Annotated in this window: 49 protein-coding genes and 1 tRNA gene (1 of these 50 only partly in view); 27 read left to right on the top strand and 23 right to left on the bottom strand. The window is 67.4% G+C overall.

The annotated features are described in order from the left end of the window. The 5 genes from I6N89_RS15630 to I6N89_RS15610 all read right to left on the bottom strand — a co-directional run. Positions 1-274: the 5' portion of a DUF3429 domain-containing protein gene (locus tag I6N89_RS15630; protein ID WP_207019353.1), read on the bottom strand. It extends 182 nt beyond the left edge of the window; 274 of the gene's 456 nt are visible here — the first part of the coding sequence; its start codon is at positions 272-274; its stop codon lies off the left edge, out of view. Further along, entirely contained in the window at positions 271-885 is a 615-nt protein-coding gene (locus I6N89_RS15625) for a LysE family translocator (protein WP_207019352.1), read from the bottom strand. Before I6N89_RS15625 ends, I6N89_RS15630 begins: the two co-directional genes overlap by 4 nt. After that, the gene (gene ispH / locus I6N89_RS15620; protein ID WP_207019351.1) at positions 882-1,832 is read right to left on the bottom strand and encodes a 4-hydroxy-3-methylbut-2-enyl diphosphate reductase; all 951 of its coding nucleotides are present in this window, start codon (positions 1,830-1,832) and stop codon (positions 882-884) included. The genes I6N89_RS15625 and ispH overlap by 4 nt, the downstream gene beginning before the upstream one ends. A gap of 78 nt (positions 1,833-1,910) precedes the next feature. Continuing rightward, positions 1,911-3,935, bottom strand: coding sequence for a sigma-54-dependent Fis family transcriptional regulator (locus I6N89_RS15615; RefSeq protein ID WP_207019350.1), 2,025 nt, complete (start codon positions 3,933-3,935; stop codon positions 1,911-1,913). Between the two features lie 73 nt (positions 3,936-4,008). After that, positions 4,009-4,485 carry a hypothetical protein gene (locus I6N89_RS15610; RefSeq protein WP_207019349.1) on the bottom strand — a complete coding sequence of 159 codons (477 nt, stop codon included), beginning with the start codon at positions 4,483-4,485 and terminating at the stop codon, positions 4,009-4,011. Between the two features lie 249 nt (positions 4,486-4,734). On the opposite strand from I6N89_RS15610, the gene I6N89_RS15605 reads away from it, so the two are divergent. Together I6N89_RS15605 and I6N89_RS15600 are read left to right on the top strand one after the other, a co-directional pair. Next, entirely contained in the window at positions 4,735-5,667 is a 933-nt protein-coding gene (locus I6N89_RS15605) for a LysR substrate-binding domain-containing protein (RefSeq protein ID WP_207019348.1), read from the top strand. 62 nt (positions 5,668-5,729) lie between these two features. Beyond that, entirely contained in the window at positions 5,730-6,023 is a 294-nt protein-coding gene (locus I6N89_RS15600) for a ribbon-helix-helix domain-containing protein (RefSeq protein WP_207019347.1), read from the top strand. Positions 6,024-6,029: 6 nt separating this feature from the next. Here I6N89_RS15600 and I6N89_RS15595 read toward each other — a convergent pair whose 3' ends face one another. Next, positions 6,030-7,502, bottom strand: a complete 1,473-nt coding sequence (locus I6N89_RS15595) for an ABC transporter substrate-binding protein (RefSeq protein ID WP_207019346.1) — start codon at positions 7,500-7,502, stop codon at positions 6,030-6,032. A 148-nt stretch (positions 7,503-7,650) separates the two neighbouring features. Between I6N89_RS15595 and panB the strand changes: the two genes are divergently transcribed. The 3 genes from panB (at position 7,651) to I6N89_RS15580 (ending at position 9,865) form a co-directional block, all read left to right on the top strand. Then, complete coding sequence (gene panB, locus I6N89_RS15590) at positions 7,651-8,484, top strand: 3-methyl-2-oxobutanoate hydroxymethyltransferase (RefSeq protein WP_207019345.1); 834 nt, start codon at positions 7,651-7,653, stop codon at positions 8,482-8,484. Further along, positions 8,481-9,323, top strand: coding sequence for a pantoate--beta-alanine ligase (gene panC / locus I6N89_RS15585; RefSeq protein WP_207019344.1), 843 nt, complete (start codon positions 8,481-8,483; stop codon positions 9,321-9,323). The genes panB and panC overlap by 4 nt, the downstream gene beginning before the upstream one ends. Positions 9,324-9,394: 71 nt before the next feature. Beyond that, on the top strand, positions 9,395-9,865 hold the full coding sequence (locus I6N89_RS15580; protein WP_207019343.1) for a c-type cytochrome: 471 nt from the start codon (positions 9,395-9,397) through the stop codon (positions 9,863-9,865). A 13-nt stretch (positions 9,866-9,878) separates the two neighbouring features. Here I6N89_RS15580 and I6N89_RS15575 read toward each other — a convergent pair whose 3' ends face one another. Then, entirely contained in the window at positions 9,879-10,829 is a 951-nt protein-coding gene (locus I6N89_RS15575) for a DUF2125 domain-containing protein (RefSeq protein WP_207019342.1), read from the bottom strand. A 68-nt stretch (positions 10,830-10,897) separates the two neighbouring features. Here I6N89_RS15575 and I6N89_RS15570 point away from each other — a divergent pair, with 68 nt between their 5' ends. The 4 genes from I6N89_RS15570 to serB all read left to right on the top strand — a co-directional run bounded on the left by I6N89_RS15570 (position 10,898) and on the right by serB (position 15,655). Then, entirely contained in the window at positions 10,898-11,440 is a 543-nt protein-coding gene (locus tag I6N89_RS15570; RefSeq protein ID WP_207019341.1) for a gamma-glutamylcyclotransferase, read from the top strand. A 53-nt stretch (positions 11,441-11,493) separates the two neighbouring features. Beyond that, positions 11,494-12,711: a biopolymer transporter ExbB gene (locus I6N89_RS15565; protein WP_207019340.1), complete on the top strand. Its 1,218-nt coding sequence runs from the start codon at positions 11,494-11,496 to the stop codon at positions 12,709-12,711. A 3-nt stretch (positions 12,712-12,714) separates the two neighbouring features. After that, entirely contained in the window at positions 12,715-14,577 is a 1,863-nt protein-coding gene (locus I6N89_RS15560; RefSeq protein WP_207019339.1) for a peptidoglycan -binding protein, read from the top strand. Between the two features lie 214 nt (positions 14,578-14,791). Continuing rightward, a complete protein-coding gene (gene serB, locus I6N89_RS15555; RefSeq protein WP_207019338.1) occupies positions 14,792-15,655 on the top strand; it encodes a phosphoserine phosphatase SerB in 864 nt (287 codons plus the stop codon). Between the two features lie 65 nt (positions 15,656-15,720). Here serB and I6N89_RS15550 read toward each other — a convergent pair whose 3' ends face one another. Next, entirely contained in the window at positions 15,721-16,710 is a 990-nt protein-coding gene (locus I6N89_RS15550) for an asparaginase (protein ID WP_236016668.1), read from the bottom strand. Positions 16,711-16,880: 170 nt separating this feature from the next. Between I6N89_RS15550 and I6N89_RS15545 the strand changes: the two genes are divergently transcribed. Then, positions 16,881-17,411, top strand: coding sequence for an invasion associated locus B family protein (locus I6N89_RS15545; protein WP_207019337.1), 531 nt, complete (start codon positions 16,881-16,883; stop codon positions 17,409-17,411). Positions 17,412-17,468: 57 nt separating this feature from the next. Here I6N89_RS15545 and arfB read toward each other — a convergent pair whose 3' ends face one another. The 6 genes from arfB to I6N89_RS15515 form a co-directional block, all read right to left on the bottom strand. Further along, the gene (gene arfB, locus I6N89_RS15540) at positions 17,469-17,888 is read right to left on the bottom strand and encodes an alternative ribosome rescue aminoacyl-tRNA hydrolase ArfB (RefSeq protein WP_207019336.1); all 420 of its coding nucleotides are present in this window, start codon (positions 17,886-17,888) and stop codon (positions 17,469-17,471) included. 270 nt (positions 17,889-18,158) lie between these two features. Then, on the bottom strand, positions 18,159-18,800 hold the full coding sequence (locus I6N89_RS15535) for a queuosine precursor transporter (RefSeq protein ID WP_207019335.1): 642 nt from the start codon (positions 18,798-18,800) through the stop codon (positions 18,159-18,161). A gap of 64 nt (positions 18,801-18,864) precedes the next feature. Further along, positions 18,865-19,776, bottom strand: coding sequence for an esterase-like activity of phytase family protein (locus tag I6N89_RS15530; protein WP_207019334.1), 912 nt, complete (start codon positions 19,774-19,776; stop codon positions 18,865-18,867). Next, on the bottom strand, positions 19,749-20,672 hold the full coding sequence (gene mepA / locus I6N89_RS15525) for a penicillin-insensitive murein endopeptidase (protein WP_207019333.1): 924 nt from the start codon (positions 20,670-20,672) through the stop codon (positions 19,749-19,751). The genes I6N89_RS15530 and mepA overlap by 28 nt, the downstream gene beginning before the upstream one ends. Further along, the gene (locus I6N89_RS15520) at positions 20,669-22,039 is read right to left on the bottom strand and encodes an MFS transporter (protein WP_207019332.1); all 1,371 of its coding nucleotides are present in this window, start codon (positions 22,037-22,039) and stop codon (positions 20,669-20,671) included. The genes mepA and I6N89_RS15520 overlap by 4 nt, the downstream gene beginning before the upstream one ends. A gap of 104 nt (positions 22,040-22,143) precedes the next feature. Next, positions 22,144-22,680 carry an acyl-CoA thioesterase gene (locus I6N89_RS15515; protein WP_207019331.1) on the bottom strand — a complete coding sequence of 179 codons (537 nt, stop codon included), beginning with the start codon at positions 22,678-22,680 and terminating at the stop codon, positions 22,144-22,146. 130 nt (positions 22,681-22,810) lie between these two features. On the opposite strand from I6N89_RS15515, the gene I6N89_RS15510 reads away from it, so the two are divergent. The 3 genes from I6N89_RS15510 to yaaA all read left to right on the top strand — a co-directional run bounded on the left by I6N89_RS15510 (position 22,811) and on the right by yaaA (position 26,072). Next, positions 22,811-23,095 (top strand): YggT family protein, encoded by a 285-nt coding sequence (locus I6N89_RS15510; RefSeq protein WP_076700701.1) that lies wholly within the window; start codon positions 22,811-22,813, stop codon positions 23,093-23,095. Positions 23,096-23,186: 91 nt separating this feature from the next. Then, positions 23,187-25,241 (top strand): DNA helicase RecQ, encoded by a 2,055-nt coding sequence (gene recQ, locus I6N89_RS15505; protein WP_207019330.1) that lies wholly within the window; start codon positions 23,187-23,189, stop codon positions 25,239-25,241. Positions 25,242-25,301: 60 nt separating this feature from the next. After that, positions 25,302-26,072 (top strand): peroxide stress protein YaaA, encoded by a 771-nt coding sequence (gene yaaA, locus I6N89_RS15500; protein ID WP_207019329.1) that lies wholly within the window; start codon positions 25,302-25,304, stop codon positions 26,070-26,072. On the opposite strand, the gene I6N89_RS15495 is transcribed toward yaaA, so the two are convergent. Further along, positions 26,006-28,621: a hybrid sensor histidine kinase/response regulator gene (locus I6N89_RS15495; protein WP_207019328.1), complete on the bottom strand. Its 2,616-nt coding sequence runs from the start codon at positions 28,619-28,621 to the stop codon at positions 26,006-26,008. The genes yaaA and I6N89_RS15495 overlap by 67 nt on opposite strands. A 136-nt stretch (positions 28,622-28,757) precedes the next feature. Between I6N89_RS15495 and I6N89_RS15490 the strand changes: the two genes are divergently transcribed. Genes I6N89_RS15490 through pbpC form a run of 3 tightly spaced genes read left to right on the top strand, consistent with a single transcriptional unit; the run spans position 28,758 to position 36,743 of the window. After that, complete coding sequence (locus I6N89_RS15490) at positions 28,758-34,181, top strand: alpha-2-macroglobulin family protein (protein ID WP_207019327.1); 5,424 nt, start codon at positions 28,758-28,760, stop codon at positions 34,179-34,181. Then, entirely contained in the window at positions 34,178-34,729 is a 552-nt protein-coding gene (locus tag I6N89_RS15485) for a putative glycolipid-binding domain-containing protein (protein WP_207019326.1), read from the top strand. Before I6N89_RS15490 ends, I6N89_RS15485 begins: the two co-directional genes overlap by 4 nt. Further along, positions 34,722-36,743, top strand: a complete 2,022-nt coding sequence (gene pbpC / locus I6N89_RS15480) for a penicillin-binding protein 1C (RefSeq protein ID WP_207019325.1) — start codon at positions 34,722-34,724, stop codon at positions 36,741-36,743. Before I6N89_RS15485 ends, pbpC begins: the two co-directional genes overlap by 8 nt. Before the next feature lie 115 nt (positions 36,744-36,858). Here pbpC and I6N89_RS15475 read toward each other — a convergent pair whose 3' ends face one another. After that, positions 36,859-38,988: an acetate--CoA ligase family protein gene (locus tag I6N89_RS15475; protein ID WP_207019324.1), complete on the bottom strand. Its 2,130-nt coding sequence runs from the start codon at positions 38,986-38,988 to the stop codon at positions 36,859-36,861. Between the two features lie 271 nt (positions 38,989-39,259). On the opposite strand from I6N89_RS15475, the gene I6N89_RS15470 reads away from it, so the two are divergent. The 3 genes from I6N89_RS15470 to I6N89_RS15460 are packed head-to-tail and all read left to right on the top strand — an operon-like array spanning position 39,260 to position 41,036. Further along, positions 39,260-39,700, top strand: coding sequence for a CoxG family protein (locus I6N89_RS15470; protein ID WP_207019323.1), 441 nt, complete (start codon positions 39,260-39,262; stop codon positions 39,698-39,700). Positions 39,701-39,722: 22 nt separating this feature from the next. Next, a complete protein-coding gene (locus I6N89_RS15465; RefSeq protein ID WP_076706226.1) occupies positions 39,723-40,205 on the top strand; it encodes a (2Fe-2S)-binding protein in 483 nt (160 codons plus the stop codon). A 12-nt stretch (positions 40,206-40,217) separates the two neighbouring features. After that, positions 40,218-41,036 carry a xanthine dehydrogenase family protein subunit M gene (locus I6N89_RS15460; RefSeq protein ID WP_328805891.1) on the top strand — a complete coding sequence of 273 codons (819 nt, stop codon included), beginning with the start codon at positions 40,218-40,220 and terminating at the stop codon, positions 41,034-41,036. 53 nt (positions 41,037-41,089) lie between these two features. Here the strand turns inward: I6N89_RS15460 and I6N89_RS15455 are convergent, their stop codons facing one another. Both I6N89_RS15455 and I6N89_RS15450 read right to left on the bottom strand, forming a co-directional pair. Then, positions 41,090-42,268: an acetyl-CoA C-acyltransferase family protein gene (locus I6N89_RS15455; RefSeq protein ID WP_207019322.1), complete on the bottom strand. Its 1,179-nt coding sequence runs from the start codon at positions 42,266-42,268 to the stop codon at positions 41,090-41,092. A 94-nt stretch (positions 42,269-42,362) separates the two neighbouring features. Then, positions 42,363-43,706, bottom strand: a complete 1,344-nt coding sequence (locus I6N89_RS15450; RefSeq protein ID WP_207019321.1) for a mechanosensitive ion channel family protein — start codon at positions 43,704-43,706, stop codon at positions 42,363-42,365. 277 nt (positions 43,707-43,983) lie between these two features. On the opposite strand from I6N89_RS15450, the gene leuC reads away from it, so the two are divergent. Beyond that, positions 43,984-45,408: a 3-isopropylmalate dehydratase large subunit gene (gene leuC / locus I6N89_RS15445; protein ID WP_207019320.1), complete on the top strand. Its 1,425-nt coding sequence runs from the start codon at positions 43,984-43,986 to the stop codon at positions 45,406-45,408. A gap of 10 nt (positions 45,409-45,418) precedes the next feature. After that, the gene (gene leuD, locus I6N89_RS15440; protein ID WP_207019319.1) at positions 45,419-46,024 is read left to right on the top strand and encodes a 3-isopropylmalate dehydratase small subunit; all 606 of its coding nucleotides are present in this window, start codon (positions 45,419-45,421) and stop codon (positions 46,022-46,024) included. A 251-nt stretch (positions 46,025-46,275) separates the two neighbouring features. On the opposite strand, the gene I6N89_RS15435 is transcribed toward leuD, so the two are convergent. Together I6N89_RS15435 and I6N89_RS15430 are read right to left on the bottom strand one after the other, a co-directional pair. Further along, positions 46,276-46,965 (bottom strand): 3-oxoacid CoA-transferase subunit B, encoded by a 690-nt coding sequence (locus I6N89_RS15435; RefSeq protein ID WP_328805890.1) that lies wholly within the window; start codon positions 46,963-46,965, stop codon positions 46,276-46,278. Further along, complete coding sequence (locus tag I6N89_RS15430; protein ID WP_207019318.1) at positions 46,965-47,618, bottom strand: CoA transferase subunit A; 654 nt, start codon at positions 47,616-47,618, stop codon at positions 46,965-46,967. Before I6N89_RS15430 ends, I6N89_RS15435 begins: the two co-directional genes overlap by 1 nt. Before the next feature lie 380 nt (positions 47,619-47,998). On the opposite strand from I6N89_RS15430, the gene I6N89_RS15425 reads away from it, so the two are divergent. Further along, positions 47,999-48,817 carry a hypothetical protein gene (locus I6N89_RS15425; protein ID WP_207019460.1) on the top strand — a complete coding sequence of 273 codons (819 nt, stop codon included), beginning with the start codon at positions 47,999-48,001 and terminating at the stop codon, positions 48,815-48,817. A gap of 23 nt (positions 48,818-48,840) precedes the next feature. Further along, positions 48,841-49,761, top strand: coding sequence for an endonuclease/exonuclease/phosphatase family protein (locus I6N89_RS15420; protein WP_207019459.1), 921 nt, complete (start codon positions 48,841-48,843; stop codon positions 49,759-49,761). Here the strand turns inward: I6N89_RS15420 and I6N89_RS15415 are convergent. Continuing rightward, positions 49,700-50,614 (bottom strand): epimerase, encoded by a 915-nt coding sequence (locus tag I6N89_RS15415; RefSeq protein ID WP_207019317.1) that lies wholly within the window; start codon positions 50,612-50,614, stop codon positions 49,700-49,702. The two genes, I6N89_RS15420 and I6N89_RS15415, sit on opposite strands and share 62 nt — an antisense overlap. 93 nt (positions 50,615-50,707) lie before the next feature. Here I6N89_RS15415 and I6N89_RS15410 point away from each other — a divergent pair, with 93 nt between their 5' ends. Beyond that, positions 50,708-51,604 (top strand): LysR family transcriptional regulator, encoded by an 897-nt coding sequence (locus I6N89_RS15410; RefSeq protein WP_207019316.1) that lies wholly within the window; start codon positions 50,708-50,710, stop codon positions 51,602-51,604. A gap of 56 nt (positions 51,605-51,660) precedes the next feature. Continuing rightward, a complete protein-coding gene (gene leuB / locus I6N89_RS15405) occupies positions 51,661-52,764 on the top strand; it encodes a 3-isopropylmalate dehydrogenase (protein WP_207019315.1) in 1,104 nt (367 codons plus the stop codon). A gap of 89 nt (positions 52,765-52,853) precedes the next feature. Here the strand turns inward: leuB and I6N89_RS15400 are convergent, their stop codons facing one another. After that, entirely contained in the window at positions 52,854-54,464 is a 1,611-nt protein-coding gene (locus I6N89_RS15400) for a Na/Pi cotransporter family protein (protein ID WP_207019314.1), read from the bottom strand. A gap of 137 nt (positions 54,465-54,601) precedes the next feature. Between I6N89_RS15400 and I6N89_RS15395 the strand changes: the two genes are divergently transcribed. Together I6N89_RS15395 and I6N89_RS15390 are read left to right on the top strand one after the other, a co-directional pair. Then, entirely contained in the window at positions 54,602-55,567 is a 966-nt protein-coding gene (locus I6N89_RS15395; RefSeq protein WP_207019458.1) for a DMT family transporter, read from the top strand. 45 nt (positions 55,568-55,612) lie between these two features. Beyond that, a tRNA-Pro gene (locus tag I6N89_RS15390) sits at positions 55,613-55,689 on the top strand. A 26-nt stretch (positions 55,690-55,715) separates the two neighbouring features. Here I6N89_RS15390 and I6N89_RS15385 read toward each other — a convergent pair. Further along, positions 55,716-55,983 (bottom strand): transposase (locus I6N89_RS15385; RefSeq protein WP_207019313.1); only part of this gene is annotated, 268 nt, incomplete at its 5' end.

Genomic DNA, 55,983 nt, shown 5'->3' with positions numbered 1-55,983 from the left:
ATGCCCAGAGCGCCGGGATGACCGAGAGCGCGTAGCAGATCGCCGCCTGTTCGGCGCGCGCCCTGGTGGCAAAGCCCCAGAGCACGCCGGACATGAAGGCGAGGATGACCTGACCGTAATTCAGCTGCACATAGGGCGCGACGAAGCGACCGCCGAGATTGCGGTAGGCGATGTCGTAGAGCGGGTCGACCAGCAGGGTTACGACGCCCCAGAGAAACGGCAGCAGCCCCGCAATGGCGAGGAGCAGCGCGCTGCGCGGGATCGGGGCGGTCATGCGCGCTCCATCGCGAGGCGCCCGGCGAGCAGTGCGAAGATCGCCGCAAAGGACCGGTTGAGCCAGCGCATGGCACGCTCGCTGCCGAGCAGCCAGTCGCGGGCGCGGGCGGCGAAGAGCCCGTAAAGCACGAAGACCGCAAAGGTCATCGCCATGAAGACGCCGCCCAGCAGCAGCATCTCGGCATTGGCGCTGGCCGGGTTGCCCGACAGGAAGGGCGGCAGCAGCGCGAGAAAGAACAGCGACAGCTTGGGGTTGAGGATATTGAGCAGCGCGCCGCGCTTGGCGGTGCGGGGGCCGGTCTCGGCCCGTTGCGAGGCGGTGACCGCCAGCGCCCCGGTGGAGCGCAGCGCCTGAAACGCCAGCCAGAGCAGATAGGCGGCGCCGGCGAGCTTCACGGTGGTGAAGAGCAGCGCGGAGGTGTGCAGCAGCGCCGCCAGCCCCAGCATCGCCGCCAGCAGATGCGGCACGATGCCGAAGGTGCAGCCGAGCGCCGCCCAGATCGCGGCGCGGCGGCCCTGACCCAGCCCGATGGCCAGCGTGTAGACCACGCCCGCGCCGGGGGCGAGCACCACGACCAGCGCGGTCAGCAGGAACTGCGCCGAGATCATGCCGGAACCCTCAGCACGCGCGGCACCTTGAATTCCACGTTTTCCTGTGCGGTTTCCACCAGTCTCACCTCCACGTCGTAGCGCTCCCGGAACGCGTCGATCACCTCGTCGATCAGCACCTCGGGGGCCGAGGCGCCGGCGGTCACGCCGACCGAACGGATACCGTCGAGCGCGCGCCAGTCGATATTGTCGGCGCGCTGCACAAGCTGGGCATAGGCGCAGCCGGCCTTGCGGGCGACCTCGACCAACCGTTTCGAATTCGACGAGTTGGGCGCCCCCACCACAAGCAGCGCGTCGCAGTCCGGTGCGATGGCCTTGACCGCTTCCTGCCGGTTGGTGGTGGCGTAGCAGATGTCTTCCTTGTGCGGGCCGATAATCTGCGGAAAGCGCGCCTTCAGCGCCGCGACGATGTCGACCGTGTCATCGACCGAGAGCGTGGTCTGGGTGACGAAGGCCAGCCGCCCCGGATCGCGCACCTCGACCTGCGCCACATCGGCCACGGTCTCGACCAGCAGCACCTCGCCCTCGGGGAGCTGGCCCATGGTGCCGATGGTCTCGGGATGGCCGGCATGGCCGATCATGATCATCTGCAAGCCGTTCTCGTGATGCCGCGCCGCCTCGATATGGACCTTGGAGACCAGCGGGCAGGTGGCATCCACATAGACCATCTCGCGCCGCGCCGCCTCGTCGGGCACCGCCTTTGGCACGCCATGGGCGGAAAAGATCACCGGTCGGTCGAGCGGGCATTCCTCCAGCTCCTCGACAAAGACCGCGCCCTTGTCGCGCAGCCCGTCGACGACGAATTTGTTATGTACGATCTCGTGTCGCACATAGACCGGGGCGCCCCATTTCTCGAGCGCCATCTCGACGATCTTGATCGCCCGGTCGACGCCGGCGCAGAACCCGCGCGGCGCGGCAAGGTGAAGGGTGAGCGGGGGCTTGGTCATGACGGTCTCCTGTTGTGCCAACAGGTAAGGCCAAGAGGCGCTCAGGTCCAGTGGTGCGGCGCGGCGCGATGACGGGGATCAGTCGCGCGGGATGCCGTATTGCTTGATCTTGCGGTAGAGCGTCGGGCGCGAGATCCCGAGCCGCGCGGCGACGCGGGTGAGATTGCCCTTTTCGGAGGACATAGCGCGGCGGATGGCCATGGCCTCGACATTCTCCAGATTGACCGCGCTGTCGCCGCTGTCGAAACCCGAGACCGAAAAGCCCAGCCCGTCCGGCGTTTCCAGGATCTCGCCCGGCAGGTTCGTCAGCCCGACCTCGCCGGTGGTCTTCAGCAGGTGCAGCCGTTCCACCAGATTGCGCAGCTCGCGCACATTTCCCGGCCAGCGATAGCGTTGCAGCCGGTCGAGCACCCGCGGCGAGAAGCGCAGCGGCGCGTTGTCGAAGCGCTGTCCGAAGGCGAGGTTGAAATGTTCCAGCAGCGCCAGCACATCGGTGCCGCGCTCGCGCAGGGGCGGCACCTCGATGGCGACGATGCCGATGCGATAGAACAGATCGCGGCGGAAGCGACCGGTCTCCACATCGTCGCGCAGGTTGCGGTTGGTCATCGCAACGAGCTGCACATTGACCGGACGTCTGGCGCTGTCGCCGATCCGGTAGACCGCCCTCTGCTCCAGCGCGCGCAGCAGATAGGGCTGCAATTCCAGCGGCATGTCGCCGATCTCGTCGAGGCAGAGCACGCCGCCATCGGCCTGTTCGAACTTGCCCGCCTTGCCGCCGCGCAGCGCGCCGGTAAAAGCGCCCTCCACATGGCCGAAGAGCTCGGCGCCGATCAGCTCCTTGGAGATCGCGGCGCAGTTCACCGTCACATAGGCGGCATCCTTGCGTGTCAGGCGGCTGTGAACCAGCCGCGCGAAAAGCTCCTTGCCGGTGCCGGTCTCGCCCTGGATCAGCACCGTGACCCCGGCGGCGGCGGCGCGCTCGGCAAGCTCGATGGATTCCAGCATCTTGGGCGCGTTGCCGACGATGACGATCTCGTCCTCCTGCACGTTCGGCCTTGGGGTGATGCGCACCGTCTCCTCCTGCCGGACGCGCGGGCTGGGGCTGGGCTTGAGGAACAGCGCCGCGCCGCGCAGCCGGCCCTCGTATTCCAGCCGCTCGATCCCGTCCGCCTCGATTTCCGGCGGCAGCGCGGCGGCGATATCGCCGTCGCTCATGCTGGCGCTCAGCGTCAGAAGCTGCTTGCCCACCGCCAGCTCCGGGCGGGGCAGGTGCAGCCGCGCGTCGAGCCCGCGCCGGTAGAGAATGCGCCCGACCTTGTCGAGCAGCAGCACGCCGTTGCCCGGACGGCTGACATCCGAATTCAGAAACGCCTCGAGCAGCACCGTGCGCTCCTCGCGCTGCTGCTCGGCGAGCGCGATCTCGATCTCGCGCGCGGCGGCGACCACCAGCGCGATATTGTGGCGGCGAAAGATCGCGGGCGGGCCGGAGAGATCCACCACCCCGATCACCGACCGGTCGAACGGATCGAAGATCGGCACGCCGGCGCAGGTCCAGCTCTGCACGCCCTGGCAGAAATGCTCGGCGGCGTGCACATAGGTCGGCTTGCCGGTCTTGAGCGCGGTGCCGATGCCGTTGGTGCCGATGGCGTCCTCGTTCCAGATCCCGCCGATTTCGAGATGGATTTCCTGCCCCTCGTCGAGCACCGAGTGATCGCCGATGGCGTCGATGATCACCCCCTCCTTGTCGGTCAGGATCAGGATTGCATTGGCCTCGGCCAGATGCGGGGCGAGCCGGGCAAAGGCGGCCCGCGCCGCGCGGCGCAGGCAGGCGTTGCGGCGGCGCAGCCTGTGCAGATCGTCCTCGGCCTCGATCTTGCGCGAGTGCTGTTTCTTGGCATCGACGCCGAGATTCAGGCTGCGCTGCCAGGACTGCGCGATCTCGCTGCGCACCGGCGAGACTTCGGGATCGGCCAGCGCCTGACCGCTGACGATGTCTTCCCAGGCCTGCCGGGTCTGATCCTCGCGATACTCCGCAATGGCGGGATCGGGGGACGGTGAGCCCCCGGGTTTATGATGACGTTGGAAATAGCTTGTGCGGCCCATACGTAGCTCGGAATCCAAAACTTGCTCTGTCACGGATGTCATGGCGCCCGGGCCGGGCGGCCCGGAGGCCGTCTCAGCTCAGGCCGAGATGCTGCGCGATGCCAGCGGCAAGCTGTTTTTCGCCGAAATCGCGCGTGATCTGGGTGCCGTCGAGCTCGGCAAGCGCGCCGGAAACCTCTTCGGGCAGCGGCGAGAAGAAGCCGTTTTCGGCGGTGGCGAGCACGAAACGGGGGGCGGGAAAGCTGCCGCGAATCTCCCCCAGAAGGTGTAGCTGCCGGCCGCTGCGCTTGTCCGCCAGAACCACCCGATTGTTGAGGCTGACCTTCACATAGGGTTCCGGGTCGGAGGCATCGCGCGCGCCGCCCAGGTCGTGGATGATCAACCCTTTGGGCTGCGGCGGTTTTTGCGCCTTCTGTTGCTGCATGGCGGTATAGCCGCCGCCGCTGATCTGATCGGCGAGCTTTCGGATGACCTGCGAATTTTCAGCGATCATGCGCTTTGCGCGCACATCCTCTGAGCGCGGTCCGTCACGCTTCGAAAAAATGTCCAATTGTCTTCCTCCCTGCCTAAAAGATTACCAGACGACAAACCTTTTGCCTATGTCATTTTGCGTGTCAGCCGGGTTGCCGGAGGCGCTGCGGGCCTTGCTGCACTGCAAAATCGGATGTTTTGCAGAGCGCCGGAGCGGCGCGGCGACGCCCTGGGCGAGGGGGCGTGCGAGGGTATTGGGCGGGCCCTCTGGCAAAGCCGATCCATGCGGCCTATTTCGTGACTCACACCGCTCTGATAAGTTTCCCAAATGGCAAACCTCACCCTGAAACAGCTTCGTTATTTCGACGCGCTGGCGCTGCACAAGCATTTCGGCCGGGCCGCCTCGGCCTGCTCGATCACCCAGCCGGCGCTCTCGCTCCAGATCAAGGAGCTGGAGGCCGAGCTGGGTGTGACGCTCTTCGAGCGCGGCCCGCGGCAGGTGCGGCTGACCCATGTCGGCGAGGAATTCGCCCCCCGTGCGCGCGAGATCCTGCGCGCGCTCGACGAGCTGGGCGATCTCGCCCGCGCCTCCAAGGACCATTTCGTCGGGCGGCTGCGCATCGGTGTCATTCCCACCATCGCCCCCTATCTGCTGCCCTCGCTGATCCGGCGTCTGAGCGAGCTTTATCCCGGGCTCGACATCCATATGCGCGAGACGCTGACCAGCCGGCTGATCGCGGAGCTGTCCGAGGGCCGGCTGGATGCGGCCATCGTCGCGCTGCCGGTCTCGGAACCCTCGCTGACCGAGGTGGCGCTCTTCAACGAGGATTTCGTGCTGATCCGCCCGAGCGAGGATGCCGGCAGCCCGGTTCCCTCGCGCGAGAAACTGCGCGAGATGCGGCTGTTGTTGCTGGAGGAGGGGCACTGCTTCCGCGATCAGGCGCTTTCGTTCTGCAAGGTGCAGTCGGCGCTCCCGCGTGAGATGCTGGACGGCAGTTCGCTGTCGACGCTGGTGCAGATGGTGGCGGCGGGGATCGGGGTGACGCTGATCCCGGAAATGGCGGTTCCGGTCGAGACCCGCGCCACCGCCGTTTCCGTCTCGCGCTTTGTCGGCGCGCAGCCGGCGCGCACCGTGGGCATGGTCTGGCGCAACAGCTCGCCGCTGGCCGAGCGGCTGACCGAGATCGCCGGGGTGGTGCGCGAATGCGGGCTCATGATGGCCGCCGAGGCCGGGCGCCTGCCGAACCCGGCGCCGGCCTGATGGACAGGCGCCGGCTTTGTTCCTAAGCTGAGCGCCCGGTGGTGCAGAAGAGGGGCAGGCCCATGTGTCAGGTCTTTGCGGGGCAGGATCCGCAGCGCTACGCCTCGGAGACGCGGCGGCTGCGGCTGAACGGTCAGAGCACCAGCATCCGGCTGGAAAACGCCTTCTGGGCCATCCTCGACGAAATCGCCGCGCGCGAGGGCGTCAGCACGCCCGCCTTCCTGTCGACCCTGCATGCGGAGGTGCTGGAGCAGCGCGGCGAGCCGGAAAACTTCACCTCGCTGCTGCGCTGCGCCTGTCTTGCCTTTGTCGAGACGGTGCCCGCCCGGGCGCAGCGCCTTATGGTCGCGGAGTAGCGCGGGCTATTCGCTCCAGCGCACCGCGCTCAGATCGGTGGCCTGGGTCGGCTGGTTCTGCCACAGCCCTTCGAGCCGCGCATCCGCCACTGTGGGGTAGGCGAGCTGGAAGAGATAGCCGTTGACGTAATCCTCGGCGATCACGGTCTGCGCCTGTTTCAGCATCTCCGACCGCGCCGCCGGATCCGAGGTCGCCGCGAGCGTGGCCATCAGCTTCTGAAGCTCCGGGTTGTCATACTGGAAATAGTAGTCGGGCCGGGCATAGATGCCGATGTCGAGCGGTTCGGTATGGCTGACGATGGTCAGGCCGAAATCCTTGCCGCGAAAGACTTCTTCCAGCCACTGCGCCCATTCCAGATTGGTGATCTGCGTTTCGATGCCGATCTCGCGCAGCTGCGCCGCCACGATCTCGCCGCCGCGCCGGGCATAGGAGGGCGGCGGCAGTTTCAGCGTGGTGGTGAAGCCGTCCGGATAGCCGGCATCTGCGAGCAGCGTCCTGGCTTTTTCGGGATTATAGTCCGAGAGCCCGGTCAGATCGACGTAATCGGGATTGTGCGGCGCGAAATGCGTGCCGATCGGCGTGCCCTGGCCGAACATGGCGCCGTCGATGATCGCCTGCCGGTCGATGGCATGGGCGATGGCCTCGCGCACGGGCTTCTCCGCCAGCGGGCCGTTCTTGTTGTTCATGGCGAGGATGGTTTCGCCCTCGGTCGATCCCACCAGCACCTGAAAGCGCGGATCGGCCTCGAACATCGGCAGGTTCTCGGGCGCGGGGAAACCGGCGAAAGCGTCGATATCCTGCGCCATCATCGCCGCGAAGGCCGCCGTCGGGTCGGAGATGAAGCGGAAGGTGACATGTTCGAGCGCCGGCGCCTCGCCCCAGTACCCGGCATTGCGGCTGAGCTCGATCCGGTCGCCGCTCACCCAGCGGTCGAAGGCGAAGGGGCCGGTGCCCACGGGCTGCTGCGCGATGCCCTCGATGCTTTCGGGCGCCACGATCACCGCGTCGCCCCAGGCCATGTTGAAGAGGAAATTGCCATCGGGCTCGGCGAGCGTCACCTGTACGGTCAGCGGATCGGGCGCGGTGACCTCGGAAATACCGGCGAACAGGGCCTTTTGCGCGTTCAGGCTGTCCTCGGCGCGGGCGCGGTCGAGGCTGAACTTCACATCCTCCGCGTCCATCGTACTGCCGTCGTGAAAGGTCACACCCTCGTGCAGATGGAAGGTGTAGACGGTGCCGTCCTCGGAAATCTCCCAGCTTTCCGCCAGCCCGTGCACGATGGCACCGGTCTCGGTGAATTTCGTCAGCCCCTCGAAGACGTTGGAATAAAGCACGCTGTCGATGGCGCCGGCGGCGGCGGAGGTCGGATCGAGATGCGGCGGTTCGAGCTGGAGGGCGATGGTCAGGTCGCTCTGCTGGGCGAGCGCCGCCTGTGCGGAAAGGATCAGCGCGGCGAGAGCGGGGGCGAGACGGGGCATGGGGCACTCCATTCCGGGGGGCGGGCAATTGGCCCGGGGATTGCGGAAGTGTGCCCAATTTCCCGGACGGTTCAAGCCGATACGGGCTGGATTTGCAGGGGCCCGGCTGCTAGACCGCCCCAGCCTTGGTGCCCAGGAGGAGGATCCCATGAGCGCAACCGCGCGCAAGACCGCGCCGCTGCCGGACGACATTCGCGCCCGCAAGGGCGGCGAGCCGCTGGTCAGCCTGACCGCCTACACCACCCCCATGGCGCAGCTGATGGATGCGCATTGCGATTTCGTGCTGGTCGGCGATTCCGTCGGCATGGTGCTGCACGGGCTGGAATCGACCCTCGGCGTCACCATGGAGATGATGATCCTGCACGGCCAGGCGGTGAAACGCGGGCTGAGCCGGGCGATGATGGTGGTCGACATGCCCTTTGCCTCCTACGAGGAGAGCCCGGCGCAGGCCTATCGCAACGCCGCCCGGCTGATGGCCGAGACCGGCGCTGGGGCGGTGAAGCTCGAAGGCGGTGTCACCATGGCCGAGACGATTGCCTTTCTGGTGGCGCGCGGCGTGCCGGTGATGGCGCATATCGGGCTGACGCCGCAGTCGATCAACACGCTGGGCGGCTACAAGGTGCAGGGACGGGGCGCTGCCGCCGACCGTCTGCTCGCCGATGCGGAGGCGGTGGCCGAGGCCGGCGCCTTTGCGGTGGTGCTGGAAAAGGTGCCCGAGACGCTGGCCGACCGGGTGACCGGGGCGATCCCGATCCCCACCATCGGCATCGGCGCTTCGGCGGGTTGTGACGGCCAGATCCTCGTGGTCGACGACATGCTGGGGCTCTTTACCGCGTTCAAGCCGAAATTCGTCAAGCGCTACGCGACGCTGGGAGAGCAGGCCGAGGCGGCGATTGCCGATTACGCGACGGAGGTTCGCGAGCGGCGCTTTCCCGCGCCCGAACATGTCTTTGCCGATACCCTGCCGGAGCAAAAGAAATGACCGATATCCTGCGCCGGAAAGCGGCGCTGCGCGAGCGTGTGTCGGGCTGGAAACGCGCGGGCGAGGTGGTTGGCGTGGTGCCCACGATGGGCGCGCTGCATGCCGGGCATCTGAGCCTTGTCGAAGCCGCCAAAGCCGCCTGCGACCGGGTGATCGTGACGATCTTTGTCAATCCGCGCCAGTTCAACAGCGCCTCGGATCTGGAGAACTATCCCCGCACCGAAGAGCAGGACGCGGAAAAGCTCGCGCCCTTCGGCGTCGACGTGATCTATGTGCCCGATCCCGACCAGATCTATCCCGAGGGCTTTGCCACCACGGTCTCTGTCGCGGGGCTGACCGAGGGGCTTTGCGGCGCGCACCGTCCCGGGCATTTCGACGGCGTGACCACGGTGGTGTCAAAGCTCTTCCTCCAGACCGGGGCCGACCGGGCCTATTTCGGTGAGAAGGATTATCAGCAATTGCAGGTGGTCACCCGCATGGCCACCGATCTCGACATTCCCGTCGAGGTGATCGGCTGCCCCACCGTGCGCGAGGCGGACGGGCTGGCGCTCAGCTCGCGCAACCTGCTGCTGCCGCCCGAGGCGCGCGCGGCGGCGCCGGCGCTGAACCGCGCGATGCGGGGCATGGCCGACAAGCTCATGGCTGGCGCCGAGATCGCCACGCTGCGACCGCTCGCCAAGGCCGAGATCGTCGCGGCGGGGTTCGACGAGGTCGAATATCTGGAACTGCGCGCGGCGGAGGGGCTGGCGCCTCTGCCCAAGGCCGAGCGCCCGGCGCGGCTGCTGGCGGCGGCATGGATCGGCGGCGTGCGCCTCATCGACAATATCCCGGTGGGCTAGGCTCCTGACGCGAGCGTGAATTGATCGCGGGTCGCCGCGCGCGAATACTGCGCGTGGCAAGGAGGATGGCGATGAACAGGATCGGTGTGGCGTTCGGAACGGTTGTGCTGCTGGGCGGCGGCGGTTGGGCGCTTGCGCAGATGACGGCGGCGCCCGACCCGGGGCTTTTGCCCTATGAGGATGCGGCGCGGGTCGAAAACGGCGCGCGGCTCTATGCCGAGAATTGCGCCTCCTGCCACGGCGCGCAGCTCCAAGGCGAGCCGGACTGGAAAGAGCGCGACGCCGACGGCTACCTGCCCGCGCCGCCGCACGATCCGACCGGCCATACCTGGCATCACCCCGACGCGCAGCTTCTGGAAATCGTTACCCACGGCACCGAAGCGCTGGTCGGCGGTAGCTACAAATCCAATATGATCGGCTATGGCGATATCCTGAGCGAGGCCGAGATTCTCGACACGCTCGCCTATATCAAGAGCACATGGCCCGAAGAGGTCGTGACCCTGCATAACGAGATCAACGCCCGCACCGCTGTCTACGACTGACCCGCCGGCGGGCTCAGCGCAGCTTCGGCGCCGGGCCCAGCGGCAGGAAGCCCAGCCAGGTCTTGCCCTCGCGAAACTCGAAGGTCAGGTCGATCCGGTCGTCGCGCCCCGAAAGCCCGGACAGGAGGTCCGCCGCGCCCTCGATCAGCGTCAGGATTTCCGGCGGCACCCGACCGGCGGCGCGCTCTGCCGCGATGGCCTCGTCCATGTTCTCGACCCGCAGCGACAGCTCGCCGTCCAGCCGCCCGCTGCGGTCCACATCCGCGGCGCCGGCGGCGGAGAGGCGCAGCGCGTCCTTGCCGAGCTCGGCGCGGGCGATCTCGATGCGGGTCGGGCGCGCCTCGGTATAGTCTTCCAGCCGCAGCGGCGCCTCCAGCGTCACCGTGCTGTCGAGCCGCAGCCCGTCCTCGCTGCCGCCGGGCAGCGCCGCGCCGCCGGTGGCGATGCCCTCGGCATTGACCGCGATGCGATAACGGCTGTCGGACTCCTCCAGCCGCGAGATGGCGGCGGTGAGGCCGGAGAGCGCCAGCGGTGCCTCGCCCGAGACGTTCAGCACCTCGGCCTCGGCATTGGCGCGCAGCAGCTCGCCCCCGTCGCGCACGAGGCTCGCCCGGAGCCCCTGCGCGGTGATCTCGTAGGCATTGCCATCATGGCTTATGCGCTGGCTCTCGGGGAAGGCGACGATCACATGATCGCGGGAATAGACCACCTGCAAGACTTGCAGAAACGGCGCCTCCCAGACGGTGTTGCTGTCGGGATCGGCCAGCAGCAGGCCGGTGAAACTGGTGTCGAGCCGGTTGGGGAAACCCTGGATCGAAAGATCGTCGTAAGAGGCTTCCCAGCCCTCGGCGCGCCGGTCCTCGAACCAGGCCTTGATGGCCTGCCGCTGCGCCCAGGCCGACCAGCCCCAGTAGGCCGACCAGGCCAGCGCCGCAGCGATCACCAGAAGTGTCAGACGCTTCACCGGTAAGCCCCCCTTTAACGGTCTCTCCGGATGGTGTTTACAGCCCGGCAAAGGAAAGGACCAGAACCATGGCGCTATGGGTCTTCGGCTACGGCTCGCTCTTGTGGAATCCCGGCTTCGAGGTGGCGGAGCAGGCGCATGCCAGCCTGCCCGATTATCGCCGCAGCTTCTGCATGCGCTCGATCCACCACCGCGGCAGCGAAGAGGTTCCGGGCCTCGTGCTGGCGCTCGACGAACAGCCCGGCGCGCTTTGCGAGGGGCTGGCGCTGCGCGCCGCCGAGGGCACCGAAGAGGAGACGCTGGCCTATCTGCGCGAGCGCGAGCTGGTCTCGGCGGCCTATCTGGAGAAGGTGCTGCCCGTCGATCTGCGCGACGGGCGGCGGATCGAGGCGGTGACCTATGTGATCGACGCCAATCACGTCCAGTATTGCGGCGGGCTGCCGCTGGAGGAGCAGGCGGGGATCATCGCCACCGCCGTGGGCGGGCGCGGTCCGAACACCGAATATCTCTACAACACCGCCACGCATCTCGACGAATTGGGCATACCCGATGCGGAACTGCACTGGTTGCGGGATCGTGTGCGGCAACTTGTGGATAACCGCTTGGCTTGAAACACTTGCCGCAATAGGGTCGGGGCAACGTGAATAACCCGTCAGGGTCCATGATGGACAAGCCCGACCTCGAGGCAGAGCCGCATTTCAGTCAGCCCTTCCGCCAGATCGCCCTGATGCTGGTGGTACTCGGCCTGTGCGGCGCAGGCGGGTTTCTCGCCCTGCCGAGGGTGCTGCCGGTGTTTCAGGCAAACCCCTATCTCAACGGCTTCATCCTCTTTGTCTTCGTGCTGGGCGTGCTGGCCTGTTTCTGGCAGGTGGCGCAGCTCATCCAGTCGGTGCGCTGGATCGAGCAGTTCACCTCCGACCGCGATGCCGGCGCCCGGCCGCCACGCCTGCTGGCGCCGCTGGCCACCATGCTGCGCCGCCGTGACCGGCGCATGCAGATCACCACCACCTCGACCCGCTCGATCCTCGATTCCGTCGCCACGCGGATCGACGAGGCGCGCGAGATCACCCGCTATCTGGTCTCGCTGCTGATCTTTCTCGGCCTGCTCGGTACGTTCTACGGGCTGGCCACCACCGTGCCCGCGCTGGTCGACACGATCCGCAGCCTCGCCCCCGCCGAGGGCGAGAGCAACATGCAGACCTTTTCACGGCTGATGAGCGGGCTCGAAAGCCAGCTCGGCGGCATGGGCGTCGCCTTTGCTTCCTCGCTGCTGGGCCTCACCGGGTCGCTGATCGTCGGGCTGCTGGAGCTTTTCGCCGGCCACGGCCAGAACCGCTTTTACCGCGAGCTCGAGGAATGGCTCAGCTCGATCACCAAGCTGAGCTTTTCCGGCGATGGCGAGAGCGGTGGCGAAACCGGGCTGGTGGCGCAGGTGCTCGACCAGATGACCGACCAGATGGAGCGGCTGACGCTGATGTTCGCCCGCGCGCAGGAGGGCCAGAACGAGGTCGACGCGCGGCTGGGCCAGCTTGCGGATTCGGTCGAGCGCATGACCGAACGGCTGGAGGCCACGGCACCCTCGGCCAACTCGCTGGCACGCATCGCCGAAGGGCAGGAACGGCTGGCCGAGGTGCTGGCCGAGCGCGAGACCGCCGAGGGGCTCGACGCCGAAAGCCGCATGCGGCTGCGCTCGATCGACGTGCAGATGCTGCGGCTGCTGGAAGAGGTCTCTGCCGGACGGCAGGAAAGCATGGCCGAGCTGCGCACCGACCTGACCGCGCTGAACCGCACGCTGGGCAAGATCGCCAGCCAGCCGCAGCCGCAATCGGTGACCATCCGCCCGATGCGCCCGACCGGCGCCGGCGGCAAGGGCGAGACCTGATCCATGGCGCTGTCGCGGCGCACGGGGGCACGGTTCCAGGCCAATATCTGGCCCGGCTTCGTCGACGCGATGACCGGGCTGCTGCTGGTGCTGATGTTCGTGCTGACCATCTTCATGGTGATCCAGTCGGTGCTGCGCGACACGATCACCGGGCAGGAAAGCGAGCTGGGGCGGCTCTCCTCCGAGGTGGCGGAACTGGCGGAAAAGCTGGGCCTTCAGGAGCGCACCAACACGCGGCTGACCAACCGGCTGGGCGAGCTGGAAACCACGCTCAGCGATGCCGAGACGCGGCTTCTGGAGCAGCAGAGCATCATCGCCTCGCTCACCGCGACGCGCGACCGGCAGGCCGATGAACTGTCGGCGGCAGAGGCGCGCATCGCCTCTTTCGAGGATCAGGTCGCGGCGCTGCTGTCCGAGCGTGACGCGGCGCTGGGCGAGGTGGCGGAGCTGACCGCCACGCAGGAAGAGCTGGAAGCGGCGCGCGAGTCGCTGGTCTCGGAACGCGACGCGTTGAACCTGGCGCTGGCCTCGGCGCGGCAGGAGGTGGATGCGCAGGCAGAGACCGCCCGCCTCGCCGCCGCCCGGCGCGAGGCGCTGGAGGCGCTGGTCGCCGATCTGCGGGCGGAAGCTGCCGAGCAGGACAGCGCCATGGGCGGGCTTTCTGCGCAGGTGGACGAGCTGCAACAGGCGCTGAGCGCGGAAGAGGCGCAGCGGCTGGCCGAGGCCGAGGCGGCGGCGGCCCTGCGCAAGCGTCTGGAAAACGCCGATGCCGAGCTGACGGCGATAAGCATGGCGCTGGAAGAGCAGCGCCAGAAGGCCGAGGAGACGCTGACCCTGCTCGCCGCCGCGCGCGCGGCGGAGGAGGATCTCGACGCCCGGCTGGCCGCCGCGCTGCTGCGTCAGGACGAGACCGAGCAGGCGCTGGCGGCGGCGCGCGAAGAGGCGGGCGATGCCGAGGGCTTGCAGGCGCGGCTCGCGGCAGCGCTGGAGGCGCAGGGCGCGGCGGAAAGCTCCGCCGAAGATCTGCGCGAACGGCTGGCCGCCGCCGTCGCGGCACGCGCCGCCGCAGAAGCCGAGGCGGAGGCCAGTCTCTCGGATGCCGAGCAGCGCGCGGCGCTTCTGGCGCAGGCGCGTTCCGAGCTTGACGACACAGAACAGCGCGCCGGGGCGGCGGAACGCGAGACGGAGCTGCTCAACCAGCAGGTCGCTGCGCTGCGCAACCAGCTTGGCGACTTGCAGGCGCTGCTCGACGATGCCCGCGAGCGCGATGCCGAGGCGCAGGTGCAGCTGCAAAATCTCGGCTCCGAGCTGAACGCGGCACTGGCCCGGGTTGCCGCCGAGGAACGCCGCCGGCGCCAGCTCGAAGAAGCGGAGCGCAAGCGGCTGGAGGAACAGGCCAAGGACCTGGAGCGCTACCGCTCGGAATTCTTCGGCCGGCTGCGCGACGTGATCGGCGCGCAGGAGGGCATCCGGATCGAGGGCGACCGCTTTGTCTTCTCCTCCGAGGTGCTCTTTGCTCAGGGCGAGGCGGAGCTGTCCACGGCGGGCGAGCGCGAGATCGCCAAGATCGCCGGCATCCTGCGCCGGGTGATGGACGACATTCCCGAGGGTATCGACTGGGTGCTGCGGGTCGACGGCCATACCGACAATATCCCGCTGCGTCCTGGCGCGGCCTTTGCCGATAACTGGGAGCTGAGCCAGGCGCGGGCGCTCTCGGTGGTGCGCTATCTGGTGAACTTCCTCGGCATCCCGCCCGAGCGGCTCTCGGCCAACGGCTTCGGCCAGTACCAGCCGATCAACCCCGCCGACACACCCGAGGCGCGGGCGCAGAACCGCCGGATCGAGCTGAAACTCACCGAGCGCTGATCCGGCAGGGGAATCCCCCTACGATGCTTCGCAGGGCAGGATGCGGACAACAAGCCGCCCCTCGGACGACCCCGGTTGTTTCCATTGGCCCGAAATATCCCGGGGTGCGCGAGGGGCTGGCCCCTCGCTCCCGCCCTCGCCAGGCTGCGCAGGGCTGGCCAAAGCCGCGTCCCCGTGCCAGAAGCGCCTCGCATCGGATCCGGAGGCCCTGCCCATGTATATCGTTTCGCTCATCGCCCGCCCGGGCGCTCTCGACCCGGCCTTGGTCTCGGCGCTGCGCAACGCTTTGGGCGGCGGCGAGGCGGTCTGGCTGGCGCGCGGTGAGGCGGCGGAATTTCCGCTGGAGACGCCGCCCGCCAATCTCGAAGAGCTGCGCGGCTCCATCGCCGATCAGGCCGACCTGAACCTTTTGCCCGCTGAAGGGCGCCGCAAGAAGATGCTGCTGGCGGATATGGATTCGACCATGATCCAGCAGGAATGCATCGACGAGCTGGCCGAAGAGGCCGGCGTCGGCGCGCATGTGAAGGAGATCACCGCGCGGGCGATGAACGGCGAGCTGGATTTCGAGGGCGCGCTGACCGAGCGTGTGGCGCTGCTGAAGGATCTGCCGGAAAGCGTCATCGACAAGGTGCTGGACGCCCGCATCACGCTGATGCCCGGCGGCAAGACGCTGGTCGCGACGATGAAGGCGCAGGGCGCCTATACCGCGCTGGTCTCGGGCGGGTTCACCGCCTTTACCGCGCGTGTGGCGGCGCTGGTGGGGTTCGACGAGAACCGCGCCAATACGCTGCTGACCGAGGGTGGCAGGCTTTCCGGCGATGTGGCCCGTCCGATCCTCGGGCGCGAGGCCAAGGTGCAGGCGCTGGAAGAGATCACTGCGCGGCTGGGTCTTTCCGAGGCGGATGTGCTGGCGGTGGGCGACGGCGCCAACGATCTGGGCATGCTGGGTCGTGCCGGTTTTGGCGTGGCGCTGCACGCCAAACCCTCGGTGCAGGCGCAATGCGATCTGCGGGTGAACCACGGCGACCTGACCGCGCTGCTCTATCTCCAGGGCTATGCTCAGAGCGATTTCGCGTAGGGTGGGCAATCCTGCCCACCGTTTCCCGAGGTTAGCGCAGGCACACGGTGGGCAGATTGCCCACCCTACAGCACCGCGCGGATCTCACCGGTGACGATGCCGCGCTTGTTGCGGATCTCGGGGTTCAGAAAGCGCTTCACGTCTGGATGCGCCGGGTCCAGCACACCGAGCTTTACCATGATCGCGGCAAAGGCCGCCTCGGAGGCGCGGGTGGCGCCGTCGGCGATCTTGAGCGCAACGCCCAGCCCGCGCTGCGGCAGGATGGCGATGAAATAGCCCTCCGCCCCGGTCTTGATCGCCACCGGCTCCTTTGCGGCGCGCATCAGCAGGGTGCAGGCGCGGCCCTCGCCCGCGACCAGCTCTGGATAGGCCATCATCGCCTCCACCAGCCGCGCGGCGGCCCGGCTGAGCGTGTCGTCGCGTTTCGCCGCCCCGGCATACCAGGCCATGGCACGCGCCATGGCGTGCATGGTGGTGGCGAAATTCGGCGCCGAGCAACCGTCGATGCCAAAGCCGGGGCTGTCCTGCCCGGTCACGGTCTCGAAGGCCTCTTTCACCGCCTTTTGCACCGGATGGTCGGGATCCACATAGTCCGGCCCCGCGCCCAGATGCCGGGTCAGGGTCAGAAAGCCCGCATGCTTTCCCGAGCAGTTGTTGTGCACCTGACAGGGGCTCTGCCCGTCGCGGATCATTGCAAAGCGCAGCGCCTTGTCGCGCGACGGCTCAGGTCCGCAGCGCAGATCGTCGTCGGTGAGCCCGAGATCGGCGAGCCAGGCGTTTACCGCCGCGACATGGACCGGCGCGCCCTGATGCGAGGCGCAGGCCAGCGCGAGCTGCGGCACGGTCAGCCCCTGCGCCTCTGCCGCGCCGGAGGCGACCAGCGGCAGCGCCTGAATCATCTTCGCCGAGCTTCGCGGCAGGATGAGCGCACCCGGATCGCCCCAGGCCTGCACGATATGCCCGGTTTCGTCGCAGATGACCGCGTGGCCGGCATGCAGGCTTTCCGCCAGCGGTCCGCGGTGGATTTCAACCATAGGTTCAGCGGCGGCAGCCATGGGGTGACCTCACAACTAAGCGATATCTTGCCAACGGGGGGTTTATGACACCGTATTTTTCAGGCTATCCTCGCGCCGTCGAGTAGAAAATGGTTGCGCTGCCGAAATAGCCGAAACAGGTAAGGCGCTGACCGCACGCATTGAGGCAAGGACAGCTGGAGGCTGCACGTATGAAGTCATTTCTCGGTGGAGTTCTGAGCGGCGCCTTTCTGGCACTGGCGGCGACATCGGCGCTGGCCCAGGAAGAGAGCCAGAACCGGGTCAACGCGATCACCGACTGGTCCGTGTTCGAAGGCAACGACCCGCGCGAATGCTGGGCCGTCACCACTTACAAGGAAAGCGTCAACACCAAGGACGGGCGCGTCGTATCGGTGCGGCGCGGCGATATCCTGCTGATGGTGTTCTACCGCCCGGGCGCGAATGTGACGGGGCAGGTGGCCTTTACCGGCGGCTACCCCTTTGCCGGCGGGTCGACGGTGAACGTCAATATCAGCGGCTCTGAATTCGAGCTCTATACCGAGGGCGAATGGGCCTGGCCGGCGACCCCGCAGGAAGACGCCAAGATCATCACCGCGATGAAGCGTGGCGCCGATGCGGTGCTGACGGCGCGCTCCTCGCGCGGGACGCAGACCCAGGACACGTTCTCGCTGCTGGGCTTTACCGCCGCGGTCGAGGATGCGGAGAAACGCTGCTCCAACTGACGGCGCCTGTCGCGGCCTGTGTCCGGGCCGCGCGCGCCTTCGGGCTTATGCCCCCGGTCAGTCGGGATCGACCTTGCCGCGCAGCGCCTTGACCTCGCCGCGCGCCTTCTTGCCTTCCAGCCGCCGCCGTTTCGAGCCCAGCGTCGGCTTGGTCGGGATGCGGCGCCGGGGCTTTTCCAGCGCCTTGCGAATCAGCTCGGCCAGCCGCTCGCGGGCGATTTCGCGATTGCGGGCCTGGCTGCGGGTCTCGTCGACCTGAAGCACCAGCGCCCCCTCCTTGGTCCAGCGCCGCCCCGCGAGCTTGCGCAGCCGCGTCTTTACCGGCGCGGGCAGGTTGGGAGAGCGCTCCGCCTCGAAGCGCAGCTCCACGGCGGAGGAGACCTTGTTCACGTTCTGCCCGCCCGGCCCGGAGGCACGGATGAACTGTTCGGTGATTTCCCAGTCTTCGATCTGGATGCGGTCGGTGATCTGCAACATGGCTGCGTTATAGGGGGTTGTGTGCAAAACAGAAATGGGCCGCCCTGCCTGTCGGGCGACCCATTCGAGACGTCAAGGAGGCGTGCCGGTTAGGCAATGCCAATTCGGGTTTCCTTTACGCCAGGGGCTGCCCTAGCGTTCTGCCCTCCGAACTGTTCCGACACCTCTCTCCAATGTTTCTCTAGACACTGGATCACCTCCTTTCAGCTGTTGAAAAACGCAAGACTAGCGTGCCATGGACGACCGCTTTCGCAAAACGTTTTTTGCAGCTCAGGCAAAAGACCGTGCAGAAACTGCCTTCGAAACGATCAAACGGAAGGGGATCAGCGCGATGATGGCGAGCGTCAGCTTAACCAGCCAGTCGGCCACGCCCAGCGACACCCAGAGCGGTACCGGCGGGCCCGAGCCCAGCAGCGGCAGCGTCTCGCCGGCCCAGCTCACATCGTTGGCGGGCTCGATAAAGCTCAGCGCGCCGGAGAAGGCGATGGTGAAGAAGATCGCGGTGTCGAGCGAGCTGCCCACCAGCGTCGAGGCCAGCGGTGCGCGCCACCAGGCGCCGTTGCGCAAGCGGTCGAAGATCGCCACATCCATCAGCTGCGCCACCAGGAAAGCGAGGCCTGAGCCGAGCGCGATGCGCAGGGTGACCGCCGGATAGGTGTAGCCATCGCCCTCCAGCATGATCTGCGTGCCGATCAGCGAGCAGATGACGCCGACGACAAAGCCGGCAAAGACCACCTTGCGCGCGGCCTGCGCGCCGTAGAGGCGGTTCATCACATCGGTGACGAGAAAGGCGAGGGGATAGGTGAAGGCGCCCCAGGTCAGCCACTGGCCGAACAGGAACTGCACCAGGATATTGGAGGCCAGCACGATGGCGGCCATGGCTATAATGCCGGGAAGATGTCTGCGCGTCATGGATCTCGACCCGTTTTGACAAGGTTGCGGGGACTTGGCCCGCCCGGACGGCGGACGCGCCCGTTTAAGGTCTGGCGGGCTTTGACGCAAGCGATTCCGGCACCGTGTATTCGACGAACTGGGTGCGCTGAAGGGCGTTGAAATTGTCGTCGGAGATCATCGTGAGCCGGATATTGCCCTGCGGATCCTGCCAGACCGCCAGCCCTTCGAGGTTGTCGTGCCGCAGCAGCGGGCTTTCGAACAGCGTCTTTTCGCCGCTGAGCGCGGTCTCCGACATGTCGAAGCGGCGCACCCGGCTGCGGAAGCCGAAGCCGGTGAACTCGCGTTCGAGCAGGTAGAACCGCCCGTCCGGCCCGATATCGGCGCCGACGGCGAGAAAGCCGCCGCGGCGCGGGATGTCGAAAGGCTGGGTCCAGGTGCCGTTGTCATAGCGCCAGACCGGAAAGGGGCGGGTCAGCGCGCCGGAGCGTTCGGGCAAAGTATAGAGCCGGCCGTCCGCGTCGATCGCCAGCGCCTCCAGCCCGGAATTGCTTTGCAGCGACTTGAAGGCGTCGGGGATCGGCAGGCGCGCGGCCTTGTCGAGCGTGACATAGGCCCAGACCCTGCCGATCCCCTCGAAAGACACGAAACGCCGCCCGTCGGCGCGGATCGCGAGCCCTTCGGAATCGCCCTGTGCTTTCGCCTGAATCTTGCCTTGCGCGTCGAGCAGGCGCTCGATCGGGCCCGCCTCCACCCCGACGATCTCCCCATCGCGGCGCAGCAGCCGACCGGACACGATCATGGTGCGGTCGCTGATCGCGGTGAAACGCGTGCCGTCCTCCGAGACCTCAAGCCCCGAGAACCCGCCAAAGGCGGGATCGTCCGATCTCCAGGTGAAACTGCCGGAAAACTCCGCCTCGCCGCCGCTGGCGGCGGCGGCAAGCGCAAGGCATCCGGCCAGGGCGGCGCCTAGCGCGCCGCGAGCACGGAGGCGCATTGGGCGGGGAGGTCTCCCATGGTGAGTTCGCGCTTGGGCTTGGGTTTCGGCGCGTTCGGATCGGGCGGCGGCGGGTTCAGGATGTTGTTCACCCAGGCCTGCGCATCGGCGCAGCCGTCACCGGCGGGGGGCGGGGTCTGGTTCACGCAGCCGCTCGCGCCTTTCGGGCAGGAGAGGCGCACATGGAAGTGATAGTGATGCCCCCACCAGGGCCGGATCTTGCGCAGCCAGGCGCGATCGCCCTTTTCGTCGTTGCACATCTGAACCTTGGCGCCGGGGAAGACAAAAATCCGGGCGACGCGCGGATCCTGCGCGGCGGCCTTGAGAATCTCGTGATGGGCGCGGGTCCAGTTGTTGTTGGTAAAGGCGCCAGAGCTGCGCCGCATCGAAATCGACGAGATGTTCTCGCGCGCGTCGCGGCTCAGATGCAGGTTGTCGGCGGGGCGCATCCAGATATCCGCATCCAGCCCGATCTGATGGCTGGCATGGCCCGAAGTCATCGGCCCGCCGCGCGGCTGGCTGATATCGCCCACATAGAGCCCGTTCCAGCCCGGCTGGGCGGCGGCCTTGCGCGACAGGTCCTGCACGAAACCGATGAGCTCCGGATGGCCCCAGTTGCGGTTGCGCGACAGCCGCATCGCCTGCCAGGTCGGCCCGGTCTCGGGCAACTGCGCGGCGCCGGCGAGGCAGCCCTTGGCATAGCTGCCAAAGGGGGCCGACTGTTGCGGCGAGCCGCGATCCTCGGCGCCGAAGAGCGCCTTGGCGTTCTTGGTCGAGAGCACGCCGGTGACGCGCGGCAGCTCTGTCTGCTGTTTCGGGGCGGGCGCGGGCCTGTCTCCGCCGCATCCGGTGAGAACCGTTGCGGCCAGGGCGAGGGCGATCAGGGTGCGGATCATGCTGCTCTGTCTCCGTCTGGTTGCACCCAGCGTAGCAGAACCAGCCCCATCAGGAAAAGCAGGATCACCGGTAGAAAGCCCAGCTGATTGCTTTGCGTCCAGAGCGTGAAAAAAGTGATCAGTGCGGGTGCGAGGAAGGCGGTGGCCTTGCCGGTCAGCGCGAAGAGGCCGAACGCCTCCGCCGCGCGGGCGCGGTCGGTGTGGCGCACCATCATCGAGCGTGAGGCGGAATAAAGCGCGCCGCCCGCGCCGCCGATGATCGCGCCGCAGATATAGAAGACGATATCGGGCAGGGTCGAGCCTTCGGGCAGGGAGATCCAGAGGATATGGTCGCGCGACATGCCGATAATGACGATGCCCACCGCGATCAGCAGCCAGACGCAGATGGTGATCACCGGTTTCGGCCCCAGCCGCTGATCGGCGTGCCCGCCCGCCCAGGAGAGCAGCGCCGCCGCGATGGCAGCGATGATGCCGAAGACGCCGATCTGGGTGATCTCCCATCCCAGCACCAGCCGCGCATAGATGCCGCCATAGGCATAAAGCGCCGCGAGTGAGTCGCGGTAGAACATCGAGGCCAGCAGGAAGCTGCGATAGGAGGGCCGCTCGGCCATGTCGCGCAGGCTGGTGCGCAGCCCGCGCAGGATCTGGCCGCCGCCCGGGCGCTCCTGCCGCAGCGCGCCGGGGTCGCGGTTCCACAGGAAGAACGGCACCATGAAGAGCGCGAACCACAGCGCGATGAACGGGCCGACAAAGCGCGTGCCCTCGCGCGTTTCGGGGTCGAGGCCAAAGGCCGGGGCCAGTCCGACCAGCGTAGTGCCGTTCTCGGTCTCGGCAAAGAACAGCAGCATCACGAAGAGCGCCACCACGCCGCCCCAATAGCCGAAGGCCGAGGCGCTGCCGCTGATGCGGCCCACCTCATCGGGCGTGCCGAGGCTGGGCAGGGTGGCGTTGTTGAGGTTGAAGGCGGATTCGCTGGCGGTGAAGCCGACCCAGAAGGCGATGAGCGCCATCATCAGCCCGGTCCCGTCGGGCAGCAGCCCCCAGAGCGCTGCCGCGCAGATCACCGCCAGCGCGGTAAAGCCCCAGAACCAGGGCATCTTGCGCCCCGAGGCATCGGCCCAGGCACCCAGAAGCGGCGCGGAAAAGGCGATGAACAGTCCGGAGACCGTCTGCGCCGAGGACCACAGCCCCTGTGCCTGTGCTTTGGCGGCGTCCTCGCCCATGCCGGTGCCGAGGTAATACTCGGCGGCCACGGCGGCGAAATAGGGGCTGAAGATGAAGGTCAGGCCCAGCGTCGCATAGGGTTGCTGCGCCCAGTCGAAGAACATCCATCCCCAGATGCGACGGCGCGAAGTCTGCCTGGCCATGATATCCCCTCGTGTTCCGGCGCGATAGAACAGAGGGGGGCTAGGGCTGGCAAGCCGAAATGCGTCTCGCGGGAGGCCCGTGCCGCGCGCGGCCTGCCTTTGCCTCAGCCGCGCTCCGGCGGCCAGGGGCGTTCGTCCTCGGCGCGCAGCCAGTGCTGCACCCAGACCGGCAGCTCCGGCGCGGCGGCGTCTATGCCCATGGCCACCGTCACCCGGTCGGTGCCGACGATGCCGTTGCGGTCGGTGACGGCGGCGCGATAGACCGCATGGGTGGCGCAGTCCCCGTCCGCTTTCCACAGGCTCTGCTCGATATAGAGAAACCGCCGGTCCCAGCCGATCAGCCGAGAATGCATCTCGACCCGCTCGAAGGTCTGGATGCGCCGGCGATAGCGCACCACCACGCCGGCCATGGTCAGCCGCCAGCGCTCGCGCCTCAGCGCTCCGATCAGCCCGGTGCGCATCGCCAGCGGGAACCGCCCGAGATCCAGCAGCGTCAGCGTGCGACCGTTGTTGAGCTCGTTCCACATATCCAGATCCCAGGGCCAGCACATGTGGTGCGACACATGCACGCCGTCATGGGCGAGCGGCGGCTGCTTGCGGGTGAGCCAGATTTCCTTGGCCATGCGGATGAATGGGAACATTGGGCGCCTCCTTTTGCGGCCAAGAAGCGCATGCGGCGCCGCAGCGTCAACCAAGACCTCGCGGCACTCTTGCCCTCGACGTCCGGGATGCTTACCTGTGAGCGCGGTCAGACAAAGGAAACCGATACCGATGATGGCAGTTTACGGCCCGCTGAAGCTGGTCCTCGATGTGATCTTCTTCATTATGATTGTGCATATCATCATGAGTTGGCTCATCAATTTCAACGTGCTGAACCTGCGGCAGCCCATCGTCGGCCAGATCTGGACCGGGCTCAATCGCCTGCTGGAGCCGATCTATCAGCCGATCCGCCGCATCCTGCCCGACACGCATCCGCTGGATCTGGCGCCGCTGGTGGTGTTCATCATCGTGATCTCGCTGCGCGACTATATTCTGCCGACGCTGCTCTTCGGGTGATATTTCCGGGCCAAGCGGCCTTGTTCACCAATTCTTAGTATGAGACTGTGCGGAATAGAGCAGATTTAGCGATAATTCCGCAGGTACTCCCATGCCCCGCGATACTGTGCCCGGTGAGGCGCTGCTGAAAGAAGTCTTCGGCTTCGACGCCTTCCGTCCCGGTCAGGGCGAGATCGTCGATGCCGTGGCGCGGGGCGACAATGTGCTGGCCATCATACCCACCGGCGGCGGCAAGTCGCTGTGCTACCAGCTTCCCGCGCTGATGCGGGGCGGGGTCACCGTGGTGATCTCGCCGCTGATTGCGCTGATGCGCGACCAGGTCCGTGCGCTGCGCGAGGCCGGGGTGGCCGCCGGGGCGCTGACCTCGGGCAATACCCAGGAAGAGACCGATGCGGTCTGGGACATGCTGTCGGAGGGCACGCTCAAGCTGCTCTACCTGGCGCCGGAGCGGCTCGCCTCGGGCGGCGCGCAGCGCATGCTGGCTCAGGCGGGGGTAAGCCTCATCGCCGTGGACGAGGCGCATTGCGTCAGCCAGTGGGGCCATGATTTCCGCCCGGATTACCTGCGCATCGGCGAGCTGCGCCGTGCCCTGGGCGTGCCGCTTGCCGCCTTCACCGCCACCGCCGATCAGGAGACGCAGGGCGAGATCGTCCAGCGGCTGTTTGACGGGGAGGCGCCGCAGACCTTCCTGCGCGGCTTCGACCGGCCCAATATCCATCTCGCCTTCAAGCCCAAGGACAGCCCGCGCACGCAGATCCTGCGCTTTGCCGCCGCGCGCAAGGGCCGTTCGGGCATCGTCTATTGCGGCACCCGCGCCAAGACCGAGGGCATCGCCCAGGCGCTGCGCGAAGACGGGCACAGCGCCTGTTTCTACCACGGCGGCATGGAGGCGGAGGCCCGCCGCGCCGTCGAGGAGCGCTTTGCCAAGGAGGACGGGTTGATCGTGGTGGCGACGGTTGCCTTCGGCATGGGCGTCGACAAGCCCGATATCCGCTGGGTCGCCCATGCGGATCTGCCGAAAAGCATCGAGGCCTATTATCAGGAGATCGGCCGCGCCGGGCGCGACGGTGCCCCCGCCGAGACCATGACGCTCTACGGCGCCGACGATATCCGCTTGCGCCGCGCCCAGATCGACGAGGGCATGGCGCCGCCGGAACGCCGGTCGGCGGATCACGCAAGGCTCAACGCGCTTCTGGGGCTGGCCGAGGCGCTGGGCTGCCGGCGCCAGCAGCTCCTGCGCTATTTCGGCGAGGCCTCCGAGCCCTGCGGCAATTGCGATCTCTGCGACAAGCCGCCGGAGGTGTTCGACGGCACCGAGGCGGTGCGCAAGGCATTGTCGGCGGCGCTGCGGACGGGGGAGAATTTCGGCGCGGGCCATCTCATCGACATCCTGATCGGCAATGAGACCGACAAGGTGCGCCAGCGCCGGCACGATCAGCTGCCCACATTCGGCGTGGGCCGCGATCTGAAAAAGGGCCAGTGGCAGGCGGTGTTCCGGCAGATGATGGGGCGCGATCTCGTGCGTCCCGATCCCGAACGCCACGGCGCGCTGGTGATGACCGACGAGGCCCTGCCGATCCTGCGCGGCGAGCAGACGATCCAGCTTCGCCGCGATGTGATCGACCGCGCCGCCGAGCGCCGCCCGCAGGTCAAGACTCTGGTCAATGAAGAGGACGCGCCGCTGCTTTCGGCGCTCAAGGCGAAACGCCGCGCGCTGGCCGAGGCGGCCTCGCTGCCCGCCTACATGATCTTCCCAGACCGCACCCTGATCGAGATGGCCGAGGGCCGACCCGCCACGCTCGACGACATGGCGCGGATCAACGGGGTGGGGGCCAAGAAGCTCGAACGCTATGGCGCCGAGTTCCTCTCGGTGATCACCGGCGCGGAGGAGGAGATGCACCCGACCCGGCGCAAGCTGGCAGGGCGTGAGGCGGGCTCGACCTACGATGCGCTGATGACGGTGCAGGCGGATCTGGCGCGCGGTGCGGACGGGACCGAGAAACCGCTCTCCTGTTCCGCCTCGCTGCTGGCTAAGGTGGCGCAGATGCGGCCCGGCCAGCCCGACGAGATGGCGCGGCTGCTGGGCGAGCGCCGTTTCGACCGGTTCGGCGCCGCGTTTCTGGACGTTCTGAGCGAGGCGGGCTAGATCGGGCGAAAGGCATTCCAAAGGCGGAATGTCATCCGGTGCAACCAAGGGGGATATGCGATGCTGGTGGTGGTGTCTCCGGCCAAGCGGCTGGACTGGTCGGAACGCGATGTCGGGATGACCGAGCCGCGCTTTGCGGAGGAGGCGGTCAAGCTCGCCAAGACGGCGCGCAATCTGACGCTGGGCGAGCTGAAATCGCTGATGAAGCTTTCCGACGATCTGGCAAAGCTCAACCGCGACCGCTTCCGCGATTTCTCCGAGACGCCCGAGGCCGATACCCTGCGCCCCGCCGCGCTGGGCTTTGCCGGCGACACCTATCAGGGGCTGGAGGCCGCCTCGCTCGATGCCGAGGAGATGGCCTGGGCGCAGGATCACCTGCGCATCCTCTCGGGGCTCTACGGCGTGCTGCGCCCGCTCGACGGCATTCAGCAATACCGGCTGGAAATGGGTTCGCGGCTGAAGACCCGGCGCGGCGGCTCGCTCTACGATTACTGGGGTGACAAGATCGCCAACGCGCTGAACGAAGAGGCCGAGGCCGCCGGCACCGATGTGCTGGTGAACTGCGCCAGCCAGGAATATTTCGGCGCGGTGGATGAAAAGGCGCTGAAGCTGCGGGTGATCACCCCGCAATTCATGGAAGACAAGAACGGCACGCCGAAGATCGTCAGCTTCTATGCCAAGCGCGCCCGCGGCGCGATGGCGCGCTTCATCGTGCAGCGCCGGCTGACCGACCCCGACGCGCTGCGCGATTTCGACGCCGGCGGCTATGCCTGGTCCGAGACGCTCTCGACCGCGGACAAGCCGGTGTTTGTCCGCGCCGCCGACGCCTGATCGGGCAGAGCGCCCCATTTCTCCACCAGCCGCGCCAGCTCTGCCTTGCGCAGCGGTTTGGTGAGGTAATCGTCGAGCCCCGCCGCGAGGATCGCCTCGCGATCGCTTTCCATGGCATGCGCGGTCACCGCGATGATCGGGACGCGGGCGCCCTCGGGCTCCAGCGCGCGGATCTCGCGCGTGGCCTCCTTGCCGTCCATCCGGGGCATGGAAATATCCATGAAGATCAGATCCGGGCGCCGCTTGCGATAGGCCTGCACCACCTCGAACCCGTTCGCCGCGATGCGCAGGGTGAGCGGCGTGGCGAGCCGTGCCGCCATCTTGCGAAAGACCAGCTGATTGGTGCGGTTGTCCTCGGCCAGCAGTACGTCGAGCGCACGCCCCGGCGGCGCATCCGCAGGTGCTGCGTCGGGCGGCGGTTGCGTCGCGATGTCGGGCGGCGGGGGAGGCCCCTGCACCGGTGCGGTCCCGGCCTCCGGCATGGTCACGGTTTCCAGCGCGGCAAAGAGGTTGCGGCGCGGGGCAGGCTTCGGCAGGACCATATGCACATGGCGCAGGGTTTCGCTGCCGCCCGGTGGCTGCGGCTCGGCTGAGAGCAGGATCACCGGCTGGCCCGCGCGCAGCCGGGTCAGCGCCCGGGCCAGATCGCCGCCGGTCATGTCGGGCAGATCCTGCTCGGCGATGACCAGATCCGGCGGCACGGCCATGCGGTCGAGCGCCTCGTTGCCGGTCTTGCAGTGATCGACCGCGAGGCCCAGCCGTTCGAGCTGCTGCGTCAGGATCGCGCGGTTCAACGCGTGATCGTCCACCAGCAGCACGCGCTTCAGCCCCTCGGGCAGCGCCACCGCCTCTGGCTGTGCCGGATCTTCGGCCTGGAGCGCGATGCGGAAGCCGAAACACGAGCCCCGGCCCGGCTCTGAGTCCAGCCAGACCTCGCCGCCCATCAGCCCGACCAGCCGGCGGGTGATGGCGAGCCCCAGCCCGGTGCCCTCGAACTGCCGGTTGCGGTCGTCCTCGGCCTGGTTGAACTCGCCGAAGACATGGTCGCGCTTGTCCTCGGGGATGCCGACGCCGGTATCCTCGACGGTGACATGCACGGCGGCGATGCCGTCGTCGCCGGTGGTGCCGGTCACCCGGACGAGCACATGCCCCTCGACAGTGAATTTCACCGCATTGCCCACCAGATTGGTGAGGATCTGCCGCATGCGCCCGGGATCGCCGACAAAATGGGTGGGCAGGAACAGATCGTAATCGACCAGCAGATCGAGCCCCTTTTCGCGCGCCGCCGGCTGCAACAGCAGCATCACCTCATGCACCGCGCGTTCGAGATCGAAGGGTTCGGGTTTCAGCTCCAGCTTGTCGGCCTCGATCTTGGAATAGTCGAGAATGTCGTTGATGATCACCAGCAGCGCCTCGCCCGAGCTGCGGATCGTGTCGACATAGAGCTTCTGTTCCTCGCTGAGATCGGATTCGCGCAGCAGATCGGCCATGCCGACCACGCCGTTCATCGGCGTGCGGATCTCATGGCTCATATTGGCGAGAAAGGAGGATTTGGCGCGGCTCGCAGCCTCGGCGCGCTGCATCGCCTCCTGCAATTCGTGCTGGGTCTGCTTGATGTCGGAAATGTCGATGCGTAGCCCGACGCGGCCGCCATCCGAGAGCGGGCGTTCGTAGATGCGCAGCCAGCGCCCATCGGCGAGCTGCTGCTCCAGCTCCTGCACAGCATCGCGATGCGCCGACAGCCGCTCTTCGATCCACTCCTCCTCGCGGCCCACGGCTTCGGCATATTGGCCGTGATCGAGCCCGTAACGCAGGATATCCTCAAAGCTGGCGCCGGGCCGTATGGCCGGGGCGCTCTTGTCGTAGATCCGGCGATAGGGGGCGTTGCACATCAGCAGCCGGTCCTCGGGATCGTAGATCACGAAGCCGTCGGGCAGCTCCTCGATGGCAGACCACATGCGCATCAGCTCGGTGATGTCGACACCGAGCGAGACGATGCCGCCATCCGGCATGTGCCTGTCCTGAAGCTTGATGAACTGCCCGGACCAGAGCCGGATCGTCTCCGACGGGATCGGATTCTGATCCCAGCGTGCGAGCATGCGGTCGCGCCAGACGCGGCTGCGCTCGCCCTGAAGATCGACGATCCCCTCCTCCACCATCATTTCCAGCACATGGCGATAGCTGGCGCCGGGGCCGATCGTGTCGAGCCCCTCGAACGGGGCGAGATAGGCGGGGTTGGCGAGTTCCATCATCCGCTCCGCGCCGAACATGGCAAAGCCGTCGCGCATGGTCTGGAGTGCTTTCCAAAGCTGCCCCTCGACCAGCTCGATCTTTTCATGCGCTTGGCCCAGCTGCGACTTCACCAGCCGGTTCTCGGTGCGCACTTCGGTCATCTGCGCGCGGGTCTCATGTATCTCGTGGCTGAGCGCGCGGGCGTGCTTGTCGAGCTTGCGATTGGCGGCAAAGAGCTCCGCCTGCTTGAGTTCAAGCAGGCGTTCCGCCGCCAGCCGCGCGCGGCGCTCCTCGGCCAGCCGTGCCGTGAGACTCATGCCCTCGTCGCCTCCTTGATCGAGGGCAGAATGGGCCGGGCTTGGTGAAGATCGCCTTAAGGCCGCACCGGGGAATCGTTGCCTTCCGGGATCGCGAGGGGCACGATAAGATCGTTGTTCAGGAGGAGTTTGCAGGATGCGCCGTTTTCTGATGGCCCTGCTGGTGGGGCTTTGCGCCGCTGGCGCCAGCCTCGCCCAGGACGCGATGCCAGAGCGCCGGCTTGTCGTCAGCCGCGACATGGATTTTTACGGCTCCGACCTCCAGGCGCTCTATGACAGCTCGCTGGAGGCCTGCCAAAATCTCTGCCTCAACGACCGGGATTGTGGTGCCTTCACCTACAACACCGCCGCAAGCGTCTGTTTTCCGAAATCGGGCATCACCGAGCGGCGACCCTTCGACGGCGCGGTTTCGGCACAGGTGGTTGCCGCCGATCCCGGGGTGGTCGCGCAGGCGCAGGCGCGGCGGGCCGATCTGGCGTTTCTGGGCGAGGGTGATCTCGACGAGGCCCGCGCCGAGGCGGCGGCGCTGGGGATGCGTCACGCGGGTGGCAAGTGGTCGGTGCAGGCGCTGCTCGATGCGGCGCGCGATGCCGAGGCGCAGGGCAACCTCTCCGCCGCGCTGAACTGGACCGGCGCGGCGCTGGCGCAGAGCGATGCCGCCGATCTCTGGCTGGATTACGGGCGGCTGGCGCTGGCCCGGGCCACGGCGCGCAACAGCAACAACCGCTCGGCGCTCACCCGCCGCGCCGCGCTGGCGGCGGTCAACGGCTATCTGCGCGCAGGCCCCGCGCCGCAGCGCGCCACGGCGATGCTGCAACTTTCCGAAGCGCTGGAAGAGGCCGGGCGCGGGCGGCTGATGATTCCGGCGCTGCGGCTGGCGCAAAGCTTCGGTCCGCGCGACGATATCGACCGGGCGCTCGACCGGGCGATTGCGCAATATGGCTTCCGCATCGTCGAGCATACGGTCGAGGCCGACAGCGCCGCGCCGCGCATCTGCGCCGAGTTCTCGGAGCCGCTGATCCGCGCCGGGCAGGATTACACGCAATATGTCCGGCTGCCCGACCCGAAACTCGCGGTCACTTCGGACGACCGCCGCGTCTGCGTCACCGGGGTGGCGCATGGCGCGCGCTATGCGCTGACCTTCCGCGCCGGGCTGCCCTCCGCCGAGGGTGAGGCGCTGCTGCGCGATGTGCCGATCACCGCCTATGTGCGCGACCGCGCGCCCAGCGTCAGCTTTCCGGGCCGTGCCTATGTGCTGCCGAAAAGCGCCGATGCCGGGCTGCCGGTCGAGACGGTGAACCTCTCGGAGCTGGACCTGACGCTGCGCCGGGTCTCCGACCGCAACCTGATCCGCGCCATTCAGGACAGCTATTTCGGACGGCCCCTGTCGCGCTGGCAGGAGCAGCGCTTTGCCGATGAGCTGGCCGAGGAGATCTGGACCGGCAAATGCGAGGTGGAGGACCGGCTGAACGCCGATATCACCACGCGGCTGCCGATGGGCGAGGTGGTGGGCGATCTGCCGGCGGGAATCTATGCGCTGAGCGCCTCGGTGCCCGGGGCCGAGCGCGACGACATCTCCGGCGCGACGCAGTGGTTCGTGCTGTCCGATATCGGACTGACCACGCTGGCCGGCAGCGACGGGCTGACGGTCTTTGCCCGCGCGCTGTCCGATGCCGCGCCGCTGGAGGGGCTGGAGGTCACGCTGCTGTCGCGCGCCAACCGTCCGCTGGGCACCGTCACCACCGATGCGCAGGGCGTGGCGCAGTTCCCGGCCGGGCTCACGCGCGGCACCGGTGGCGCCGAGCCGGCGCTGGTCACCGCCGCGCGCGGCGAGGAGGATATCGCCTTTCTCTCGCTCACCGATCCGGCCTTCGATCTTTCCGACCGTGGCGTCGAGGGGCGCGAGCCGGGCGGGCCGCTAGATGCCTTCCTGACCACCGACCGGGGCGCCTATCGCGCCGGCGAGACGATCCACGCCACAGCCCTGCTGCGCGACCGGCAGGTGCGGGCGGTGGGCGATGTGCCGCTGACCGCTGTGCTGACCCGTCCAGACGGGGTGGAACATACGCGGCTTGTGTCTGCGGATGGGGTCGATGGCGGCCATGTCTTCACCCTGCCGCTGGCGCCCTCGGTGCCACGCGGCACCTGGCGGCTGGCGCTTTTTGCCGATCCGGAGGCGCCGGCGCTGGTCAGCCAGACGCTGCTGGTCGAGGACTTCGTGCCCGAGCGCATCGATGTCGACCTTGCGCTACCCGACGCCCCGATCCGCCGCGATGCCCCGCCGATGCTGGATGTCGAGGCGCGCTATCTCTTCGGTGCGCCGGGCGCCGATCTGCCCATTGAGGGCGAGCTGACGCTGTCGCCGAAAACCACGCTCGACGCGCTGCCGGGCTATCGTTTCGGGCGCCATGACGAGGGCGCCAACCCGCAGACACGCAGCTTCCCCGCCGATCTGCGCACCGACGCGCAGGGCCTTGCGCAGCTCGCCCTGCCATTGCCCGACGCCGCGACCGGCCAGCCGCAGGAGGCGCGCGTGACCCTGCGCGTTGCCGAGGGCTCTGGCCGCCCGGTGGAGCGCACGATCACGCGACCCATGGCGCCCGGCGGGCCGATGATCGGCATTCGCCCGGAATTCGACGGCACCCTGCCGGAGGGGGGCGAGGCAAGCTTTCTGCTGCAAGCGGTGGGGCCGGATCTGTCGCCGGTGCCGATGGACGTGGAATGGCGGATCAACCGCGTGACCACGCGCTACCAGTGGTATCAGCTCTACGGCAACTGGAACTGGGAGCCGGTGACCACGCGAACCACCGTGACCAGCGGCAGCGCCACGCTGGGCGCAGAGCCGCTGCGTGTGGCCGCCGGTCTCGACTGGGGTGAATACGAGCTGGTGGTGGAGCGTACGGGCGGCGGTTATGTCGGCTCTTCGGTCGGGTTCAGCGCCGGCTGGTATGCTGCCGCCGGGGCGCTCGACACGCCCGACACGCTGGAGCTGTCGCTCGACAAGCCGGCCTATGCGCCGGGCGAGACCGCGCATCTGCGCATCGTGCCGCGCTATGCGGGCAAGGCGCTGGTGACGGTGCTGGCCGACCGGGTGATCGCCATGCGAGCGGTCGAGGTCTCCGAGGGCGAGACCGTGATCGACCTGCCGGTGACAGAGGAATGGGGCGCCGGCGCCTATGTCACGGCGCAGGTGATCCGGCCCATGGATGTGGCCGCCGGGCAGAACCCGGCGCGCAGCCTCGGGCTCGCCCATGCGGGCATCGACCCGGGGACGCGGCAGCTCGATGTGCGCTTTGACGCGCCGGAGGAAAGCGCCCCGCGCGGGCCGCTGACCGCCGCCGTCACGGTGGAGGGCGTGGCCGAGGGCGACACCGCCCATGTCACCGTGGCCGCCGTCGATCTGGGCATTCTCAACCTGACGGGCTTCGACAGCCCCGACCCTTCGGCGCATTATTTCGGCCAGCGCCGGCTGGGGGTGGAGATCCGCGATATCTATGGCCGGCTCATCGACGGGATGAACGGCGCCATGGGCACGATCCGTTCCGGCGGCGATGCCGGTGCCTCGCTGCGGATGCAATCGCCGCCGCCGACAGAGGAGCTGGTGGCGCTGTTCTCCGGCCCGGCGACGGTGGGTCCGGACGGGCGCGCCGAGGTCCGTTTCGACATGGCCGATTTCAACGGCACCGTGCGGCTCATGGCGGTGGCCTGGAGCGACACGGCGGTGGGGCAGGCCGAGCAGGACGTTCTGGTGCGCGACCCGGTGGTGATGACGGCCTCGCTGCCGCGCTTTCTGGCGCCCGGCGACAGCACGCGGATGCTGCTGGAGATCACCCATGCAACCGGCGCCACCGGCGAGATGGGGCTGGAGATCGGTGCGACAGGGCTGACGCTGGATGCCGGCGCCGTGCCGGCCTCGGTGACGCTGGGCGAGGGCGAGACGCAGCGGCTGAGCGTGCCGATAACCGCCGGCAATCCCGGCGATCATGCGTTGACGCTGGCACTGACCACCCCCGACGGCAAACGCCTCATCAAGAGGCTGACACTGGGCATCCGGGCCAACGATCCCTCCGTGGGGCGCACGCGGCGTATCCTGCTCGATCCGGGGCAAAGCTTTACCCTCGACGGCGGCGCCCTGACCGGTCTGCGCCACGACGGTGCCGAGGTGATCGTCTCCGCCGGCCCGCTGGCGCGGTTCGATGCGCCGGGACTGCTCGCCTCGCTCGACCGTTACCCCTATGGCTGCACCGAACAGGTGACCTCGCAGGCCCTGCCGCTGCTCTACATGAGCGCGGTGACCGAGCCGCTGGGGCTCGGCGGCAAGGCGCAGATCGACAGGCGCGTCAGTCAGGCGATCACCAAACTGCTGACCCGGCAGGCGGCGAACGGCGCGTTCGGGCTCTGGCAGGCGGGGTCGGGGGATTTCTGGCTCGATGCCTATGTCAGCGACTTCCTCACCCGCGCCCGGGCCGAGGGGCAGGAGGTACCGGAGACCGCGCTGAACGCCGCGCTCGACAATCTCCGCAACCGCATCGCCTATGCGCCGGATTTCGAAGAGGGCGGCGAGGATATCGCCTATGCGCTGATGGTGCTGGCGCGCGAGGGGCAGGCGGCCATCGGCGATCTGCGCTACTATGCCGATCAGCGCGCCGATGCCTTCGCCACGCCGCTGGCGCAGGCGCAGCTCGGGGCAGCGCTGGCCAGCTATGGCGACCAGACCCGCGCCGACCGGATGTTTGCCAAGGCCGCCGCGCGGCTCGCCGGGCAGGGCAATGAGGGCCAGCTCTGGCGCGCCGATTACGGCTCGGCGCTGCGCGACGCGGCGGGGGTGCTGTCGCTGGCGGCGACGGCGCGCAGCGCGGCGGTGGATCGCGAGGCGCTGGTCACCCGCATCGCCGCCACACAACGCCCGATGTCGACGCAGGAACAGGCCTGGGCACTGCTCGCGGCGCATGCGCTGGTGGACGATCCCACCGCCGCCGGCATCGCGTTGGACGGCACCCCGGTTTCCGGCCCCTTCCTGCGGCGCATCGCGGGCGAGGCGCTCGAACCGATGCAGATCGCCAATACCGGCAGCGGTCCGACCCCGCTCACGCTCACCGCGCTGGGTGTGCCCGAGGGCGAGACCGAGGCGGGCGGTTATGGCTATTCCCTATCTCGGGAATATTTCTCTATGGAGGGCAGAGCGCTCTCCGGCCCGGTGCGGCAGGGCGACCGGCTCGTGGCGGTGCTGACGATCCGCCCGGCTGAGGACACCAATGCCCGGCTGATGATCGACGATCCGCTGCCTGCCGGGTTCGAGATCGACAATCCCAACCTGATCCGGGCGGGCGATATCCGGGGTCTCGACTGGCTGGAGCCCGCCGAAACGCAGCATGCGGAGTTCCGCAGCGACCGGTTCCTTGCGGCGGTCGACCAGAACGGCAACGCGCCGATCCGGCTGGCCTATATCGTGCGCGCGGTCTCGCCCGGCAGCTTCCACCACCCGGCGGCGCTGGTCGAGGATATGTACCGGCCGGAATACCGCGCCACCACCGCCTCTGGCAGCATGGAGATCGAATGACCGAAACGATTGCGACGATCCGCTGGCGCGCGCTTGACCGCGACGGCGAAGACAAGTGCCGGCTGGCGAATCTCGATGGCGGCTACATGCTGGTGGGCCACGCCCGGTTCCGCGACGGCGCCGGCTGGGCGGCGCTGGATTACGTGGTGCGCATCGGGGCTGACTGGCGCACCCTCAGCGCCGATGTGACCGGCACCCATGGCGGCGGCGATCTGGCGCTGCGGCTTATCAACGAGCACGGCGACTGGATGCTAAACGGCGATCCGCAGCCGGATCTCGCGGGCTGCGAGGACGTGGATTTCGCCTTTACCCCCGCCACCAACCTGATGCCGCTGCGCCGGCTGCCGGATGTCGGGCGGCTCACCACCCGGTCCGCCTGGCTGCGCCTGCCTGGGCCGGCGCTGTCGCCGCTCGATCAGAGCTATATTCGCGAGCGCGGCAATCTCGTCGCCTACAGCGCAGAACAGACCGGCTTTGCGACGCAGCTCGCGGTGGATGCGACAGGCTTCGTGACCACATATCCGGGGCTGTGGGAGGCGGATGTCTAGGCTTCTCGCCCTCGTCCTGCTGCTCTGGTCCGTGGCGCTCGCGCGGGACGCCACCGAGACCTGGATCGCGCGCACCGAGATCCCGGTGCTGATCCACGCCACCGCGCCCGAGGTGCGCGACCGCGACGGCCATTTGCTGCGGGCCTATACGGTGGAGGACGGGCTCTGGCGCATGGCGCTGTCGCTGGATCAGGTCGATCCGCTGTTTCTCGACATGCTGGTTGCCTATGAGGACAAGCGGTTCTTTGAGCATTCTGGTGTCGATGCCATCGCCACGGCGCGCGCTGCCTGGCAGGGGCTGCGCGCCGGGCGCATCGTGTCGGGCGCCTCGACCCTGACAATGCAGGTGGCGCGGCTGCTGGAGGACGGCAGCACCGGCGCCTGGCGCGGCAAGTTGCGGCAGGTCCGGCTGGCGCTGGCGCTGGAGCGGCGGCTGTCGAAAGCGCAGATCCTTCAGCTTTATCTTGAGCTTGCGCCCTATGGCGGCAATGTCGAAGGGCTGCGCGCTGCGTCGCTGGCCTGGCTCGGCAAGGAGCCGGCGCGGCTCACCCCCGCCGAGGCGGCGCTGCTTGTGGCATTGCCGCAGGCGCCGGAATCGCGCCGCCCGGACCGGCATCCGGAGGCCGCGCGGGCGGCGCGCGACCGGGTGCTGGCGCGCATGGCGGGCGCGGGGGTGATCGACGCCGAGACCGCGCGTGTCTCGCTGCGCGACCCGGCTCCGCAGGGCCGCCGCGCCTTTCCGCTACTTGCGCCGCATTTGGCCGACAGGGCCGTGGCGCAGGGGCCGGGGCGGCACGATCTGACGCTCGACCGGGGGCTGCAAAGCCGTCTGGAGGCGCTGGCACGCACCTATATGGCCGGGCGCGACGGGCGGCTCTCCATGGCGCTGATCGTCGCCGATCACCAGAGCGGCGAGGTGCTGGCCAGCATCGGCTCGCCCGACTATTCCGCCGGTGAGGGGCAGGGCTTTGTCGACATGACGCAGGCTTTGCGCTCGCCGGGCTCGACGCTGAAGCCGCTGGTCTACGGGCTGGCCTTCGACCGCGGGCTGGCGCATCCCGAGACGCTGATCTCCGACACGCCGGTGCGGTTCGGCAGCTACGCGCCGCAGAATTTCGACGGGCGCTTCCGGGGGGAGCTGCGGGTGTCGCGGGCGCTGCAACTCTCGCTCAACATCCCCGTGGTGCGGCTGACCGAGGCGATGGGGCCGGCGCATCTGATGGCGGCGCTTGAGACGGCGGGCCTGCACCCCGAGTTGCCCGAGGGCGGCGCGCCGGGGCTGGCGGTGAGCCTCGGCGGCGTCGGGCTGTCGCTCTGGGACATGGTGACGCTTTACGCGGGGCTGGCCAATGGCGGCGAAGCGCGGGCGTTGCGCTGGCGGGCGGAGGAGCGCGAGGCCGAGGGTGCGCGGCTGATGAGCCCACGCGCCGCCTGGCAGGTGGGGCATATCCTCGCCGGGCTGGCGCCGCCGCCGCAGGCCGGCCCGCCTGGCCGCGTGGCCTACAAGACCGGCACCTCTTACGGGCACCGCGATGCCTGGGCGCTGGGGTTTGACGGGCGCTATGTGGCCGGTGTCTGGATCGGCCGACCCGACGGCACGCCGGTGCCGGGGGCGTTCGGCGGCGATCTCGCGGCGCCGCTGCTCTTTGAGGCGCTGGGGCGTGCCCGCGCCGAGCCGGTGCCGCTGCCCGCGCCGCCGCCGGACACGCTGCTGGTGGGCAATGCCGCGCTGCCGCCGCATCTGCAACGCTTCGGTGACGGGGTGGCAGAGGCGCCCCGGCTGCGCCTGATCTTTCCACCCGAGGGTGCCCGGCTCGCCGCCGATCCGCGCGGCGTGCCGGTGAAGCTGCGTGGCGGGGTGCCGCCCTATACGCTGCTCGCCGATGGCGAGGTGGTCGCCACAAGGCTGCGCGGCGAGGCGCTGCTGGCGCCGGTCTCGGGGCCGGGCTTCACCACGCTGTCGGTGATCGACGCGGAGGGGCAGGCCGGGCGGGTGTCGATCGAGCTTCGCTGAGACCCTTCGCCGTTCCTGTGCCTATGAACGGGGCTTTCAAACAAAGAACGGCGGGCCTAGTCGCCCGCCGTTGCCGATTTTGGGCATAAGGCCTCTGGGGCGCCGCGTCTTGCGTTTATGCCGTCCCGTCGCGCGTGGTGCCGAGGAAATCGACCGCCACCAACCCCTGGCCCTCGGGGCGCACCAGCACCGGGTTGACCTCGGCCTCGGCCAGCGCCGGGGTGCGCAGGATCATGTCGCCGAAACCCACCGCCGCTTTCACTAGCGCGTCGATATCGGCCTTGGGCGCACCGCGGAAACCTTGCAGCAGGGTCCAGAGCTTGAGCTTCTTCAGGCTCGCCTCGACCTGCTCCGGCGTCACCGGCAGCGACAGATAGGTCACGTCGCGATACAGCTCGATCGCCACGCCGCCCGAGCCGATCGACAGGACCGGCCCGAAATCGGTGTTGCCGAGACAGGAGAGCACCACCTCGACCCCGTCCGTCACCATCTCCTGCACCAGCACCGGCAGATCGGGCTTGTTCAGGATCCTGCGGAACTCGGCGGCATGGGCATCGACATCCTCGGGCGTCATCACCTTGAGCTTGACCAGACCCAGCTCGGTCTTGTGCTCGGCGGCATCGGGCAGCACCTTGACCACCAGCGGATAGCTTAGCCCGGCGCAGGCCTCTGCCGCGCTCTCGTTCGCCTCGATGATGCGCCAGGGGGCGGGCGTCACATGGGCGCCTTCGAGGAAATCCATCATCTCCTCCCAGCTCTGCGGCGGCGTCAGCTCGGGCAGGGCGGTGTCACGATGCGCGACCTGGATCGCCTTGAACCGGCTGCGGTCGTAAAGCCAGCGCAGCGCCCGCATGGTGTTGGCCGGGTCGTCCGAGAGCAGGATGCCCGCATTCATGAACTCTTCCTTGACCGCCGGGTCGACCTTTTCCTGTGCAAAGGTGATGACGATTGGCAGGCCGCTGGTCTTGGCCGCCGCCTTGAAATCGTCGCCGTTGTCGATCAGGTCGCGCAGTCCCGAGGAGGCGAATTGTACCACGATGGCCTCGGTGCGCGGATCGTCGTTGAGCACCGCCAGCGTGTCGCGGAAGAGATTGGGGAAGGAGCGGATCTGGCCGGTGAGATCCACCGGGTTCGCCTTGCGGGCGAATTCCGGCAGGATCGTCTCCAGCTTCGCCGCCGCGTCGTCGCTGAAGGTCGCCATCGGCAGCCCGCGCTCATCGCTGTGATCGGCCAGCAGCGCGCCGGCACCGCCCGAGGAGCTCATCACCGAGATGCCGCCCAGCGGGTCGCCGGAGACGCGCGGGTCGGGCATGAAGGACAGCACCTCGACCGCCGCCATGGCCTCGCCGAGGCTCTCGACCATGATGATACCGGCCTGGTCCAGCACGTCCGTGTAGATGCCGTAGGGCGAGGCGATCTTGCCGGTATGCGAGGCGGTGGCCTCTTGTCCGAAGGCCGAGCGCCCGGCCTTGAGCGTGACGATCTGCACGCCCTTTTCGCGCGCCCGCGCAGCGATGGGAATGAGCCGCGCCGCGTTGTCGAGCCCTTCGAGATAGAGCGCCACGACGCGCACGTCGTCCTGCTCGATGACCCAGGCCAGCGCGTCGAGCGCATCCATGCAGGTCTCGTTGCCGACGCTGACGATATAGGAGCAGCCGAGCCCATTGCGTTGCAGGTAATTGCCGATGGCGCCAGCCAACGCGCCCGACTGGCTGACGATGGCGATGGGCGAGTGGCGCAGCGTGTCGAGCCCGAAGGCGGCGGCGCCAAAGGTCAGCATGGTGTTCGCCTTGATCGACCAGACGCCCTGACCGTTCGGCCCCAGCACATGCACGTTATGTTTGCGCGCCGCCGCCTTGAGCTGCACCGCAAGCTCCTTGCCCGACTCGATCTCTTCGAACCCGGCGCTGTAGACGATGGCGCAGGTGATGCCCTTTTCGCCGCATTCCCCGATGAGCCCGGGCACGGTCGCCGCCGGGGTGATGATCAGCGCCACGTCGGGCACTTCGGGCAGATCGGCCAGGGTCTTGTAGGCCTTGTGCCCCTCGACCTCGTCGGCGCTGGGAGAGACCGGATAGATGCGACCGGTAAAACCGTGCTTGATCAGGACCTTGACGATCCGGTTGCGCGCGCCGGGCTTCGGCGAGGCGCCGACGATAGCCACGCTTTCGGCGCGAAAGATCTTGTCCAGCGGCGGCACGGTGATCCCGTCATAGTCGAAAGGCTGGCTGTCCATGGTGTTCATCTCTGTGTTCTTTCCGGTTTCATACGATCTGGCGGCTTCATGGTCGACACGGCGCGCCCGGAGGGCGGGGCAGCCCGCCGCTTCACGGAGGTGCCGAGACATCCGTATTGCAGCCCGGACCTGCGCAATTGCCGTGCCAGCCCGGGGCGCGGCGCCGGTCGGGGCGCAAATTGCCAGAACAATAGGGGGGGTATGGCATGCATATTGCATAGACATTTCCCAGCGCGCCCTCGTGGCGCGCGAAAGGCCGGAACTGCCAAGGGAGAACAGAATGGATCTGAACGGCGAATATCGAATTCCCGCACCGCGAGAGACGGTCTGGGAGATGCTGAACGATCCCGATGTGCTGCGCGACTGCATCCCCGGCTGTCAGGAGCTGGAGGGCAGCCCGGAGGAGGGCTTTGCCGCGACGGTGAAGCTCAAGATCGGCCCGGTCTCGGCGACCTTCAAAGGTGCCGTCACTTTGAGCAATATCACCCCGCCGGAGCGCTACACCATCACCGGCGAGGGCAAGGGCGGCGTTGCCGGCTTTGCAAGCGGTGGGGCCGACGTATATCTGAGCGAGGAGGGCGACGAGACCATCCTGCGTTACGATGTGACCGCGAAGGTCGGCGGCAAGCTGGCGCAGCTCGGCTCGCGGCTGATCAAATCGACCTCGGAAAAGCTCGCCACGCAGTTTTTCGACTGTTTCGCAGAAAAGGCCTCGGCCTGAGCCCCGCGACAAGGAGACCGGCATGACCGAAGTAACCATCACCGTGAATGGCGCGCCGCAGACCCACGATGTCGAGGACCGGACGCTGCTCGTGCATTTCCTGCGCGACCATGCGGGCCTGACCGGCACGCATGTGGGCTGCGACACCACGCAATGCGGCGCCTGCACCGTGCATCTCGACGGGCGGGCGGTGAAATCCTGCACCGTGCTTGCGGTGGCCGCCGATGGCGGCGCGGTCACCACCATCGAGGGTCTGGCCGAGGGCGACACGCTGTCGGATCTGCAACAGGCGTTCAAGGACAATCATGGGCTGCAATGCGGCTTTTGCACCCCGGGCATGGTGATGGCCGGCACTGACCTGATCCGCCGCTATGGCGGGGCGCTCGACGAGGAGACTGTGCGCGAGCAGCTCGAAGGCAATATCTGCCGCTGCACCGGATATACCAATATCGTCAAGGCGGTGCTGGATGCCGCCGGCAAATACCGCGCGAAGCAGCAGGCATAAGGGGGCGCCGCGATGTATATGTATGACTTCACCTATCGCCGCCCGAAAACGCTGGACGAGGCCGCCGCGCTCTGGGGCGAGTTCGACAGCCCCAGTTTCGTCTCGGGGGGGCATACGCTGATCCCCACGATGAAGAACCGGCTGGCCGCGCCGGATGTGCTGATCGACCTGCGCGCGATCCCCGAGCTCAAGGGGATCCGGCGCGAGGGCGACCGGCTGTTGATCGGTGCCGCGACCACCCATTACGAGACCTCGACCTCGGATCTGGTGAAAGACGCGATCCCGGCGCTGGCGGCGCTGGCGGGCAGCATTGCCGACCCGCAAGTGCGGTACGTGGGCACAATGGGCGGCTCGGTCGCCAATAACGACCCCTCGGCGGATTACCCCGCGGCGGTGCTGTCGCTGGGCGCCGATGTGGTGACCAGTCAGCGGACGATTCCAGCAGAGCAATTCTTCGACGGGCTGTTCGGCACGGTGCTGGAGGAAGGCGAGATCATCCTGCATTTCTCCTTCCCGATCCCCGACAGCGCCGGTTACGCCAAACTGTGCAGCCAGGCTTCGCGTTATCCGGTGGCGGGCAGCTTTGTCAGCCGGACCGGCGACACTGTCCGTGTCGCGGTCACCGGCGCGGGCAATGACGGTGTGTTCCGCTGGAGCGCGGCGGAAGATGCGCTGGCGAGAGAATTTGCTGCGTCCGCGCTCGACGGGCTGCTGCCGGAGGCTGATGACATGATCGCCGATCTCAATGGCTCCGGCGCCTATCGCGCGCATCTGGTGGGCGTGGTGACCCGCTATGCGGTCGAAAATCCGGGAACCGCTATCGTGCGCTGAACAGCCGGGTGCCGGGGCAGGGGATCCCTGCTCCCGGGACCGCGCGTTCTGCCTCAGATCCGCTCAATCGCCAGCGCGATGCCCTGGCCGCCGCCGATGCACATGGTGATCAGCGCCTTTGTGCCGCCGGTCCGCTCCAGTTCGTACATCGCCTTGACGGTCAGGATCGCACCGGTCGCGCCCACCGGGTGGCCGAGCGCGATGGCGCCGCCATTGGGGTTCACCTTGGCCGCGTCGAGCCCCAGCCCGGCATTCACCGCCAGCGCCTGCGCCGCAAACGCCTCGTTCGACTCGATCACGTCGAAATCCGCGACCGAGAGCCCGGTGCGTTCCATCAGGGTCTTGACCGCCGGGATCGGGCCGATGCCCATCACCTCGGGGCGCACCCCGGAATGGGCATAGCCGAGAATGCGGGCCCGGGGTGTAAGCCCGGCCTTTTCCGCCACCTCGGCGCGCGCCAGCACCAGCGCGGCGCCGCCGTCATTGATGCCGCTGGCGTTGCCCGCCGTCACGGTGCCGTCCTTCTGGAAGGCCGGGCGCAGACCCGCCAGCGCCTCGGGCGTGGTGGCCTTGGGATGCTCGTCGGTGTCGAAGGCCACCGTCTCGCGCCGGGCCTTGACCTCGACCGGCACGATCTGCTCCCTGAAATAGCCCTCGGCGATGGCTCTGGCCGCGCGCGCCTGGCTCTCGGCGGCAAAGGCATCCTGCGCCTCGCGGGAGATGCCGTGCTCCTTCGCGACATTCTCGGCGGTCACGCCCATATGGCCGGTGCCGAAGGGGCAGTTCAGCGTGCCGATCATCATGTCGATGGTACGGATATCGCCCATCTTCTTGCCCCAGCGCTGATCGGGCACGATGAAGGGCGAGCGCGACATGCAGTCGGCGCCGCCTGCCAGTGCGAAATCCGCGTCCCCGAGCATCAGCGACTGCGCCGCCGAGACGATGGCCTGCGCGCCCGAGCCGCAGAGCCGGTTGACGTTCATCGCCGGCACCGTCTCCGGCGCGCCCGCCTGCATCGCCGCCACGCGGCTGAGATACATGTCGCGCGGCTCGGTGTTGATGATATGGCCAAAGACCACATGGCCGAGCTGCCCGCCCTCGACGCCGGCCCGCGCCAGCGCGGCCTTGGCCGCGACGGTGGCCAGCTCGATGGGCGGCGTGCCGGCGAGCGCCCCGCCGAACGTGCCGATGGCGGTGCGTGCGCCGCTCAGAATGACGATCTCGTCGGGCATTGCGATCTCTCCCTTGCCGTGTCTGGCGGCACTATGCGGAGCCGTCCGGCCCTTGTCAGCCGCAACGTCCCGTCACAACCGCGCCGGGATGCGCTCAGTCGAGCGCGCGGGAGGGCGCCTCGTTCAGCATCCTCACCTCGCGCTGCGGGAAGGGAATGCTGATGCCATGCTCCTGGAAGGCATCCCAGAGCGCGAGATAGACATTGCCGCGGATATTGGTGAGCCCGCCGGTGGGATCGCGGATCCAGAAGCGCAGGATGTAATCCACCGAACTGTCGCCGAAACCGACGATATGGCAGACCGGGGGCTTTTCGCTCAGCACCCGGGTCACGCTCTGGGCGGCCTCGATGGCAATGCGCCGCACCTTGTGCGGATCGTCGCCATAGGCGGTGCCAAAATAGATGTCGAGCCGGACGAAATCGTTGGAATGCGACCAGTTCACCACCTGCCCGGTGATCAGGTCTTCGTTGGGGATCAGGTATTCCTTGCCGTCCCGCGTGGTGATCGAGACATAGCGCGCCCCAAGCGCGTTGATCCAGCCGAACGTGTCGCCCAGCGAGATCACGTCGCCCGGCTTGATCGACTTGTCGAGCAGGATGATGACGCCGCTCACCAGGTTCGACACCACCTTCTGGAGGCCGAAGCCGAGCCCGACGCCGATGGCGCCCGACAGCACCGCGAGCCCGGTCAGGTCGACCCCCACCAGCTTGAGAGCCAGGAAGAACGCCGCGCCGTAGAGCAGCACCTGGAGGAACTTGACCGCCAGCACCTGCATCGACGGGCTGATATTCTCGTTCCGCCGGATGCTGGCCGCACTGGCGCCGGCAAGGAAGCGCGCCATGGCGATCAGTGCGATCAGCAGCACCACCGCCTGCAAGGACAGCCAGAGCGACAGCCGCGCGCCGCCGAGGTCGATGGCAACGCTATCGAGCAGCGCCTGCACCTCGTCGCCGAGCCCGAGGATCGAGATCGTGACCCAGGCCCAGGCACCATAGCGCAGTAATGTGCGCAGCGCCGGGTTGCGGATCAGCCGGGTCGCCAGGGCGATGCCCAGCCAGGCGCTGGCCAGCTGCGCGATAATGGTCAGCAGATAGGAACGCGACGGCCAGGTGACCTGTTGCATCACCCCGATCACATGCCAGATCAGGATAACGAAAAAGATCATCCTGAGCCGCCGTTGCAGCACGATCAGGATGCGCATGCGCCAGGTCGGCCAGCCCTCGCGGCCACGCATCCAGTCGCGCATCATGGGCGCCAGGTAATGCGCCAGCACCTGCGCGATCAGGAACACGATCAGCGCAATGCCGATCTGGTAGAAATTCCACGGCCTGAGGAAGCTCGTCAGAAAGCCTTCGGCCTGCGCGAGCAGCGCCAGGGCGGTGGCCTGAAGCGACTCGAACGGCGCCTGCCCGGAGCCAGTTGCCTCGTTGGGGTTCATTGCTCGCTGCCCTTGCTCATCCCGGATAGAGTTGCATCGGGGCGGGCGCGGGACAAGTGCCTTGCACCGGCTGCCTCTTGATCGGCGCGGGCAGAATCTGTATCTCGCTCGCATGACTCCGGTTTTCGACCTCGGCGACCGCGCGCGACTGCGTGAACGGTTCTACGGCGCCACCTTCTCGGTGCTCGCCCGGCTATAAGCCTGTCCAAGCCTGCCCCGGCGCGGGACAGATGACCTGCGCCCAGCCCCAAGCCAATACCATTCCGGAGAGGAACCCATGTCCGGCAAGACACTCTACGACAAGATCTGGGACGCCCATGTCGTCCAGCAGGACGAAGACGGCACCTGCCTTCTCTATATCGACCGTCACCTCGTGCATGAGGTGACCAGCCCGCAGGCCTTCGAGGGTCTGCGCATGGCGGGCCGCAAGGTGCGCGCGCCGCAGCGCACCATCGCCGTGCCCGACCACAATGTTTCGACCACGCCCGGCCGCAACGAGGGCGTCGAGAAGAACGAGGAAAGTCGCATCCAGCTCGCGGCGCTCGACAAGAACGCCAAGGATTTCGAACTGGTATATTACCCGGTCGACGATATCCGCCAGGGCATCGTGCACATCATCGGCCCTGAACAGGGCTGGACCCTGCCCGGCATGACCGTGGTCTGCGGCGACAGCCACACGGCGACGCATGGTGCCTTCGGCGCGCTGGCCCATGGCATCGGCACCTCCGAGGTCGAGCATGTGCTTGCCACGCAGACGCTGATCCAGTCGAAATCCAAGAACATGAAGGTCGAGATCACCGGCAAGCTTGCACCGGGCGTGACGGGCAAGGACGTGACCCTCGCGGTCATCGCCCATACCGGCACCGGCGGCGGCACCGGCCATGTCATCGAGTATTGCGGCGAGGCGATCCGCTCGCTGTCGATGGAAGGCCGGATGACCGTCTGCAACATGGCCATCGAGGGCGGCGCCCGCGCCGGCCTGATCGCGCCGGACGAGACCACCTTCGAATACGTCAAGGGCCGCCCGCATTCGCCCAAGGGGGCGCAGTTCGAGGCGGCGCTCGCCTGGTGGAAGACGCTCTATTCCGACGATGACGCGCATTGGGACAAGGTCGTCACGATCCGCGGCGAGGACATCGCGCCGCTGGTCACCTGGGGCACCTCGCCCGAGGACGTGCTGCCGATCACCGGCACCGTGCCCGCGCCCGAGGATTTCACCGGCGGCAAGGTCGAGGCGGTCAAGCGCTCGCTGCAATATATGGGGCTCGAGGCAGGCACGCCGCTCACCGAGATCGAGATCGACACGGTGTTCATCGGCTCCTGCACCAACGGGCGGATCGAGGATCTGCGCGCCGCGGCCGAGGTGCTGAAGGGTCGCAAGATCAAGGACGGCATCCGCGCCATGGTGGTGCCGGGCTCCGGCCTCGTGCGCGCCCAGGCGGAGGAAGAGGGGATCGCGCAGATCTTCATCGACGCCGGTTTTGAATGGCGCATGGCGGGCTGCTCCATGTGCCTGGCCATGAACCCCGACCAGCTCGCCCCGGGCGAGCGCTGCGCGGCCACTTCGAACCGCAATTTCGAGGGCCGTCAGGGCAAGGGCGGTCGCACGCATCTGGTCTCGCCGGCGATGGCGGCGGCGGCGGCGGTCACCGGGCACCTGACCGATGTGCGCGAACTGATGCAAGAGCCGGTCTCGGCCTGAGGAGAAGAACATGGAAAAGTTCGAAAAGCTGACCGGGATCGCGGCGCCCATGCCGCTGGTGAATATCGACACCGACATGATCATTCCCAAGCAGTTCCTGAAGACGATCAAGCGCTCGGGGCTCGGGGTGCATGCGTTCGAGGCGCTGCGCTATCTAGATGACGGGTCGGAAAATCCCGATTTCGTGCTGAACAAGCCGCAATACCGCGAGGCGCAGGTGCTGGTTGCCGGTGACAATTTCGGCTGCGGCTCGTCGCGGGAACACGCGCCCTGGGCGCTGGCGGATTTCGGCGTCAAGGTGGTCATCTCGACCTCCTTCGCCGACATCTTCTACAACAACTGCTTCAAGAACGGCATGCTGCCCATCGTCATGCCGCAGGAGGCGGTGGACGCGCTGATGAAGGATGCCGAAAAGGGCTCCAACGCGCGGATGACGGTGGATCTGGAAAACCAGGTGGTGACCACCTCGGACGGCGAGGCATTCGCTTTCGAGATCGATCCGTTCCGCAAGCATTGCCTGCTCGAAGGGCTCGACGATGTCGGTCTGACCATGGAAAAGGTCGGCGCCATCGACAGCTACGAGGGCGCCGTGGCGCAAAGCCGCCCCTGGGTATGATGCCAGACGAGACCGGCCTCCGGATCTCGTCCGGGGCGTTAATGGAAAGGCGGAGGCTTATGTCTCCGCCTTTTCCTTTTTCTGGGGTGTCGCACCCGCGTCGCCGTCCGGCCGGCCTCCGGCGGGGATATTTTCAGCCAATGGAAACCTCATGTGCTTCCATTGGCCCGAAATATCCCGGGGGAGTCGCGGCTTGCCGCGACGGGGGCAGCGCCCCCGCCCGGTCGGATCGCGCAGGCGATCCGACCCGCTCAGACGGTTTGCGACAGATCCATCTCGGGGATGTCGCCGGAGATCACCAGCTTTGCCTCGGTCGCGGCGACCACCTCCTCGACGCTGACGCCGGGGCCGGTTTCCAGCAGGTGCAGCCCGTCGTCGCGCGGCTCAAGCACCGCGAGCTCGGTGACGATCAGGCTCACCCGGCGCTGCGATGTCACCGGCAGGTCGCAGGTCTGCACGATCTTCGACTGGCCCTTGGCGGTGTGGATCATCGCCACGATGACCTTCTTCGCTCCGGTCACCAGATCCATCGCGCCGCCCATGCCGGGCACGAACTTGCCGGGGATCATCCAGTTCGCCAGATGCCCCTGCGCATCCACCTGCAAGCCGCCCAGAACCGTCAGGTCGAGATGGCCGCCGCGGATCAGGCCGAAGGAAAACGCCGAATCGATGGTCGAGGCGCCGGGCACGGCGGAGACGAAGCTGCCGCCGGCATCGGTGAGGTGGCGGTCGGTCATGCCCTCGGGCGGGCGGTGGCCCATGCCGACGGCACCGTTTTCCGCCTGGAAGAACACCCCCATGCTCTCGTCGAGATGATCCGAGACCAGCGTCGGGATGCCGATGCCGAGATTGACCAGCGTCTTCGGCTTGATCTCCATTGCGACGCGGCGGGCGATGATTTCCTTGGGGTCCATCTTGGTAAAGTCGATCAGGTCTTTCATCACGCGGCCCTCTTGATCACATGGTCCACAAGCACGCCCGGGGTCTTGACCGCATCCGGCGGGATCACCCCCACCGGCACGATTTCCTCGGGCTCGGCGATCACCACATCGGCAGCGAGCGCCATGATCGGATTGAAATTCGTCGCGGTCAGCATGTAGGTCAGGTTGCCCACGTAATCGCAGCTGCGCGCCGCGATCAGCGCGAAATCCGCGCGCAGCGGGGTTTCCAGCAGATAGGTCTTGCCCTCGACCTCGACCGTGGGCTTGCCCTCGGCGATCAGCGTGCCGAGCCCGGTGGGCGTGAGCACCCCGCCAAGCCCCGTGCCACCGGCGCGGATGCGCTCGACCAGGGTGCCCTGCGGCACAAGCTCGACCTGGAGCTCTCCGGCGCGCATTTTCTCCTGCACGTCCGGGTTCACGCCGATATGGCTGCCGATGAACTTCTTCACGCAGCCGGCCTTGACCAGGGGGCCCACGCCGCAATGCGGGCGGGCAGCGTCGTTTACGATCACGGTCAGGTCTTTCTTGCCGGCCTCTGCCAGCGCGCGGACGATGCCGTCCGGCGTGCCGACCCCCATGAAGCCCGAGAGCATCACGCGGGCCCCGTCCGGGATCATCTCCGCGACCTCTTCTAGCGAAATCGCCAAATGCATCTGTCAGTCCCTCCTGTCCAAACCTGTGCGTCCGCGACAGGTTCAACGCCTGTTTGCCGCCGGCGGCCTTGCGGCAGGTCAAAGCTCGGCGCAATTCATGGAAAGCGGGTAAAGACACCTCACTTTTCAATATTTTGTGTTCATTTCCGCCGGATACGCAATGCCGCCTGTGCAATGATGCAAAAACGCACCGTTTTCTTCATGAAAGCGCCTGATTCCCGATGTCTTTGTTAACTGAACCTTGCCGTCTCGTGGGAAAGTGGGCAGAAATTGGGCAAGAATGAGGCATACCGCCACAAAGGCGGGGTCAGGTGTAAACGGTGGCGCGGCAATGTACCGGGCCCGGCCGGACCGAAAGGGCAGGTTCAGTGATCAAGCGGATGGTGAAAGCCGGCACGCGCGCCGTATTGATGGCATTGCTTATTGCAATGCCCGCGCTGTTTCTGCCCGGCACTTCTGCCGACACCACCCAGATGATCGCGCTGCTGGCGCTGGTTGCCGCGCTGCTGACCTTTGTCGAATATATCGGCGATTACCCTTCGATCATCGAATTCCGCGATGCGCCGCCCTTCAACCGGCTGCGCTTTGTGGCGCTGTTCTCGACAGTGCTGGTGCTGACCCTGATCTGCCGTGGCGAGCAGTATCCGACGCCCATCAGCATCGTGTTGGAGCAAATCGGTGTGACCGTGGGCAGCCTGCTGGACTTTCCCTATTCGCCGGTGCGCCTGATGGTGCTGGTGGCGCAAGAAGACATGAGCACGCATCAGCTCGACCTGATCCGCAGCCATGCCGGCCTGTCCTATCTGATCTCGCTCATTACCATGGCGGCGTTCTTTCTCATGGTGCGGCTGCTGCACTGGCCGATCCGCCACGGCGCCTTTAACTTCTGGGTCAACCTGCCGCTCTTCGACCCGACGGCTGGCGGCGACGTTCTGCACAGGCTCAAGCGTGACGGTCACGTTAACATTGCATTAGGGTTTCTTCTGCCATTCCTGATCCCGGCGGTGATGAAACTGGCCTCGGCGTTGATCGACCCGATCTCGCTGACCGAGCCGCAGAACCTGATCTGGACGATGAGTGCATGGGCGTTTCTTCCGGCAAGTCTGATCATGCGGGGTATGGCGTTGATGCGTATTGCCGAGCTGATCGAGGAAAAGCGCCGCCGCGCCTATGCTCAGGCGGATTTGCAGGCGGTCTGAGGTTCCTGTTCTTGCTGCTCGCGATGGCGCTGCCCGCCAGGGCGGAGCCGGTGCGGCTGGCCACCTGGCATGCCGATCTTTCGCGCAACGGGCCGGGGCTGCTGCTGCGCGATCTCCTGAGGGACGAGGCCCATGCGGTGGTGGCCGAGATCGTGGCGGCGGACCCCGATATCCTGCTGCTCACAGATATCGATTACGATCACGACGGGGCGGCGCTGAGCGCGCTGGCCGATAGGTTGGCGCAGGCCGGGGCGGATTACCCGCATCTGTTCCAGCAACGCCCCAATACCGGCATGGGCACGGGGCTGGACCTCGATGGCGACGGGCGGCTCGGCGGGCCGCGCGATGCGCAGGGCTATGGGCGTTTCAGCGGGCAGGGCGGCATGGCGCTGCTGTCGCGACACCCGGTGCGGCTGCGGCGCGACTTCACCGCGCTGCTCTGGCGCGACCTGCCGGGGAACCTGCGCGTCGCAGAGGATCCGGCGCCGCAGATCCAGCGGCTGTCCTCATCGGCGCATTGGGCGCTGGAGGTCGACACCGGCAGCGGGCCGCTCACGCTGATGGCCTGGCATGCCACCCCGCCGGTCTTCGACGGTCCCGAGGATCGCAACGGCCGTCGCAACGCCGATGAGCTGACGTTCTGGCGGCACTATCTCGACGGCGGGTTCGGTGCGCCGCCGGTGCAGCCCGTGTTGATCGGCAATGCCAATTTAGACCCTGAGCGCGGCGATGGCCGCCACGAGGCGATGCGCGCGATGCTGGGGGATGCACGGTTGCAGGACCCGCTGTCGGGCAAGCCCACGGTTGATTGGGAGCAAACGGGGCCGATGCGGGTGAGCTATATCCTGCCGGCGGCGGATCTGCGGGTGGCCGGGGCGGAGGTCAGGCCGCCCGTTGACGGCCAGCGCCATCGGCTTGTGCGCGTGACGCTGGATCTGCCCTGAGCCCGGCCACCGCAAGCCGCAGCGCGTCTTCCACAGGGGTGTCGCGGAACTCCGGGCACAGCGCGCGGAACGGCGCCGGGTCGAGCCGGTGCGGCATCGACCAGAGATAGCGCATCTCGAGCAGCCGGCGCGCCAGCGGCCAGGCAGGGCGGGCCAGATGCAGCGGCAGCCAGGACATGCGGCGCACGCGCAGCTCTTGCCCCAGCATCTGCGAAAGCTGCGCGGCCATCTCGGCGCCGCTCAGCGTCATGCCGGGAAACGGCATGTCGGTAAAGCGCGGCAGACGCTCGCGCCGCTCGGCGATCTGGACGGCGGCGCGCGCCAGATCGGGCAGAAAGGCCCAGGCATGCGCTACATCCGGGTCGCCGGGATAGGTCAGCACGTCATTCCCCAGCGAGGCGGCGATGACCCGGTCGAACCAGTTGCCCGAGGCGCAGGTGTCGAGGAAATCGCCCGCACGCAGCAGAATCACCGGCAGGCCCGAGTCGCGCAGCAGCGCCTCGGTCTCGATCCGCAGGCGACCGAGCGGGTTCTGCGCCCTGTGCGGGGTGTCGGCGCGCAGCAGTTCGGGCGACCCGGCGCCATAGACATAGAGGTTCGCGGCCTGGAGGATGGTCGCGCCAGAGGCGCGCGCGGCGGCAATCACCTGCTCGGTCTGGCCGGGCAGGTCGGCGGCCCAGCGGGGATAGGGCGGGTTCCAGCCGTTTACGATCAGGTCGGTGCCCTGCGCGGCAGAGATCAGATCGCCGCCGCGCCGAAACAGCGTTACCCGCCAGCCGGCATTCCAGAACGCTTCGGCGGCGTGGCGGCCGAACCGTCCGCGCCCGCCGAGAATCAGAACAGTGCCCGTCATGGTTCTTCTCCGTGTTTCGAGACTGGCGCAGTATCTGGCATTCAGTTTTCGGAGGATATTGCCGAATTTTCTCTATGTGATATTCATTTTTGAATGGATAAGCCGCTCACAGATCTCGACTGGTCTTTGGTGCAAAGCTTTCTCGCCGTGGCCGAGACCGGCTCGCTGTCGGCGGCGGCACGGCGGCTTGGCGCCAGCCAGCCGACGCTGGGGCGGCAGGTGCGGCAGATCGAAGAGGCGCTGGACGTGACGCTGTTTACCCGCCAGCCGCGCGGACTGCGGCTGACGGAAACCGGTGCGGAGCTCTTGCCCCATGCGCAGGCGATGCGCGACGGGATGCGCGCCTTCGGCATCGCGGCGGCGGGTCGGGCGGAGCGGCTTGCGGGGCCGGTGCGGATCACCGCCAGCGGGGTTTCGGCGCATCATCACCTTCCGCCGGTGCTGGCGCGGATCCGGGCGCTGGAGCCGGAGATTTCGCTCGACCTGGTGCCCAGCGACCACAGCGAGAACCTGCTCTATCGCGAGGCGGATATCGCGCTGCGCATGTACCGGCCCGATCAGCTCGACATCGTGATGAAACACCTGGGCGATCTGGAGCTGGGACTCTACGCGGCGCAGGGCTATCTCGACCGGGAGGGCCGGCCCGAAACGCTGGATGCGCTGTGGCGGCACGATCTGGTTGGCATGGACCGCAGCGATACGATGCTGCGCGCCATGCGCGAGATGGGTTTGCCGGCGACCCGCGACTGGTTCGCCACCCGTTGCGACGATTTCGTCACCACAGTCGAGCTGGTGCGCGCTGGTTGCGGCATCGGCGTGCTGCAATGCAACCTTGCGGCGCGCGACCCGTCGCTGATGCGGCTGTTTCCCGATCTGCCGATCCCGTCGCTGCCGGTCTATCTGGCCGCGCATGAGGCGATCCGCCGGGTGCCGCGCATCCGCAGGGTCTGGGATCTGCTCGAAGAGGGCCTCGCGCCCCTGTTTTCTTGACCATTCCGAGCCCAGAGGCTACCGCATGCGGGAACTTCCGAGGAGAGGATATTCCCATGAGCAACCCTTCGCTTCTGATCCTGCCGGGCGACGGCATCGGCCCCGAGGTGATGGCCGAGGTGCGCCGGATCATCGACTGGTACGGTGACAAGCGCGGTATTTCGTTCGACGTGAGCGAGGATCTCGTGGGCGGCGCGGCCTATGACGCGCATGGCACGCCGCTGACCGACGAGACCATGGAGAAGGCGCAGTCGGTCGACGCCGTGCTGCTGGGCGCCGTGGGCGGTCCGAAATACGACGTTCTGGATTTCTCGGTGAAGCCCGAGCGCGGCCTGCTGCGTCTGCGCAAGGAGATGGATCTTTATGCCAACCTGCGCCCGGCGCAGTGTTTCGACGCGCTGGCGGATTTCTCCTCGCTGAAAAAGGACGTGGTGGCCGGGCTCGACATCATGATCGTGCGCGAGCTGACGAGCGGCATCTATTTCGGCGAGCCGCGTGGCATCATCGAAGAGGGCAACGAGCGCGTCGGCATCAACACCCAGCGCTACACCGAGTCGGAAATCGACCGGGTGGCCCGTTCGGCCTTCGATCTGGCGATGAAGCGCGGCAAGAAGCTGTGTTCGATGGAAAAGGCCAATGTCATGGAATCGGGGATTCTGTGGCGCGAAGTGGTGACCGAGGTGGGCAAGGACTACCCCGAGGTCGAGCTGAGCCACATGTATGCCGATGCCGGCGCCATGCAGCTCTGTCGCTGGCCCAAGCAGTTCGACGTGATCGTGACCGACAACCTCTTCGGCGACCTGCTGTCCGATGCCGCCGCGATGCTGACCGGCTCGCTGGGAATGCTACCCTCGGCCTCGCTGGGGGCGCCGATGGAGAACGGCCGTCCCAAGGCGATGTATGAGCCGGTGCACGGCTCGGCGCCCGATATCGCGGGGCAGAGCAAGGCCAACCCCATCGCCTGCGTGCTGAGCTTTGCCATGGCGCTGCGCTACAGCTTCGACATGGGCGCCGAGGCCGACCGTCTGGAAAGCGCGGTCTCCAAAGTGCTGGCCGATGGCGTGCGCACGGCGGATCTGCTGGGCGAGGAAGGCGTGTCGCCGGTCTCGACCTCGGGCATGGGCGACGCGATCCTCGCGGCGCTGGACGCCAGCCTTTGACATAGGCGCGTTGCGGTGGGCAAATTGCCCACCCTACAGCCCCGGTGCGCCATCCCGTAGGGTGGGCAATCTGCCCACCGCACCGGCTCTCACACCTCTCCTGCCGCGACCGGCGCCATCCGTTCCGACACCGGCACGTCTGGCGTATCGCTCGCGGCCAGCTCGCCGTAATGCACGCAGCGCGCGGCGTTATGCGCCGTCCGCTCCAGCCAGCGCATCGCGTCGGTGAGTTCGAATACGTCGCGCACTCCCACCAGCCCCGCATGTTCGCGCAGCAGCGCCGAGCGCCGCAGCCTTTGCGTGCGCCCGGCGATGAGCCGTTCCAGCCGCTCCAGCGCCGCCCCGGTGAGCCCGCCCTCGGACTGCGCCCCGCGCCGCATGGCGGCGCCAAAGGCCAGCGCGGGGCGGCGCAGTCCGATATCCGTGGTCAACCCCTGCATGTCCTCTTCCTGCGTCAGTCGGTGCGCGAGCCGGGTCAGGTGATCGTATTGATGCAGCAGCGCCGAATAGCGGTTCATCAGATGCACCGCGTCGGCGGGGATCTGGATACGCGCCAGATAGAGATGCAGCTCGTCCAGAGCAGAGTCGAGCCGCCGCGTGGTATCTGCCGATATCCGTCCGCCGCCGGGCCGCAGACAGCGTCCCAGTGCGCCGAACATCTCGCGCATGATCCGACCCGCACAGCCGCGCGCCGCGTCCATTGCCGCGCTGGGATCGTCGAGCAGCCTGCGGTTCAGCGCTTCGGTGAGGGCGGCGGCCCGTCCGGGCACCAGCCGCTCGATGAGTCGTGCGAAGGGCGCGGTGACCGGCAGCATGATGACCACCCCCGCGACGTTGAAGATCGTGTGAAATGCCACGAGCGCAGTGGGCTCCTGCGGGCCGAGCAGCCCCGCGAGAAGCGGCACGATCAGACCCAGCAAGGCAAAGGCCACGGCGCCGGTCACAACGTTATAAGCCATATGCGCGATGGCGGTGCGGCGCATGTCGAGTGAGCCGCCCACCGTCGCGAGGATCGCGGTGAAGGTCGTGCCCACATCCATGCCGATGATCAGCGCGGCGCCCTGGCCGAGCGTGATCGCGCCCGAGCTCAGCAGCACCAGCGTCGCCGCGACCCCGGCGCTTGAGGACTGGATCACCACGGTGACACCGGCACCCAGCACCAGCAGCAGCGCGCGCCCGGCCCAGCTGTCCGGCGGCAGGATGTCGGGCGAGAGCCAGGCTTCGAACCCGGCGGCGCCCTCCTGCATCATGTCGAGACCGATGAAGACCAGGCTGAACCCTGCCAGCAGCCGCCCGACCCGGGCCAAGGTGCCGTGCGAAAGCGTGGCGGCCAGCGCCCCGGCCAGCAGGCCGGGCAGGGCGACGGTGCCCAGTTTCAGCTTGAGCCCTAGCAGCGCGACGATCCAGCCGGTCATCGTGGTGCCGATATTGGCGCCGTAGATCACCCCGACTGCCTGCGGAAAGCTCATCAGCCCGGCGCCGACAAAACCGATAACGGTCACCATGGTCGCGCTCGACGATTGGATCACCGCGGTGGTGGCGGCGCCCGACAGCGCGCCGGTCAGCGGCGAGGTGGTGAAGCGCGACAGAAACGCGCGCATCTGCCGGCTCGCCAGCTCGCGCAGCGCGCCGGTCATCGACTGCATTCCGAAGAGGAACAGCCCGATGCCGCCCAGGATCGTCAGAATGTCCAGTTGCATGTCCGGCCTCCCGCAGAAGCCATGGCACCTGCACAAATCCACCGCAAGCCATCGCGCCGCGCACCGATGGCTCTTGTTGCGGGCGGCGCGCGGTGCAAGGGTTCCCTCGGGTTTGACAATCGATGGCTGTGGTCTGGATGGGACAGAATGCCAAAGGCGCGCTCTTCGCGCTGCTCTCCTTCGCGGTTTTTTCCGGCCATGACGTGGTGGTGAAACTGTTGGGCGCGCATTACAGCCCGTTCCAGATCGTGTTCTTTTCGGTGCTGTTCAGCTTTCCGCTGGTCAGCCTCATGCTGATCCGCGACACCACGCCGGGCCATCTGCGCCCGGTCCACCCCTGGTGGACGGCGCTGCGCACCGTGGCGGCGGTGGTCACTGGGCTTTGCGCCTTCTACGCCTTTTCGGTGCTGCCGCTGGCGCAGACCTATGCGATCATCTTCGCGCAGCCGCTGCTGATCACCGTTCTGGCGATTCCCATCCTTGGCGAGCGGGTGCGCCTGCGCCGCTGGATTGCGGTTCTGGTGGGGCTCGCCGGTGTCCTTGTGGTGCTGCGCCCGGGCAGTACCGATCTGACGCTGGGCCACGCGGCGGCGCTGGTGGCGGCAAGCTGCGGCGCGCTCTCCTCCATCGTGGTGCGCAAGATCGGGCAGGAGGAGCGCTCCGTCGTGCTGCTGCTCTACCCGATGCTCACCAATTTCATCCTGATGGCCTGCGCGCTTCCCTTCGTTTATCGGGCGATGCCGCTGCCGCATCTGGGCGGTGCGGGGGTGATGGCGTTGCTGGCACTCACCGGCTCCTTCGTGCTCATTGCCGCTTATCGTTCTGGCGAAGCGGTGGTGGTGGCGCCGATGCAGTATTCGCAGCTGCTCTGGGCAACGCTCTACGGCGCGCTGATCTTTGACGAATGGCCCGACCGGATGACGCTGGCGGGGGCTGTGCTGATCATTGGATCCGGCGTCTATATCGTGCTCCGCGAGGGGCGGGGGAGGGTGTCCGAGAACACCCCGGTGCTGCGCACGCGCACCCGGTTCGAGACCGGAACCTCGTTGCGCATCGGCCCTCTGCTGCGCACCATGCGAAAGCGCGAAAAGAGTGTCGAATGAGCGCTTGCCAAAGCGTCTCGCCTGAGCTATTCCGCCCGCCACGGTCGGAGTGTAGCTCAGCCTGGTAGAGCACTGTCTTCGGGAGGCAGGGGCCGGAGGTTCGAATCCTCTCACTCCGACCAATATTTTCAATAGGGTCTATTCCAGCTCAGCGCCTGAGCGGATTTATTCTGCACGATCTGAGCAGGAGTTTATAGAGGTTCTGATCGCGTGTGTTGAAGCGGAATTCAGTCTCCTTTAGAAAGACGGGAAAGCTGGTTTTTCGTAGCCCGTTGAATTTCTGATGTCGGCGCTTGGCGTAGCTCCAGAAGCTTTCGATGCCGTTGATATGGACACCGTTTCTGGCGAACTGAGCCTTGCCGTGATTGATCCGGTGATGGCGCTTGAAGCCGGCCTCGACCAGACCGTCATAGGAG

Source organism: Salipiger abyssi (assembly GCF_017311415.1).
Classification (GTDB): domain Bacteria; phylum Pseudomonadota; class Alphaproteobacteria; order Rhodobacterales; family Rhodobacteraceae; genus Salipiger; species Salipiger abyssi_A.
The sequence above is the reverse complement of the archived record's forward strand: the minus strand, read 5'-3'. Positions and strand labels throughout refer to the sequence as shown.

Bases quoted from the DNA above. Each gene is read 5' to 3' on its own strand.
- panB (WP_207019345.1), top strand. From the start codon at position 7,651: ATGAGCGCAACCGCGCGCAAGACCGCGCCGCTGCCGGACGACATTCGC.
- leuD (WP_207019319.1), top strand. From the start codon at position 45,419: ATGGAAAAGTTCGAAAAGCTGACCGGGATCGCGGCGCCCATGCCGCTG.
- I6N89_RS15430 (WP_207019318.1), bottom strand. From the start codon at position 47,618: ATGCATTTGGCGATTTCGCTAGAAGAGGTCGCGGAGATGATCCCGGAC.
- serB (WP_207019338.1), top strand. From the start codon at position 14,792: ATGTATATCGTTTCGCTCATCGCCCGCCCGGGCGCTCTCGACCCGGCC.
- I6N89_RS15550 (WP_236016668.1), bottom strand. From the start codon at position 16,710: ATGGCTGCCGCCGCTGAACCTATGGTTGAAATCCACCGCGGACCGCTG.
- I6N89_RS15580 (WP_207019343.1), top strand. From the start codon at position 9,395: ATGAACAGGATCGGTGTGGCGTTCGGAACGGTTGTGCTGCTGGGCGGC.
- I6N89_RS15565 (WP_207019340.1), top strand. From the start codon at position 11,494: ATGGACAAGCCCGACCTCGAGGCAGAGCCGCATTTCAGTCAGCCCTTC.
- I6N89_RS15400 (WP_207019314.1), bottom strand. From the start codon at position 54,464: ATGCAACTGGACATTCTGACGATCCTGGGCGGCATCGGGCTGTTCCTC.
- I6N89_RS15510 (WP_076700701.1), top strand. From the start codon at position 22,811: ATGATGGCAGTTTACGGCCCGCTGAAGCTGGTCCTCGATGTGATCTTC.
- I6N89_RS15455 (WP_207019322.1), bottom strand. From the start codon at position 42,268: ATGCCCGACGAGATCGTCATTCTGAGCGGCGCACGCACCGCCATCGGC.
- recQ (WP_207019330.1), top strand. From the start codon at position 23,187: ATGCCCCGCGATACTGTGCCCGGTGAGGCGCTGCTGAAAGAAGTCTTC.
- leuB (WP_207019315.1), top strand. From the start codon at position 51,661: ATGAGCAACCCTTCGCTTCTGATCCTGCCGGGCGACGGCATCGGCCCC.
- I6N89_RS15475 (WP_207019324.1), bottom strand. From the start codon at position 38,988: ATGAACACCATGGACAGCCAGCCTTTCGACTATGACGGGATCACCGTG.
- leuC (WP_207019320.1), top strand. From the start codon at position 43,984: ATGTCCGGCAAGACACTCTACGACAAGATCTGGGACGCCCATGTCGTC.
- I6N89_RS15605 (WP_207019348.1), top strand. From the start codon at position 4,735: ATGGCAAACCTCACCCTGAAACAGCTTCGTTATTTCGACGCGCTGGCG.
- I6N89_RS15410 (WP_207019316.1), top strand. From the start codon at position 50,708: ATGGATAAGCCGCTCACAGATCTCGACTGGTCTTTGGTGCAAAGCTTT.
- yaaA (WP_207019329.1), top strand. From the start codon at position 25,302: ATGCTGGTGGTGGTGTCTCCGGCCAAGCGGCTGGACTGGTCGGAACGC.
- I6N89_RS15595 (WP_207019346.1), bottom strand. From the start codon at position 7,502: ATGCCCCGTCTCGCCCCCGCTCTCGCCGCGCTGATCCTTTCCGCACAG.
- I6N89_RS15515 (WP_207019331.1), bottom strand. From the start codon at position 22,680: ATGTTCCCATTCATCCGCATGGCCAAGGAAATCTGGCTCACCCGCAAG.
- I6N89_RS15495 (WP_207019328.1), bottom strand. From the start codon at position 28,621: ATGAGTCTCACGGCACGGCTGGCCGAGGAGCGCCGCGCGCGGCTGGCG.
- ispH (WP_207019351.1), bottom strand. From the start codon at position 1,832: ATGACCAAGCCCCCGCTCACCCTTCACCTTGCCGCGCCGCGCGGGTTC.
- I6N89_RS15395 (WP_207019458.1), top strand. From the start codon at position 54,602: ATGGGACAGAATGCCAAAGGCGCGCTCTTCGCGCTGCTCTCCTTCGCG.
- panC (WP_207019344.1), top strand. From the start codon at position 8,481: ATGACCGATATCCTGCGCCGGAAAGCGGCGCTGCGCGAGCGTGTGTCG.
- I6N89_RS15520 (WP_207019332.1), bottom strand. From the start codon at position 22,039: ATGGCCAGGCAGACTTCGCGCCGTCGCATCTGGGGATGGATGTTCTTC.
- mepA (WP_207019333.1), bottom strand. From the start codon at position 20,672: ATGATCCGCACCCTGATCGCCCTCGCCCTGGCCGCAACGGTTCTCACC.
- I6N89_RS15435 (WP_328805890.1), bottom strand. From the start codon at position 46,965: ATGAAAGACCTGATCGACTTTACCAAGATGGACCCCAAGGAAATCATC.
- I6N89_RS15460 (WP_328805891.1), top strand. From the start codon at position 40,218: ATGTATATGTATGACTTCACCTATCGCCGCCCGAAAACGCTGGACGAG.
- I6N89_RS15420 (WP_207019459.1), top strand. From the start codon at position 48,841: ATGGCGCTGCCCGCCAGGGCGGAGCCGGTGCGGCTGGCCACCTGGCAT.
- I6N89_RS15545 (WP_207019337.1), top strand. From the start codon at position 16,881: ATGAAGTCATTTCTCGGTGGAGTTCTGAGCGGCGCCTTTCTGGCACTG.
- I6N89_RS15450 (WP_207019321.1), bottom strand. From the start codon at position 43,706: ATGAACCCCAACGAGGCAACTGGCTCCGGGCAGGCGCCGTTCGAGTCG.
- pbpC (WP_207019325.1), top strand. From the start codon at position 34,722: ATGTCTAGGCTTCTCGCCCTCGTCCTGCTGCTCTGGTCCGTGGCGCTC.
- I6N89_RS15615 (WP_207019350.1), bottom strand. From the start codon at position 3,935: ATGGGCCGCACAAGCTATTTCCAACGTCATCATAAACCCGGGGGCTCA.
- I6N89_RS15470 (WP_207019323.1), top strand. From the start codon at position 39,260: ATGGATCTGAACGGCGAATATCGAATTCCCGCACCGCGAGAGACGGTC.
- I6N89_RS15530 (WP_207019334.1), bottom strand. From the start codon at position 19,776: ATGCGCCTCCGTGCTCGCGGCGCGCTAGGCGCCGCCCTGGCCGGATGC.
- arfB (WP_207019336.1), bottom strand. From the start codon at position 17,888: ATGTTGCAGATCACCGACCGCATCCAGATCGAAGACTGGGAAATCACC.
- I6N89_RS15570 (WP_207019341.1), top strand. From the start codon at position 10,898: ATGGCGCTATGGGTCTTCGGCTACGGCTCGCTCTTGTGGAATCCCGGC.
- I6N89_RS15485 (WP_207019326.1), top strand. From the start codon at position 34,178: ATGACCGAAACGATTGCGACGATCCGCTGGCGCGCGCTTGACCGCGAC.
- I6N89_RS15600 (WP_207019347.1), top strand. From the start codon at position 5,730: ATGTGTCAGGTCTTTGCGGGGCAGGATCCGCAGCGCTACGCCTCGGAG.
- I6N89_RS15490 (WP_207019327.1), top strand. From the start codon at position 28,758: ATGCGCCGTTTTCTGATGGCCCTGCTGGTGGGGCTTTGCGCCGCTGGC.
- I6N89_RS15535 (WP_207019335.1), bottom strand. From the start codon at position 18,800: ATGACGCGCAGACATCTTCCCGGCATTATAGCCATGGCCGCCATCGTG.
- I6N89_RS15425 (WP_207019460.1), top strand. From the start codon at position 47,999: ATGGTGAAAGCCGGCACGCGCGCCGTATTGATGGCATTGCTTATTGCA.
- I6N89_RS15625 (WP_207019352.1), bottom strand. From the start codon at position 885: ATGATCTCGGCGCAGTTCCTGCTGACCGCGCTGGTCGTGGTGCTCGCC.
- I6N89_RS15415 (WP_207019317.1), bottom strand. From the start codon at position 50,614: ATGACGGGCACTGTTCTGATTCTCGGCGGGCGCGGACGGTTCGGCCGC.
- I6N89_RS15560 (WP_207019339.1), top strand. From the start codon at position 12,715: ATGGCGCTGTCGCGGCGCACGGGGGCACGGTTCCAGGCCAATATCTGG.
- I6N89_RS15465 (WP_076706226.1), top strand. From the start codon at position 39,723: ATGACCGAAGTAACCATCACCGTGAATGGCGCGCCGCAGACCCACGAT.